The organism is Kitasatospora sp. NPDC093806, from assembly GCF_040683335.1.
GTDB lineage: Bacteria > Actinomycetota > Actinomycetes > Streptomycetales > Streptomycetaceae > Kitasatospora.
Genome location: NZ_JBFBDO010000046.1, coordinates 1 through 55,130, shown reverse-complemented (window position 1 = coordinate 55,130; position 55,130 = coordinate 1). Strand labels below are relative to the sequence as shown.

At 73.9% G+C, this 55,130-nt stretch carries 52 protein-coding genes and 1 riboswitch (1 of these 53 running past the window's edge); of the genes, 24 read left to right on the top strand and 28 right to left on the bottom strand.

All coding sequences use genetic code 11. The features are described from left to right. Positions 1–881: the 5' portion of a substrate-binding domain-containing protein gene (locus tag AB0N76_RS21900; protein ID WP_363559306.1), read on the bottom strand. Its footprint begins 139 nt before the window's first position; 881 of the gene's 1,020 nt are visible here — the first part of the coding sequence; it begins with the start codon at positions 879–881; the stop codon falls past the left edge of the window. A gap of 356 nt (positions 882–1,237) precedes the next feature. On the opposite strand from AB0N76_RS21900, the gene AB0N76_RS21895 reads away from it, so the two are divergent. Beyond that, positions 1,238–2,362, top strand: coding sequence for an alpha/beta hydrolase-fold protein (locus AB0N76_RS21895; protein WP_363559304.1), 1,125 nt, complete (start codon positions 1,238–1,240; stop codon positions 2,360–2,362). Positions 2,363–2,464: 102 nt separating this feature from the next. On the opposite strand, the gene AB0N76_RS21890 is transcribed toward AB0N76_RS21895, so the two are convergent. Continuing rightward, positions 2,465–4,054, bottom strand: a complete 1,590-nt coding sequence (locus tag AB0N76_RS21890; RefSeq protein WP_363559302.1) for a PucR family transcriptional regulator — start codon at positions 4,052–4,054, stop codon at positions 2,465–2,467. A gap of 384 nt (positions 4,055–4,438) precedes the next feature. Between AB0N76_RS21890 and AB0N76_RS21885 the strand changes: the two genes are divergently transcribed. From AB0N76_RS21885 to AB0N76_RS21865, 5 genes are all read left to right on the top strand, one after another. After that, a complete protein-coding gene (locus AB0N76_RS21885) occupies positions 4,439–5,338 on the top strand; it encodes an FAD binding domain-containing protein (protein WP_363559300.1) in 900 nt (299 codons plus the stop codon). Further along, entirely contained in the window at positions 5,335–5,835 is a 501-nt protein-coding gene (locus tag AB0N76_RS21880; RefSeq protein ID WP_363559298.1) for a (2Fe-2S)-binding protein, read from the top strand. Before AB0N76_RS21885 ends, AB0N76_RS21880 begins: the two co-directional genes overlap by 4 nt. Beyond that, positions 5,832–8,234, top strand: a complete 2,403-nt coding sequence (gene pucD / locus AB0N76_RS21875; RefSeq protein WP_363559296.1) for a xanthine dehydrogenase subunit D — start codon at positions 5,832–5,834, stop codon at positions 8,232–8,234. The genes AB0N76_RS21880 and pucD overlap by 4 nt, the downstream gene beginning before the upstream one ends. Before the next feature lie 191 nt (positions 8,235–8,425). After that, positions 8,426–9,916: an NCS2 family permease gene (locus AB0N76_RS21870; protein WP_363559294.1), complete on the top strand. Its 1,491-nt coding sequence runs from the start codon at positions 8,426–8,428 to the stop codon at positions 9,914–9,916. A gap of 157 nt (positions 9,917–10,073) precedes the next feature. Continuing rightward, positions 10,074–11,264, top strand: a complete 1,191-nt coding sequence (locus tag AB0N76_RS21865) for an XdhC/CoxI family protein (RefSeq protein WP_363559292.1) — start codon at positions 10,074–10,076, stop codon at positions 11,262–11,264. A gap of 30 nt (positions 11,265–11,294) precedes the next feature. On the opposite strand, the gene AB0N76_RS21860 is transcribed toward AB0N76_RS21865, so the two are convergent. After that, a complete protein-coding gene (locus tag AB0N76_RS21860; protein ID WP_363559290.1) occupies positions 11,295–11,591 on the bottom strand; it encodes a hypothetical protein in 297 nt (98 codons plus the stop codon). 208 nt (positions 11,592–11,799) lie between these two features. On the opposite strand from AB0N76_RS21860, the gene AB0N76_RS21855 reads away from it, so the two are divergent. After that, entirely contained in the window at positions 11,800–12,099 is a 300-nt protein-coding gene (locus AB0N76_RS21855) for a hypothetical protein (RefSeq protein WP_363559288.1), read from the top strand. 74 nt (positions 12,100–12,173) lie between these two features. On the opposite strand, the gene AB0N76_RS21850 is transcribed toward AB0N76_RS21855, so the two are convergent. Both AB0N76_RS21850 and AB0N76_RS21845 read right to left on the bottom strand, forming a co-directional pair. Then, positions 12,174–12,842 (bottom strand): LysE family translocator, encoded by a 669-nt coding sequence (locus AB0N76_RS21850; protein WP_363559286.1) that lies wholly within the window; start codon positions 12,840–12,842, stop codon positions 12,174–12,176. A 140-nt stretch (positions 12,843–12,982) separates the two neighbouring features. Beyond that, on the bottom strand, positions 12,983–13,195 hold the full coding sequence (locus AB0N76_RS21845) for a cold shock domain-containing protein (protein WP_363559284.1): 213 nt from the start codon (positions 13,193–13,195) through the stop codon (positions 12,983–12,985). 107 nt (positions 13,196–13,302) lie between these two features. Here AB0N76_RS21845 and AB0N76_RS21840 point away from each other — a divergent pair, with 107 nt between their 5' ends. Then, positions 13,303–14,316, top strand: coding sequence for a WYL domain-containing protein (locus AB0N76_RS21840; protein WP_363559282.1), 1,014 nt, complete (start codon positions 13,303–13,305; stop codon positions 14,314–14,316). On the opposite strand, the gene AB0N76_RS21835 is transcribed toward AB0N76_RS21840, so the two are convergent. After that, entirely contained in the window at positions 14,307–15,221 is a 915-nt protein-coding gene (locus tag AB0N76_RS21835; RefSeq protein WP_363559280.1) for an SDR family oxidoreductase, read from the bottom strand. The two genes, AB0N76_RS21840 and AB0N76_RS21835, sit on opposite strands and share 10 nt — an antisense overlap. A gap of 120 nt (positions 15,222–15,341) precedes the next feature. Here AB0N76_RS21835 and AB0N76_RS21830 point away from each other — a divergent pair, with 120 nt between their 5' ends. Both AB0N76_RS21830 and AB0N76_RS21825 read left to right on the top strand, forming a co-directional pair. Further along, positions 15,342–15,620, top strand: a complete 279-nt coding sequence (locus tag AB0N76_RS21830; protein WP_363559278.1) for a hypothetical protein — start codon at positions 15,342–15,344, stop codon at positions 15,618–15,620. Beyond that, complete coding sequence (locus AB0N76_RS21825; RefSeq protein ID WP_363559276.1) at positions 15,617–16,054, top strand: PIN domain-containing protein; 438 nt, start codon at positions 15,617–15,619, stop codon at positions 16,052–16,054. The genes AB0N76_RS21830 and AB0N76_RS21825 overlap by 4 nt, the downstream gene beginning before the upstream one ends. Before the next feature lie 81 nt (positions 16,055–16,135). On the opposite strand, the gene AB0N76_RS21820 is transcribed toward AB0N76_RS21825, so the two are convergent. The 10 genes from AB0N76_RS21820 to AB0N76_RS21775 all read right to left on the bottom strand — a co-directional run bounded on the left by AB0N76_RS21820 (position 16,136) and on the right by AB0N76_RS21775 (position 28,677). Further along, positions 16,136–17,872, bottom strand: coding sequence for an SDR family oxidoreductase (locus AB0N76_RS21820; RefSeq protein WP_363559274.1), 1,737 nt, complete (start codon positions 17,870–17,872; stop codon positions 16,136–16,138). Next, complete coding sequence (locus tag AB0N76_RS21815) at positions 17,869–18,771, bottom strand: M24 family metallopeptidase (protein WP_363559272.1); 903 nt, start codon at positions 18,769–18,771, stop codon at positions 17,869–17,871. The genes AB0N76_RS21820 and AB0N76_RS21815 overlap by 4 nt, the downstream gene beginning before the upstream one ends. A gap of 56 nt (positions 18,772–18,827) precedes the next feature. Beyond that, on the bottom strand, positions 18,828–19,916 hold the full coding sequence (locus AB0N76_RS21810; RefSeq protein ID WP_363559270.1) for a PDR/VanB family oxidoreductase: 1,089 nt from the start codon (positions 19,914–19,916) through the stop codon (positions 18,828–18,830). Positions 19,917–20,050: 134 nt separating this feature from the next. Continuing rightward, on the bottom strand, positions 20,051–20,965 hold the full coding sequence (locus AB0N76_RS21805) for a metal-dependent hydrolase (RefSeq protein ID WP_363559268.1): 915 nt from the start codon (positions 20,963–20,965) through the stop codon (positions 20,051–20,053). Positions 20,966–21,198: 233 nt separating this feature from the next. Further along, positions 21,199–21,978 carry an IclR family transcriptional regulator C-terminal domain-containing protein gene (locus tag AB0N76_RS21800; RefSeq protein ID WP_363559266.1) on the bottom strand — a complete coding sequence of 260 codons (780 nt, stop codon included), beginning with the start codon at positions 21,976–21,978 and terminating at the stop codon, positions 21,199–21,201. Positions 21,979–22,234: 256 nt separating this feature from the next. Then, positions 22,235–23,695, bottom strand: coding sequence for a catalase (locus AB0N76_RS21795; RefSeq protein WP_363559264.1), 1,461 nt, complete (start codon positions 23,693–23,695; stop codon positions 22,235–22,237). Positions 23,696–23,802: 107 nt separating this feature from the next. Further along, on the bottom strand, positions 23,803–25,179 hold the full coding sequence (allB, locus tag AB0N76_RS21790) for an allantoinase AllB (RefSeq protein ID WP_363559312.1): 1,377 nt from the start codon (positions 25,177–25,179) through the stop codon (positions 23,803–23,805). Between the two features lie 163 nt (positions 25,180–25,342). Next, complete coding sequence (locus tag AB0N76_RS21785) at positions 25,343–26,485, bottom strand: glycerate kinase (protein ID WP_363559262.1); 1,143 nt, start codon at positions 26,483–26,485, stop codon at positions 25,343–25,345. A gap of 328 nt (positions 26,486–26,813) precedes the next feature. Then, positions 26,814–27,701, bottom strand: coding sequence for a 2-hydroxy-3-oxopropionate reductase (locus AB0N76_RS21780; protein ID WP_363559260.1), 888 nt, complete (start codon positions 27,699–27,701; stop codon positions 26,814–26,816). A 100-nt stretch (positions 27,702–27,801) separates the two neighbouring features. Next, a complete protein-coding gene (locus tag AB0N76_RS21775) occupies positions 27,802–28,677 on the bottom strand; it encodes a TIM barrel protein (RefSeq protein ID WP_363559258.1) in 876 nt (291 codons plus the stop codon). 186 nt (positions 28,678–28,863) lie between these two features. On the opposite strand from AB0N76_RS21775, the gene AB0N76_RS21770 reads away from it, so the two are divergent. The 7 genes from AB0N76_RS21770 to AB0N76_RS21740 all read left to right on the top strand — a co-directional run bounded on the left by AB0N76_RS21770 (position 28,864) and on the right by AB0N76_RS21740 (position 34,763). Continuing rightward, the gene (locus AB0N76_RS21770) at positions 28,864–29,160 is read left to right on the top strand and encodes a thiamine-binding protein (RefSeq protein WP_363559256.1); all 297 of its coding nucleotides are present in this window, start codon (positions 28,864–28,866) and stop codon (positions 29,158–29,160) included. Continuing rightward, on the top strand, positions 29,157–29,537 hold the full coding sequence (locus AB0N76_RS21765; RefSeq protein WP_363559254.1) for a helix-turn-helix domain-containing protein: 381 nt from the start codon (positions 29,157–29,159) through the stop codon (positions 29,535–29,537). The genes AB0N76_RS21770 and AB0N76_RS21765 overlap by 4 nt, the downstream gene beginning before the upstream one ends. 132 nt (positions 29,538–29,669) lie before the next feature. Next, positions 29,670–30,173 carry a 2-oxo-4-hydroxy-4-carboxy-5-ureidoimidazoline decarboxylase gene (gene uraD, locus AB0N76_RS21760; protein WP_363559252.1) on the top strand — a complete coding sequence of 168 codons (504 nt, stop codon included), beginning with the start codon at positions 29,670–29,672 and terminating at the stop codon, positions 30,171–30,173. Positions 30,174–30,260: 87 nt separating this feature from the next. Beyond that, positions 30,261–30,620: a hydroxyisourate hydrolase gene (gene uraH / locus AB0N76_RS21755; RefSeq protein ID WP_363559250.1), complete on the top strand. Its 360-nt coding sequence runs from the start codon at positions 30,261–30,263 to the stop codon at positions 30,618–30,620. Positions 30,621–30,648: 28 nt separating this feature from the next. After that, on the top strand, positions 30,649–31,563 hold the full coding sequence (gene pucL, locus AB0N76_RS21750) for a factor-independent urate hydroxylase (protein ID WP_363559248.1): 915 nt from the start codon (positions 30,649–30,651) through the stop codon (positions 31,561–31,563). Positions 31,564–31,757: 194 nt separating this feature from the next. Further along, complete coding sequence (locus AB0N76_RS21745) at positions 31,758–33,284, top strand: nucleobase:cation symporter-2 family protein (protein WP_363559246.1); 1,527 nt, start codon at positions 31,758–31,760, stop codon at positions 33,282–33,284. A 93-nt stretch (positions 33,285–33,377) separates the two neighbouring features. Continuing rightward, the gene (locus tag AB0N76_RS21740; protein ID WP_363559244.1) at positions 33,378–34,763 is read left to right on the top strand and encodes an 8-oxoguanine deaminase; all 1,386 of its coding nucleotides are present in this window, start codon (positions 33,378–33,380) and stop codon (positions 34,761–34,763) included. A 238-nt stretch (positions 34,764–35,001) separates the two neighbouring features. Here the strand turns inward: AB0N76_RS21740 and AB0N76_RS21735 are convergent, their stop codons facing one another. After that, on the bottom strand, positions 35,002–36,285 hold the full coding sequence (locus tag AB0N76_RS21735; RefSeq protein WP_363559242.1) for an MFS transporter: 1,284 nt from the start codon (positions 36,283–36,285) through the stop codon (positions 35,002–35,004). Positions 36,286–36,340: 55 nt separating this feature from the next. Here AB0N76_RS21735 and AB0N76_RS21730 point away from each other — a divergent pair, with 55 nt between their 5' ends. After that, positions 36,341–37,351 (top strand): winged helix-turn-helix domain-containing protein, encoded by a 1,011-nt coding sequence (locus AB0N76_RS21730; protein ID WP_363559240.1) that lies wholly within the window; start codon positions 36,341–36,343, stop codon positions 37,349–37,351. An 83-nt stretch (positions 37,352–37,434) separates the two neighbouring features. Here the strand turns inward: AB0N76_RS21730 and aceB are convergent, their stop codons facing one another. Continuing rightward, positions 37,435–39,084: a malate synthase A gene (gene aceB / locus AB0N76_RS21725; protein ID WP_363559238.1), complete on the bottom strand. Its 1,650-nt coding sequence runs from the start codon at positions 39,082–39,084 to the stop codon at positions 37,435–37,437. 149 nt (positions 39,085–39,233) lie between these two features. Here aceB and AB0N76_RS21720 point away from each other — a divergent pair, with 149 nt between their 5' ends. Continuing rightward, entirely contained in the window at positions 39,234–40,007 is a 774-nt protein-coding gene (locus tag AB0N76_RS21720; protein WP_363559236.1) for an IclR family transcriptional regulator, read from the top strand. Between the two features lie 309 nt (positions 40,008–40,316). Next, positions 40,317–40,817: a hypothetical protein gene (locus AB0N76_RS21715; RefSeq protein ID WP_363559234.1), complete on the top strand. Its 501-nt coding sequence runs from the start codon at positions 40,317–40,319 to the stop codon at positions 40,815–40,817. Between the two features lie 31 nt (positions 40,818–40,848). On the opposite strand, the gene AB0N76_RS21710 is transcribed toward AB0N76_RS21715, so the two are convergent. Further along, a complete protein-coding gene (locus AB0N76_RS21710) occupies positions 40,849–42,078 on the bottom strand; it encodes a glycoside hydrolase family 16 protein (protein WP_363559232.1) in 1,230 nt (409 codons plus the stop codon). A 2-nt stretch (positions 42,079–42,080) separates the two neighbouring features. After that, positions 42,081–42,245, bottom strand: a riboswitch (cyclic di-AMP (ydaO/yuaA leader). Between the two features lie 184 nt (positions 42,246–42,429). Next, positions 42,430–43,752, bottom strand: a complete 1,323-nt coding sequence (locus AB0N76_RS21705) for a lipase (RefSeq protein ID WP_363559230.1) — start codon at positions 43,750–43,752, stop codon at positions 42,430–42,432. A gap of 363 nt (positions 43,753–44,115) precedes the next feature. Here AB0N76_RS21705 and AB0N76_RS21700 point away from each other — a divergent pair, with 363 nt between their 5' ends. Continuing rightward, positions 44,116–44,445 carry a MoaF N-terminal domain-containing protein gene (locus AB0N76_RS21700; RefSeq protein ID WP_363559228.1) on the top strand — a complete coding sequence of 110 codons (330 nt, stop codon included), beginning with the start codon at positions 44,116–44,118 and terminating at the stop codon, positions 44,443–44,445. Between the two features lie 100 nt (positions 44,446–44,545). Here AB0N76_RS21700 and AB0N76_RS21695 read toward each other — a convergent pair whose 3' ends face one another. Together AB0N76_RS21695 and AB0N76_RS21690 are read right to left on the bottom strand one after the other, a co-directional pair. After that, positions 44,546–45,694, bottom strand: a complete 1,149-nt coding sequence (locus tag AB0N76_RS21695) for an alpha/beta hydrolase-fold protein (RefSeq protein WP_363559226.1) — start codon at positions 45,692–45,694, stop codon at positions 44,546–44,548. A 263-nt stretch (positions 45,695–45,957) separates the two neighbouring features. Beyond that, positions 45,958–46,578 carry a TetR family transcriptional regulator gene (locus AB0N76_RS21690; RefSeq protein ID WP_363559224.1) on the bottom strand — a complete coding sequence of 207 codons (621 nt, stop codon included), beginning with the start codon at positions 46,576–46,578 and terminating at the stop codon, positions 45,958–45,960. Positions 46,579–46,727: 149 nt separating this feature from the next. On the opposite strand from AB0N76_RS21690, the gene AB0N76_RS21685 reads away from it, so the two are divergent. After that, entirely contained in the window at positions 46,728–47,492 is a 765-nt protein-coding gene (locus AB0N76_RS21685) for an SDR family oxidoreductase (RefSeq protein WP_363559222.1), read from the top strand. Between the two features lie 47 nt (positions 47,493–47,539). Here AB0N76_RS21685 and AB0N76_RS21680 read toward each other — a convergent pair whose 3' ends face one another. After that, complete coding sequence (locus AB0N76_RS21680; RefSeq protein ID WP_363559220.1) at positions 47,540–48,181, bottom strand: TetR/AcrR family transcriptional regulator; 642 nt, start codon at positions 48,179–48,181, stop codon at positions 47,540–47,542. A 191-nt stretch (positions 48,182–48,372) separates the two neighbouring features. Here AB0N76_RS21680 and AB0N76_RS21675 point away from each other — a divergent pair, with 191 nt between their 5' ends. Continuing rightward, complete coding sequence (locus AB0N76_RS21675) at positions 48,373–49,434, top strand: DNA-binding protein (RefSeq protein WP_363559218.1); 1,062 nt, start codon at positions 48,373–48,375, stop codon at positions 49,432–49,434. A gap of 58 nt (positions 49,435–49,492) precedes the next feature. Here AB0N76_RS21675 and AB0N76_RS21670 read toward each other — a convergent pair whose 3' ends face one another. The 5 genes from AB0N76_RS21670 to AB0N76_RS21650 form a co-directional block, all read right to left on the bottom strand. Further along, positions 49,493–50,479, bottom strand: a complete 987-nt coding sequence (locus tag AB0N76_RS21670; protein WP_363559216.1) for a phosphotriesterase — start codon at positions 50,477–50,479, stop codon at positions 49,493–49,495. Next, entirely contained in the window at positions 50,476–50,967 is a 492-nt protein-coding gene (locus AB0N76_RS21665; RefSeq protein ID WP_363559214.1) for a carboxymuconolactone decarboxylase family protein, read from the bottom strand. Before AB0N76_RS21665 ends, AB0N76_RS21670 begins: the two co-directional genes overlap by 4 nt. A gap of 17 nt (positions 50,968–50,984) precedes the next feature. Continuing rightward, positions 50,985–51,608, bottom strand: coding sequence for a DUF4865 family protein (locus AB0N76_RS21660; protein WP_363559212.1), 624 nt, complete (start codon positions 51,606–51,608; stop codon positions 50,985–50,987). 122 nt (positions 51,609–51,730) lie between these two features. After that, on the bottom strand, positions 51,731–52,297 hold the full coding sequence (locus tag AB0N76_RS21655; RefSeq protein WP_363559210.1) for a TetR/AcrR family transcriptional regulator: 567 nt from the start codon (positions 52,295–52,297) through the stop codon (positions 51,731–51,733). Between the two features lie 260 nt (positions 52,298–52,557). Further along, positions 52,558–53,589 carry an LLM class flavin-dependent oxidoreductase gene (locus AB0N76_RS21650; RefSeq protein WP_363559208.1) on the bottom strand — a complete coding sequence of 344 codons (1,032 nt, stop codon included), beginning with the start codon at positions 53,587–53,589 and terminating at the stop codon, positions 52,558–52,560. Between the two features lie 405 nt (positions 53,590–53,994). Between AB0N76_RS21650 and AB0N76_RS21645 the strand changes: the two genes are divergently transcribed. Further along, positions 53,995–54,987 carry an aldo/keto reductase gene (locus tag AB0N76_RS21645; protein WP_363559206.1) on the top strand — a complete coding sequence of 331 codons (993 nt, stop codon included), beginning with the start codon at positions 53,995–53,997 and terminating at the stop codon, positions 54,985–54,987. Positions 54,988–55,130: the final 143 nt, after the last annotated feature.

Here is a 55,130-nt window from a genome sequence, read left to right as displayed (position 1 = left end):
TCGTAGCCCTGGAGGTAGGGCTGCTGGTCGACGGCGAAGCCGACGGTGCCGGCCTTGAGGCCGGAGACCACCTGGGTGCCCAGGTCGAAGGTGTCGAGCTCGACCGGGCGGCGGGCGTCCTGGATCGCCTGCAGGCCGGTGGCGGCCATCGGGCCGGAGAGGGTGAGCACGGTGTCGATCGCCGGGTCGGCCTGGAGCTTGGCGGAGACCGCCGCGCGGGCGTCCGGCATGTTGACGCCGTCGACGTAGAGCACCTGGAACGCGCCGCCGGCCTTGCCCTGGGCGCCGGAGCAGCGCTGCTCCTGGCCGACGTTGCCCTGCTCGTGGATGACGCACAGGACGTTCTTGCGGCCGCGGCCGGCCAGCTCGGCGCCGGCGGCCTGGCCGGCGGTGGTCTCGTCCTGGCCGATGTGGGTGAGCGCGCCGAACTTCGCGGAGTACTCCTGGCCGGAGTTGACGGTGATGACGGGGATGCCGGCGGCCTTGGCCTTGCCGAGCACGTCGGCCATCGCGTCGCCCTTGGCGAGGGTGACCAGCAGGCCGTCGACCTTCTGGTCGATGGCGGCCTGGACGAGCTGGACCTGGTTCTGGGTCTGCGCGTCGTTGGAGTACAGGAAGGTGATGTTGTCCTTGGCCGCGGCCTGCTCGGCGCCCTTGCGCACGGTGTCCCAGAAGGCGTCGCCCGCGCCCGCGTGGGTCACCATGGCGACCTTCCAGCGGGGGGTGGTGACGGCGCTGCCGGCGCCGGCCGCCGCCTTGGCGCGGGCCTGCTCGGCGCGTCTGCCGCCGGTGCTGCTGCAGCCGGCGACGGCGACCATCAGGGCCAGGGCGGCGCAGACGGGCCGGAGCCGGCGGACGGGACTGATGCGGGTTGTGCTCATCCCCATAGTCTCGCTGCCCGGCGGACGCGCGTTCGCACCGCCTCGCCCGGCGGCCCGATCCGTGCGGACGGTATCGTGCCCTGCGGGGGGATTCCTGGGAGTCCGCTGAGCGCGACGTCCGGGCAGAGCCTGTCAGGGTGGCAGACTAGGGCGGGCCCGAAAAGGGAGCAACGCGTAAACGTGATGTTCCTCTCAGGTTTCGCACAGATTCGGACGGCAACCGATCCCCGTTTCAGGCCGTCTGATGCCATTGAGGTGGCGTTCCGGGCGAGTGGGGCCCGGGCGGCTTCGAACCCGGATACGAGAACTTCATGCAACTGACAGGTACGCCATTCTTCGTCTGCACGGTCATCCTCGTGCCGATCTCCATCGCCGTGGCGATGTGGTGCTGGGGCCGGGCCAAGGGTCCCAAGCCCGTGCGCGTCCTGTCCCGGCTCGCGATGATCGTGTTCTGCCAGGCCACCGCCGTGGTCATGGTCTTCGTCATGGTGAACAACGCCAACCTGATCTACGGCAGCTGGGACGACCTGCTCGGCACCGGCAAGCACGTGCGCGCGGTGCCGGTCGTCCCGCCGGCCGACCCGGGCGCGGGCACGGGCGCGGCGGGCAACGCGGCCGGCGGTGGCGGCGGCGCCCCGGCGGGCGACGCGGCCAAGCCGGCGGCCAACAAGGTCCAGCAGGCCTTCCGCGGCGTCGACGACCCCAAGGTGCCGGGCGACGTCAAGAAGACCGACCTGAAGGGCCAGCTGTCCGGGGTGGACGGCGAGGTGCTGGTCTGGCTGCCGCCGCAGTACGACGACCCGGCGTTCAAGGACAAGAAGTTCCCGGTGGTCGAGCTGATCCCCGGCTACCCGGGCTCCTCCTCCACCTGGTACGGCACCCTGAAGGTCTCCGAGCAGCTCAAGCCGCTGATGCAGCAGGGCAAGGTGGCGCCGTTCATCCTGGTCTCGCCGCGCACCCTGCTGCTGGGCAACCGCACCGACGCCGGCTGCACCGACATCGCGGGCAAGGTGAACGCGGACACCTGGCTGACCCGGGACGTCCCGCAGATGATCCTGGACAACTTCCGGGCCGACCCCTCCTCGGACCGCTGGGCGATCGCCGGGTACTCGGCCGGCGCGCACTGCGCCGCCAAGCTCTCGCTGGCCCACCCGAACCGCTACCGGGCCGGCGTCAGCCTCTCCGGCTACAACGACCCGGCGACCGAGAAGGACTCGCTGGTCGGCAAGGACGCCAAGCTGCGCGAGGCGAACAACCCGGTCAACATCCTGAAGACCGCCGCCCAGCCGCCCAAGGTCTCGCTGTACGTCTCCGGCAACAAGGGCGACGGCTACGAGGACGGCCAGGCGATCGCCGCGGCCGCCAAGGCGCCCACCACCATCCAGGTGGTCGAGACCACCGGGCCGCACTCCAGCGACGTCTGGAAGGACATGGTGCCGGGCGTCTTCGAGTGGCTGACCGGCGTCATCCCGGTCCAGTAACCCCACCCCACGCGATGAGGCGGCCCCGGAGGATTCCGGGGCCGCCTCATCGCGTTCGGGCGGCTCAGGCCGGTCCGGGCGGCTCAGGCCGGTTCGGGCGACTCAGGCCAGTTCGAGCGCCAGGTAGAAGTCCACCCGGTCCTCCAGCCGGGACAGGTCACGGCCGGTCAACTCCTCGATGCGGCCGATCCGGTACCGCAGCGTGTTGACGTGGACGTGCAGCTGCGCCGCGCACCTGGTCCACGAGCCGTCCGAGCGCAGGAACGCCTCCAGGGTGCGGACCAGGTCCGCCTGGTGCTCGATGTCGTAGGAGATCACGGTGTCCAGCAGCCGGCTGCGGAACGCCCGGCGGACCTCGTCCGGGACGGCCGCCAGCAGCAGCACGTGCGAGGCCAGCTCCTCCGGCCCGGCCACGCAGACCCGGCCGACCCGGGCGGCGGCGATCCGGCGGGCGTGCCGGGCCTCCTCCAGCGCCCCGCGCAGCCCGACCGCCGCCGGGGCGGGCGCGGACACCCCGAGGGTGATCCGGCCCTCCGAGCCCAGCCCGGCCTCCAGCGGGGCGAGCAGCCCGCGCAGGGTCTCGGCCGCCGGGCCGTCCGGCGCGGGGAGCACCACCACGGCGCCGGTGCCGGCTCCGGCGACCAGCGCGCGGTCGGCGGCGCCGCCCAGCGCCTCCTCCAGGATCACCCGGACCGCGCCCTCGGGCAGTCCGGTGCCCTCGGCGCTGACGACCACCCAGGCCCCGTCCGCCGCCGGCGGCTCGGAGTCGGGGCTCTCGTAGCGGGCGGCCATCGCCGAGGACGCGTACAGGGTGCGGCTGATCTCGGCCGGGTCGGCGTCGCGCCGCAGCAGGGCGAGCAACTCGTCGGCGAGGCGGCGGCGCAGCCGGCGGCCCTCGTCGCGGCGGTGCCGCTCGGCGGCGACCAGCCGGGCCAGGTTCTCGGCGAGCTGCTGGCGCTTGGGGGTCCACTCGGTGACGTCGCCGGCCACCACGAGCAGCCAGTCGGTCAGCGGCGCCTCGGCCTCGGGGGCGGCGGGCGCGGGCAGCAGCGAGTAGGCGCCGGCCGCCAGCCGGACCCGGTGCGGGGGGCGGCGGCGCTGGCGCTGGGCGGCGAGGTGGGCGCGGACCAGTTGGTCGCGGTCCTCGGCGGGCAGCCGGTCGGCCGGGCCGGCGATCACCGTGCCGGTGGGGGCGAGCACCCAGCAGTCGAGGTCGAGGTCGCCGCCGAGCAGGTCGAGGACGGCGTCCAGACCGCCGCCGCCGGCCGCCGAGACCAGCAGCCGGTGCCGGTCGACCAGGGCGGAGAGGTCGGCGGCCCGGTCGGCGGAGACCTGGCGGCCGACGAACTCGGTGACGGTGCCGAAGGCGATGTCGTCGGGCACCGCGAGCAGCGGCATCCGGTGCCGGCGGCAGGCCTCGACCAGGTCCGCGGGGACCGGCCCCACCTCGGCCTCGCCGGCCGCCAGGGCGACCGCGCCGCCGGCCACGATGGTGCGCACGAACCGCTCGGAGTCGGCCGGGCCGCTGCGCCACAGCATCCCGGTGAGGACCAGCTCGCCGCCGTGCAGGTACCGGCCCGGGTCCTGCAGATCGGTCGTCATCACCCCGCTGACCTGCCGGTCCAGCTCCTCCTCGGCCGCGAGCAGGCGCAGGCGCGGGGCGCCGGGGGCGAGCAGGTCACGGACACGCATCCGGGGGCTCCTAACGGGCGGGGGGTGGGGGTGCAGGGCGTCCGAACGCTCGGTCCGCGGTCACAGTCTGCCCGAACATCCGTGCTCGGCGTTACGTCCCAATGGGTGCCCGGACGGCCGGACCGTGGCCCGGGAAAGGCGTCCGGACTACGGTCGTAGGTAGCGCCCGGCGCCCGGCTGGGCTGCGGGATCGCCCTCCTTAGAGGAACGTACAGGACGCCGGGCGGCAGCACCGCCGGGGCTTCATGCCATCGGTGACTGCCAGTGGCCCCGGTCACAGCGGTTCACTGGCCTTGCCACCCGCCGCCGGACGTACAGCGTCGAGCACCGCACCGGGCACCGCGCCCACCCGTCCGGCCGGCGACGACTTGAGGAGACACCCGCATGGAGTTCCTTCGGCCCGCCACCTGGGACGAGGCACTCGCGGCGAAGGCCGAGCACCCGGCCGCGCTGCCCATCTCGGGCGGTACGGACGTCATGGTCGAGCTGAACTTCGACGTGCACCGGCCACCCGCGATCCTCGACCTGAACCGCGTCACCGAGCTCACCGAGTGGACGACCGAACGGACCGCGGCCGGCGAGGCCGTCCGGCTCGGCGCCGCCGTCCCCTACAGCCGGATCATCGCCGAGCTGTCCGGCCCGCTGCCCGGCCTGGCGTTGGCCGCGCACACCGTCGGCTCGCCGCAGATCCGCAACCGGGGCACCGTCGGCGGCAACCTCGGCGCGGCCTCGCCGGCCGGCGACTCCCACCCGGCGCTGCTGGCGGCCGGCCGGGACGTCCTGGTCGAGGCGGCCTCGGTGCGCGGCACCCGGCTGATCCCGATCGACGACTTCTACACCGGGGTCAAGCGCAACAGCCTGGAGCCGGACGAGCTGATCCGCGCGGTCCGGATCCCGGCCGCCGACGGCCCGCAGCAGTTCTCCAAGATCGGCACCCGCAACGCGATGGTGATCGCGGTCTGCGCGTTCGGCTTCGCGCTGCACCCGCGGACCGGCACCGTCGGCACCGGCATCGGTTCGGCCGCCCCCACCCCGCGCCGCGCCGTCGAGGCCGAGGAGTACCTGCGGGAGGTGCTCGCCGAGCGCGGCCTGTGGCACAGCGGCGACCTGCTGGGCGCCGAGGTGGTCCAGCGGTTCGGCGAGCTGGTCAAGGCCGCCGCCGCCCCGATCGACGACGTCCGGGGCACCGCCGACTACCGGCGGCACGCGCTCGCCGTGATGGCGCGCCGGACCCTGACCTGGACCTGGAACGACTACCGCAAGCAGATCAGGAGCGCGGCATGAGGGTCACGTTCACCGCCAACGGCAAGCCGGTCGAGGCCGACGACGTGTGGGAGGGCGAGAGCCTGCTCTACGTGCTGCGCGAGCGGGTCGGCCTGCCCGGCTCCAAGAACGCCTGCGAGCAGGGCGAGTGCGGTTCCTGCACGGTCTACCTGGACGGGGTGCCGGTCTGCTCCTGCCTGGTCGCGGCCGGCCAGGTGCAGGACCGCGAGGTGCGCACCGTCGAGGGGCTGGGCGCCGAGGACGGCGGGCTGGGCCTGGTCCAGCAGGCGTTCGTGGACGCCGGCGCCGTCCAGTGCGGCTTCTGCACGCCGGGCCTGCTGGTGCAGACCGACGCGCTGCTGGAGGAGGACGCCCAGCCGTCCGACGCCGACATCCGCGAGGCGCTCTCCGGCAACCTGTGCCGCTGCACCGGCTACGAGAAGATCATGGACGCGGTGCGGCTGGCCTCCGCCCGCAAGTGCGCCGGGAAGGCGGCCGGAGGGGCGGTGTCGGCATGAGCACCCGCGCTTCGCACACCCCCGCCGCGAGCACCCGCGCGATCCGGGGGCAGAAGAACCTCCAGGACATCCGGCAGACCAGCGAGCACGGCATCGGCGCCTCGCCGCTGCGCCCGGACGGCACGCTGAAGGTGCGCGGCGAGTTCGCGTACTCCTCCGACCTGTGGCACGAGGACATGCTCTGGGGCACGGCGCTGCGCTCGCCGCACCCCCGGGCGAGGATCCTGAGCGTCGACATCACCGAGGCCCTGAAGGTCCCCGGCGTGCACGCCGTGCTCACCCACGAGGACGTCCCCGGCTCGAAGTACTACGGCCTGGAGATCGCCGACCAGCCGGCCCTGGCGATCGACCGGATCCGCTACCACGGCGAGCCGATCGCGCTGGTCGCCGCCGACCACCCGGAGACCGCCCGGCGCGCCGCGAAGAAGATCGAGGTCGAGTACGAGGTGCTCACCCCGATCGTCACCGAGGAGCAGTGCCTGCACCCGGAGACCTACGGGTACGTGCACGAGCCGCACGAGTACAAGGCGCACGCCCACGGCAACATCTGCCACGAGCAGCGGCTGGTCTCCGGCCTCGGGGTGACCGACGAGGTGCGGGCGCTGGCGGACGTGGTGGTCAGCGGCAGCTACGAGGTCGGCATGCAGGACCAGGCCTTCCTCGGCCCGGAGTCCGGGCTGGCGGTGCCCGCCGAGGACGGCGGCGTCGACCTCTACATCGCCACCCAGTGGCTGCACGTGGACCGCAAGCAGATGGCGCCGGTGCTCGGCCTGCCGGAGGAGAAGGTCCGGCTGACCCTGGCCGGCGTGGGCGGGGCGTTCGGCGGCCGCGAGGACCTCTCGATGCAGATCCACGCCTGCCTGCTGGCCCTGCACACCGGCAAGCCGGTCAAGATCGTCTACTCCCGGGACGAGTCCTTCTTCGGCCACGTCCACCGCCACCCGGCCCGGATGTACTACGAGCACGGCGCCACCAGGGACGGCAAGCTGGTCTACGCCGACGCCCGGATCGTGCTGGACGGCGGGGCCTACACCTCCGCCTCGCCCGCCGTGGTCGGCAACGCCGCCTCGCTCGGACACGGCCCGTACGTGATCCCCAACGTCCGGATGCACGCCCTCGCGCTCTACAGCAACAACCCGTCCTGCGGGGCGATGCGCGGCTTCGGCGCCGTGCAGGCCGCGTTCGGCTACGAGTCCCAGATGGACAAGCTGGCCGCCGCGCTCGACCTGGACCCGGTCGTCTTCCGGCAGCTCAACGCCGTCAAGCAGGGCGACCACATGCCCACCGGCCAGGAGATCGACGCGCCCGCCCCGGTCGCCGAACTGCTCCAGCGGGTCAAGGACATGCCGCTGCCGCCGCCGCTGGACCTCGACGACCCGGACGTCCGGCAGCTGCCCGGCGCGCTCTCCAACACCTCGCACGGCGAGGGCATCGTGCGCGGCGTCGGCTACTCGGTCGGCATCAAGAACGTCGGCTTCTCCGAGGGCTTCGACGACTACTCCACCGCCCGGGTCCGGCTGGAGGTGATCGGCGGCGAGCCGGTCGCCCTGGTGCACACCGCGATGGCCGAGGTCGGGCAGGGCGGCGTCACCGTGCACGCCCAGATCGCCCGCACCGAGCTGGGCGTCGAGCAGGTCACCATCCAGCCCGCCGACACCCAGGTCGGCTCGGCCGGTTCCACCTCCGCCTCCCGGCAGACCTACATGACCGGCGGCGCCGTCAAGCTGGCCGCCGAGGCGGTGCGGCGGGAGCTCATCGAGAAGGGCCGGCGCCGCTACGGCTGGACCCGGCAGGACCTCACGCTCAGCGGCGGCAAGGTCGTCTCGGCCTCGGCCGGCCCGCTGGTCCCGATGGTCGACCTGCTCGGCGAGGACGCGATCGAGGCCACCCGCGAGCACCACCACCGCCCGACCACCCCGCTCGACCCGGTCACCGGGCAGGGCTTCGGCCACGTCCAGTACACCTTCTGCGCCAACCGCGCGGTGGTCGACGTGGACGTCGAGCTGGGCCTGGTCAAGGTGGTCGAGCTGAGCGCCGTCCAGGACGTCGGCAAGGCGCTCAACCCGCTCTCGGTGGTCGGCCAGATCCAGGGCGGCTGCACCCAGGCGCTCGGGCTCGCGGTGATGGAGGAGATCGTCCTGCGGGACGGGAAGGTGCGCAACGCCTCCTTCACCGACTACCTGATCCCGACCATCCTGGACACCCCGCCGATCCCGGTCGAGATCCTCGAACTGCCCGACCCCAACGCCCCGTACGGGCTGCGCGGGGTGGGCGAGGCGCCGACCGTCTCGGCGACGCCGTCCATCGTGGCCGCCATCCGCAACGCCACCGGGCTGGCGCTGGAGCGGATCCCGGTCCGGCCCGAGCACCTGACCACCGAGCGGCCCGGGGCGCTGTAGGGCCCCCGTCCGTTCGGAACGGCACCATCCCGCCATCGCACCACGGTCGCCGCCGGCCCACGCCGGGGCCGGCGGCGCCGCGTCCCACCCGCGCGCCCGTGAGTCGAAACGTCCCCCTGTGCCACGGCTTCATCGACTGGCTGTCAGGTCGGCTCGCCCACCCCAACCCCCTTTGACACTTGGGAGTGGACATGACCAGGATCCCCACGGAGCCCGGCACCACTGACGACAGATCCACCCCGGCGGAGACCCCCGCCCCGGCCCCGGCATCGGCCCCCGCGGCGCCCAGGAACGCGCTGGACGCCTACTTCAAGATCTCCGCCCGGGGATCGACCCTCGCCAACGAACTCCGCGGCGGCCTCACCACGTTCATGGCGATGGCCTACATCATCCTGCTGAACCCGATCATCCTGAGCGGCGCCGACGCCACCGGCGCCACGCTCGACCACGCCGCGCTCACCACCGCCACCGCGCTCGCGGCCGCCGTCACCACCGTCCTGATGGGCCTGGTCGGCAACGTCCCGCTGGCCCTCGCCGCCGGTCTCTCCGTCTCCGGCGCCGTCTCCGCCCTCGTGGTCCCGCACACCACCTGGCCGCAGGCGATGGGCCTGTGCGTGGTCTACGGCCTGCTGATCGTGCTGCTGGTGGTCTCCGGCCTGCGCGAACGGATCATGGACGGCATCCCGCTGCCGCTCAAGCACGCCATCACCATCGGCATCGGACTGTTCGTCACCGTCATCGGCCTCTACAAGGCCGGGTTCGTCCACACCGGCGGACCCACCCCGCTCTCGCTCGGCCCCGCCGGCGAACTCGCCGGCTGGCCGGTGCTGGTCTTCTGCGTCACCCTGCTCGCCGTCTTCGTGCTGATGGCCCGCAACGTGCGCGGCGCCATCCTGCTCGGCATCGCCGGCGGCACCGTCCTCGCCATGGCCGTCAACCGCCTCGCCGACGTCCCCGCCCAGGCCTGGCGCAACTCCGCCCCGGTCTGGCCCGGCTCCCCCGTCTCCGCGCCCGACTTCAGCCTGTTCGGCGACATCGACCTGTTCGGTGCCTTCGGCGGGCGGAGCATGGGCGCGATCAGCGCCTCGGTCGCGGTCTTCACCCTCGTCCTGGCCGGCTTCTTCGACGCGATGGCCACCATCATCGGCGTCGGCACCGAGGCCGGGCTAGCCGACCGGCGGGGCCGGATGCCCGGCCTGTCCAGGGCCCTGCTCGTCGACGGCGCCGGCGGCGCGATCGGCGGCCTGGCCGGCGCCTCCGGGCAGACCGTCTTCGTCGAGTCCGCCACCGGCGTCGGCGACGGCGCCCGCACCGGGCTCGCCTCCACGGTCACCGGCGGGCTCTTCGCCCTGATGCTGTTCCTCTCGCCGCTGGCCGGGCTCGTCCCGGTCGAGGTCGCCGCCGCCGCCCTCGTCGTCATCGGCTCGATGATGATGAGCCAGGCCCGGCACATCGACTGGTCCGACCGCGAGGTGGCCGTCCCGGCCTTCCTCACCTGCGTGCTGATGCCGCTCACCTACAGCATCACGGCGGGCGTCGCGGCCGGCGTCGTCTCCTACACGGTGATCAAGGCCGGGCAGGGGAAGTGGCGCGAGCCCGGGGCGCTGATGTGGATCCTCACCGCGGTCTTCCTCGTCTACTTCGCGCTCACCCCGGTCAAGTCCTGGCTGGGGGTGCACTGACTCGGACGGTGCCGACCCGACGGCGCTGATTCGAACGCCACGGCCGCCGTACGGGATCGTTCTCCCGTACGGCGGCCTCGGCCACCCGCACCGCCCGCCTTCCCGACACTCGTCCGCCCCGTTTGACTACCCTCGAAAGCGACAAGGAGCTCCCGACATGCAGGACATCGCCGAGCAGCTACTGGCCTGGCACGCGTCCGGCCGGTCCTTCGCCGTGGCCACGGTCGTCGGGGTCACCGGCAGCGCGCCCCGGGACCCGGGCGCCGCGCTCGCCGTCGACGCGGCCGGCGAGGCCGTCGGCAGCGTCTCCGGCGGCTGCGTCGAGGGGGCCGTCTACGAGCTCTGCCAAGCCGCCATCGCCTCCGGGGAGCCCGTGCTGGAGCGCTTCGGCTACAGCGACGAGGACGCCTTCGCGGTCGGCCTGACCTGCGGCGGAATCCTCGACGTCCTGGTCCAGCCGGTCGTCCCCGGCACCGACCCCGCGCTCGACACCGGCATCGCCCTGATCGCCGCCGGCACCCCCGTGGCCCTCGCCCGGGTCATCGCCGGCCCCGCCGGACTGCTCGGCACCACCGTCGCCGTCACCGCCGACGCCCACCACGGCGCCCTCTCCCCCGCCCCGACCGTCGCCGCCCCGCTGGAGCGCGCCGTCGTCACGGAGGCCCGGGCCATGCTGGAGGCCGGGCGCACCGGACGCCTCGTCCTCGGCCTCGACGGACGCCCCTGCGACGACCACGGCCAGGGCACCGTCACCCTCTTCGTCGAGTCGTACGTCCCCGCGCCGCGGATGCTGGTGTTCGGGGCGATCGACTTCGCCGCGGCCGTGGTCCGGATCGGCAAGTTCCTCGGCTACCACGTCACCGTCTGCGACGCCCGGCCCGTCTTCGCCACCGCCCGGCGCTTCCCCGAGGCCGACCGGGTCGTCGTCGACTGGCCGCACCGCTACCTCGACGCCCAGCTCGACCACCTGGACGGCCGGACCGTGCTGTGCGTGCTCACCCACGACGCCAAGTTCGACATCCCGCTGCTGGAACGCGCGCTGCGGCTGCCGGTCGGCTACGTCGGCGCGATGGGCTCCCGCCGCACCCACCGCGAACGCGAGGCCCAACTGCGCGAGGCCGGCCTGACCGAGGCCGAGATCGGACGGCTGCGCTCCCCCATCGGCCTCGACCTCGGTGCCCGCACCCCCGAGGAGACCGCCGTCTCGGTCGCCGCCGAGATCGTCGCCCACCGGCGCGGCGGCAGCTGCCTGCCGCTCAGCGCCGGGGACGGGCCGATCCACCACGGCCTCCCGGCCGTCACGGCTCCGGACGCCGGCGGCGCCCCGTCCACCCCGCACGCCGCCTAGCGGTTTGCGGGTCCCAGGGGGCTCAGGGGCTCAGGTCACCACGTTGTAGGCCTCGCAGATCAGCGGCGGTGTGGTCGGCATGCCCACCTCCTGGAGGATCGGCATCAGCACCGCCGCGAAGTGGTCGAACGCCTCCCGCGACTCCCAGACGTCCGTGACGTGCCACCCCCGGCCGTCCGGCGTCGGGCCCGCCGCGTGCAGCACCAGGCCGCGCACCGGCCAGTCAGAGGGCCGGTTCAACCCGGTGCCGCCGGTCAGCCGGTCCAGCGCCTCCTCGTACTGCTCCCGGCTGACCTCGGGAAGGTCGAACACCACGATGATCGCCATGGCACGGCTCCTCTGCCTGTTGCCGGTCGCCGGTCGCCTGTTGCCTGTCGCCGGTTGACCGTCCGCCCCTTCCCAGTGCAGCCCGCGCGCCGCCGGGGCGGCCAACCCGGTACCGCCGACCGGGTGAATTGCGGGGCCGCCACGGCGGCGGGACGCTGGAGGCGTGGACCCGCCCGCCCCCTCGGCGGGCCCGGAGAGGAGCACCGCCATGCGCGCGCTGCTGGAGATCGAACTGGACACCGCGACCACCAACAAGGCCATCGCGGACGGCACCATCCTGACGACCTTCGAACGGCTGATGGCCGACCTCAAGCCCGAGGCCGCCTACGCCTTCGCCCGCAACGGCCGGCGCTGCCAGATCGTCGTCGTCGACATCGCCGACGAGGCCGCCCTACCGTCCATCTGCGAACCGTTCTGGCTGGAGTTCAACGCCAGCATCGACGTGCACATCTGCATGAACCCGGCGGAGCTGCGCGAGGGCCTGGGCCGGCTCGGCCGGACGTCCTAGTCCCGCGTCCCAGTCCTGCGTCCCAGCCCTGCGTCCCAGCCCTGCGTCCCAGCCCTGCGTCCCAGTCCTACGTCTTAGTCCGCGAGCGCCAGCTTCACGCCGAAGCCGACCACCACCAGACCGGTCACCCGGTCCATCACCCGGCGCGCCACCGGACGGTTCAGCCAGCCGCGCAGCACCTGCGCGAACCCCACCAGCGCCGTCGACCAGACCAGCCCCTCCAGCACGTGCACGCAGGTCAGCGCCACACCGGCGGCGAAGTGCGGCGCCCCGGCCGGGATGAACTGCGGCAGCATCGCCACGTAGAAGACGCCCACCTTCGGGTTGAGCAGGTTGGTCAGCGTGCCGCGCCGCCAGCCGGCCGCCATCCCGCCGTCCGCCGGGGCCGCGCCCTTGGCTTCGGCCTCGGCCTCGCCCGCGCCCTTGCCCTCGGCCTTGCCCTCGGCCTTCGCCTTGACGCTGGCGCGCAGCATCCCGACGCCCATCCACACCAGGTAGGCCGCCCCGGCCCAGCGCAGCACCTCGTACGCCAGCTGGGAGGCGGTCAGCAGCGCCGTCACCCCGGCCGAGGTGAGGGTCCCCCAGAACAGCGTCCCGGTCTGGATCCCGAGCACCACCCCCCAGGCCTGCCGCCGGTGGCCGAGCGCCGAGGTGCGCAGGATCAGGGCGGTGTCCAGGCCCGGTGTGAGCGTCAGCAGCCCCACGACGAGGGCGAAGGACCACAGTGCGGTCGTCATCTCCATGGCCCCTGATGGTACGTCCACGGTCCTTGATCATGCGGACGCGTCCCCCGCGCCGGTCCCCGCCCGGCCAGCCGGCCGGGCCAGTCGGTCAGGCCAGTCGGTCAGGGCAGGCGGTCAGGGCAGGCGGCCGGGTCGGTCGGTCAGGGCAGGCGGCGGACCCGTTCGGCGACCCGGCGGCCCTCCTGCTCGGTCGGGTCGTACGCCACCCGCTGGCCCTCGACGAGCGTCCGGTCGCCGCCGTCCGCCGCCACGATCGAGTCGAAGTACACGTACAGCGCCGGTCCGTCCTCGTCGGGGGTGATCAGGCCGTAGCCGTGGTTCGCGTGGTAGGACTGCACGGTGCCGGTGGCCATGGCGGCCTCCTCGTCCATCAGGGGACGGGCGGATCCCGTCGGCACCCATGATCGACGCGGAACGGCCCGGGCGCGCGTCCGGCGGCCCCGGTGGGAGGACGACGGCGATGCGGACGGCCCGGGCGATCTCGCTGCTCCTGCTCCTCCAGGCCCGGCGCGCCATGACCGGCGCCGAACTGGCCGCCGAACTGGAGGTCTCCGAGCGCACCGTGCAGCGGGACGTGCTCGCCCTCGCCGAGGCCGGGGTCCCGGTCTACGCCGACCGCGGCCGGGCCGGCGGCTACCGGCTGCTCGACGGCTACCGCACCCGGCTGACCGGCCTCGACCGGGCCGAGGCCGAGGTGCTGCTGCTCGCCGGACTGCCCGGGCCGCTGGGCGACATGGGCCTCGCCGACCCGGCGCTGACCGCGCGGCTCAAGGTGGCCGGCGAGCTCGGCGACGCGCCGTCCGCGGGGGCCCGGCGGTTCCACCTGGACGCGCCCGGCTGGTTCCGCGACGCCCCCGCCCCGCCGCTGCTCGCCGAGGTCGCGCGGGCGGTGTGGGGCGGGCGGCTGCTGCGGATCCGCCACCGGAAGCGGGACGGTGCGGCGGAGGTCGAGCGAATACTGCGGCCGTACGGGCTGGTGCTGAAGGCGGGCGCCTGGTACCTGGTGGCCCGACCCGACGAGGGCGGCGCGTCTGTGTCTGCGTCTGCGTCTGCGTCCGCGCGGGTGTACCGGGTGGACCGGCTGACCGCCGCCGAACCGTCCGGGCGGACCTTCGAACGGGACGAGGAGTTCGACCTCGCCGCGTTCTGGGCGGCCAAGGCCGCGGAGTTCGCCCGCTCCCTGCTCCGGGAGACCGTGACCGTCCGGCTCAGCCCGCTCGGCGTCGACCGCCTGCCGCACCTGCTCGAACCGGTCGCCGCCCGGGAGGCGCTCGCCACCGCCGGCCCGCCGGACGGCCACGGGTGGGTGACCGTCCGGCTGCCCGTCGAGTCGCTCGACGTCGGCTACGAGGACCTGCTGCGCCTCGGCCCGGAGGCCGAGGCGCTCGAACCGCCGTCGCTGCGGCGGCGGTTGGCCGAGGCCGCGGCCCGCACCGCCGCGCGGTACGCCGCCCGGGCGGACGGTCAGCGGTAGCCGGCCGGGTCCAGCGGGCCGGCCGCGCCCTCCACGTCCACCAGGTACCGCCAGGCGTCGGGCCGGCTGCCGTCCAGATCGGTGAAGCCGTACTCCCGGGCCAGCGCGCCGCTGGACAGCGAGGTGCCGTTGAACCGCGCCACCTCCGGATCGGCGGCCAGCGCCACCACCGCCCGGCCGACGTACCCCGGCGACTCCGAGATCCCGAACTGCGGCTCGCCCGCCGTCGCCTCGCGCCACGTCTCCTCGGTGACGCCGAAGTGCTCCAGCATCATCTCCGACCGCATCCACCCCGGCGTGAGCGCCACCGCCGTCGCCCCGCGCGGCCCCAGCTCGTGCCCCAGGGCGAACGCCATCCGCAGCACGGCGGCCTTGGCGACGTCGTAGAAGAACGAGTTCCGGTAGCGGGTCGCGTTGTACTCCGCGGTGCCGTCGGTCATCTCCACCACCAGCCCGCCCGGGCGGCGCAGCAGCAGCGGCAGCAGGTGGTGGCTGGTGACCGCGTGCGTCTCCACCGCGAGGCGCAGCAGCCGCAGCCCCTTGTCCAGGTCGTGCTCCCAGACCGGGCTCTCCCACGCGAACAGCTGCTCGCCGCCCCAGATGTCGTTCACCAGGATGTCCAGCCCGCCCTGCTCGGCCTCGATCCGGGCGGCCACCGCCGCGACCTCGGCGGGCACCAGGTGGTCGGCCCGCACCGCGATCCCCCGCCCGCCGGCCGCCGTCACCAGCGCCGCCGTCTCCTCCAGCGTCTCCGCCCGCCCGTACTCCCCCCGGTGCCCCTCGGCGCTGCGCCCCGTCCCGTACACCGTCGCCCCCGCGGCCCCCAACTGCACCGCGATCCCCCGCCCGGCCCCCCGCGTCGCCCCCGCGACCAGCGCGATCTTGCCCTTCAACGGCTGTGCCATGTCCCGTCCTCCACTCACGTCCCACCGACACCACCGATGCTCCCCGGTAATCCCGACACCTCCTGTCGGGATTACCGAAGTCACCTACCAGCGGACGTATGGCGGCGGTACCATACGCATATGGCTCTCAAGCGCACGACCGTCTACGTCGAAGCCGAGGATCTCGCGGTGATCAAGGAGGCGGCGGCCCGTGAGGGGATAGCGGAAGCGGAGATCATCCGGGAAGGCATCCACCTCGCCGCGATGTCCAGGCGCACCTGGGACGAGCCGTTCTTCAGGGCCACGTACGAGCCGCTCGGCGAAGCCGCGGCGGACGACGTCTGGGCGGAGAAGGCCGCGGCCTACGAGCGGACGAAGTCGACCGCCGCCCCTGATGAACACCGTCGAGGCGCCGCGTGATCGTCGTCATCGCGGACACCTCGGGGCTTCTCGCGGCCCTCGACCGGGCGCACCCGGTTGGCCCCGCCGCGCGAGAGGTACTGGACAGCGCGGGCCTGCTGGTGATCTCGCCGGTACTGCTGAGCGAGCTCGATCATCTGGCTCGGCGGGTCCTGGGGCCCGCCGCGGCAACCCACGCGGTCGACGACGTCGTGCACCGCGTCCGCTCCGGGCGCGCCGTCCTCCCCGAGATCACCGCCGACACGCTGGACGCCGCACAGGCCGTCCGCGCCCGCCACCGCGGTCTCGGCCTCGACCTCGCGGACGCCGTCAACGTCGCCCTCGCGGCGGACTTCCGCACCGACGCGATCCTGACGCTCGATCAACGGGACTTCCGGGCGGTCCGGCCCCTGACCAAGCACAAGGCGTTCCGGGTCCTGCCCTTCGACCTGTGAGGCATCCCGGCGGGCCTCGGGCCGCACGGACGAGCCCGTGCGGCCCGAGGCCCTCGACCGCTTTCGTCGGTCGCGTTTTCGTCAGGTCACGTCGAGGCGGGCGGCGAGGCGGAGGAGGCCGGGGGCGAGGCGGCTGAGGAGGCGGGCGGTCTTGGCCTCGGGGGTGACGGGGACGATCGGCTTGCCGGTGCGGACGGCGGCGAGGATGGCGGCGGCCACCTTCTCGGGCGGGAAGCCGCGGCGGGCGTAGAGCTTCGCGGCGCGGGCCTGCTTGGCGGCCTGCTGGTCGGCCGTGGTGGCGGAGAAGGTGGAGGTGCGGGTGATGTTGGTGTTGACGATGCCCGGGCAGATGGTGGAGACGCCGATCCGGTGGCCGGCGAGTTCGGCGCGCAGGCAGTCGGAGAGCATGAAGACGGCGGCCTTGCTGGTCGCGTAGGCAGTGAGCGCCTTGGCCGGCAGGTAGGCGGCGGCGGAGGCGAGGTTGACGATGTGGCCGCCCTCGCCACGGTCGGCCATCAGGGTGCCGAAGGCGCGGCAGCCGTGGATGACGCCCCAGAGGTTGACGTCGAGGACCCGCTGCCACTCCTTCTCGGTGGTCTCCAGGAAGGTGCCGGAGTGGCCGATGCCCGCGTTGTTGACGACCACGTCGGGCACGCCGTGCTCGGCGGCGACCTGCTGGGCGAAGGCATCGACGGCGGCGCCGTCGCTGACGTCGACCCGGTAGGCGTGGGCGGGCGGGCCGATCAGGCCGGCGAGTTCGGCGGTGCGGCGGGCCGCGTCGAGGTCGAGGTCGCAGACCACCACCCGGGCGCCGTCCTCGGCGAAGGCGAGCGCGGTGGCCCGGCCGATGCCGCTGCCGCCGCCGGTGATGACGACCAGCCGGCCGTCGTCGGCCCGCTGGTCGGCGGTGTCGGGCCGTCCGCCCTCGGTGCGGGCGACGTGTTCGCGGACCATCCCGGCCACGGTGGTTCCCTTCTCCAGCAGCGCGGACCAGTGGCCGGCCCGCAGGGTGCGACGGGTGAGCCGGGGCACCCAGCGTTCCAGGCCCTCGGAGAGGTAGCCGCCGACGTAGCGGTCCTCGGTGAGGGTGATCAGCTGGACCGGCACCTCGGTGGGGCGTTCGCGCGGGTCGCGCAGGGTGGGCCGCATGTTCGCCCGGTACAGCTCGATGCCGCGGACCGCGTCCTGCCGCAGGGTGGGCTGCGGGTGGTCCGGGCGCGGGGTGACGCCCTCCAGGTCGCGCAGCACCCGGGGCCAGGCACGGGCGAGGCCGAGCCGCCACACGCCGGGGGCGAGATAGGGCAGGTGGAAGGCGGTGATGTACCAGGAGTGGACGCCCTGGGAGAGCAGTTGGCGCAGATGGCGCGGGGTGGGGCGGCGCAGCCGGGCGCGCAGCCAGTGCCCCATGTGGTCGAGGCAGGGCCCGGACATGGTGGTGTAGGAGGCGAGCCGGCGTTCGGCGCCGGGGCTGGTGACGGCCTCCCAGGACTGGAGCGAGCCCCAGTCGTGGGCGACGACGTGCACCGGGCGGTCCGGGCTGACCGCGTCGGCGACGGCGAACAGGTCGGCGGCGAGCTGCTCCAGGCGGTAGCCGGCCCGGTCGGCGGGGACTCCGGACGCGCCGGCGCCGCGCACGTCGTAGCGGACCACGTGGTGGTCGCGGGCGAGGTCGGCGGCGACGTCGTCCCAGACGGCGTGGGTGTCGGGGTAGCCGTGCACGAGCAGGACGGTGGGCGCGGCCGGGTCGCCGTCCTCGACGACGGCGAGCGGCAGGCCGCCGGAGTGGACGGTCCGGCGGCGGGTGCTTCGGCTGCTCATCGGGCGGCTCCCTCGGGCTCGGCGGCGGTCTTTGCTGCCGTGGCGGTGTCGGCGTTGGCGGCGGCGTCGGTGTTGGCGTTCCAGCGGCGGACGTGCGGCAGGTCGTCGTCCAGCCAGTAGGCGTCGTCCTCGGTCACCACCAGCAGCTCCTCGAACTTGATGCCGACCTCCCGGAAGCCGATGTGCGGCTCCACCGCCCACAGGCCCGGGGTGGGCGCGTGCCGGGAGGAGCGGCCGTCCGCCCAGAGCGGGGAACGGCCGTGCAGGCGTTCGCTGATCAGCTCGCGGCCGAGGGTCTGGAGGGTGCGCACGCCGAAGCCGAAGACGTTGACGCCGGCCGGGCCGCGGGCGGTCATCCGGGTGACCTGGTGGCCGATCACCCGGCCCGGGTAGACGCGGTGCCGGTTGTCGTAGCCGTGCGCCTCGATCTGCGCGTCGACCGCCGCGTACACCTCGGCGAGCGGCTTGCGGGCGCGGACCTCGGCCAGGATCAGCTCGCGGTAGACCTGGAGGTCGGCGGCCAGCCGGTCCCAGACGCGGTTCTCGCCGACCTTGCCGCCGTAGCCGATGTCGGCGGTGTAGCCGTCCACGACGGGCGCGCAGTCCAGCACGTACGGCATGCCCTCCTGGAGGCGGCGGTTGCCGGCGAAGAACTGCAGCGGGGTGTGGAAGTGGCGGAACGCGGTGCGGTCGCCGAACCAGGCGAACGGGACGTGGAAGAAGTCCTGCACACCGGCGGCGACCAGGCGGCGGCGCAGCTCGGTGGTGGCCTGCCGTTCGGTGACGCCGGGTTCGATCCAGGCGGCGACCTGCTCGGCGCAGTGGTAGGCGAGCTGCTGGGTCTCGCGGAAGCGGGCGAGGTCGCGCTCGGTGAATGGGAAGGCGGGAGTGCGCGGCACGGCGGGGGTCCTTCCGGGGGTAGCTGAGTGGGGCGAGGCTTCCGGCGTCGGCCGGATCAGAGGTCGAGGACGAGGGTCTCGCCCTCGGCGGCCCGGGAGACGCAGGGCAGCAGCGCGCCGGCGGCCCGTTGTCCGGGGGTGAGGCGGCGGTCGCGGTGGTCGGGGGTGCCGGCCAGCAGCCGTACCTCGCAGGTGCCGCAGAAGCCCTGGTGGCAGGAGTACGGCAGGTCGGGGCGGGCCTCACGGAGCACGTCCAGGGCCGAGCGGTCGGCGGGGACGGCCAGGTCGGGGCCGTCGGCGCCGAGGCGGACGGTGAACGGCTCGCCGTCGGTGACCGGGGCGGCGCCGAAGCGTTCGAAGTGCAGGGCGGCGGCGGGCGAGGCGTCCAGGGCGGCCTGGACGGCGGTGAGCATCGGGGCCGGGCCGCAGCAGTAGACGGCCGCGCCGCGCGGGGCGTGGGCGAGCAGTTCGGCGCCGGTGGGCGGGCCGCCGTGCTCGTCGTCGGCGCGCAGGTGGACCCGGGCGGGGTCGAGGGCGCGCAGCTCGTCCGCGTACGGGAGGGTGTCGGCGCGGCGGCCGGTGTGGACGAGGTGCCAGTCCAGGCCGTGCCGTGCGGCCTCGCGGGCCATCGGGAGCAGCGGGGTGATGCCGATGCCGCCGGCCAGCAGCAGGACGGCCGGTTCGGCGCAGAAGGCGAAGCCGTTGCGCGGGCGGCGGGCGCCGAGCCGGGTGCCGGGGTGGAGAGTGTCGTGGACCTCGACGGAGCCGCCACCGCCGTCGGGGAGGCGACGGACGGCGATCCGGTAGGTGGTGCGGTCGGCGGGGTCGCCGCAGAGCGAGTAGTGGCGTTCGCGGCCGGAGGGGAGGGCAAGGCGTAGGTGGGCGCCGGGCTGCCAGGCCGGGAGGGGGCCGCCGGAGGGGTCGGCGAGGGTCAGTTCGACGGCGTCGGCGGCGACCGGGCGGCGGGCGGTGACGACCAGTTGGAGTCCCGGGGTGGGGCGGCTGAACGGGCGTCGGGGGTTGCGGCGGAGCAGCGGGCTGCCGAGCGCGGGGCTGTAGCGGTCGCCGAACGCGGTGAGGAAGCGGAGGAAGGCGTCGGCGCGCGGGCGGCCGTAGAGGTCGGGGGGCGGGGTGCTCAGGTCCATCCGGCGGGGTCCTTGGGTGGGGGGCGGCCGATGACGGGTGACGGCTGACGGAGATCAGCTGACGGATGACAGCTGACAGATAACAGATGACGTCAGTTGTCAGCTGTCAGCCGTCAGCTGTTGCCCGTCGGTCGTCAGCGGCCGGCGGCGGTGCGGGCGGCGGGCGAGGTCGCGAGGTAGCCGAGGGCCTGGCTGGAGGAGCCCTCCTGGGTGGGGTGGTAGCCGGGCCGCAGGTAGCGCAGACCGGAACGGACCGACCTGACCGGGTCGGGCAGCAGGCCGCGCCGGGCGATCCGGCCGGCCTCGCGCCAGGTGGGCCGGAGCCGGCCGTCGAGGGTCGGGTCGGCTGCGAGCAGGAACCGGGCGCCGCGCACCCAGAGGTGCACCAGGAGCGGCCCGGAGATCGCCATGCCGCGGACCCGCCGCAGGTAGCCGGGGTCGAGGTGGACCAGCAGGTCGAACGCGACGCTGCGGTGCTCGACCTCCTCGGCGCCGTGCCAGCGCAGCAGGTCGAGCATGGTCGGGTCGGCCTTGGCGCGGTCCAGGCCCGGGGAGTTGAGCGCCCAGTCGCCGAGGAAGGCGGTGAAGTGCTCGATCGCCGCGATGAAGGCGACCCGCTCGATGACGTTCTCGCGCCGCCGGTGGGCCGTCAGCCCCGGCTTGTCGCCGAGGACGCGGTGGAACAGCCAGGAGACCTGCCGCACGTACGGACGCGGGTCGAGCCCCTGCCCGAGCAGGTGGTCGAGGACCTCCTGGTGCGCCTCCGCGTGGATGGCCTCCTGGCCGATGAACCCGAGGACCTCCTCGCGGAGTTCCTCGTCGCGGATGAGCGGCAGGGCCTCCTTGAAGACCTTGACGAACCAGCGCTCGCCCTCCGGGAGGAGCAGGTGCAGCACGTTGATGATGTGGGTGGCCACCGGCTCGTCGGGGATCCAGTGCAGCGGCAGCCGGGCCCAGTCGAACCGGACGTCGCGCGGCTCCAGGACGAGGCTGTCGTGCACCCGGGCAGCGGGCGCGGCGAGGGCGGGGACGGGGGTGGCGCTGGGCATGGGAGGGCCCTCCTGACCTGCGGGTGGCGGCTCGGTCCGGCAAAAACTACTCGCGGGTAGTGCGAGCCACAAGGGTTTCGACGCCCCTTATCGACATCGAGTCTAATAAGTGATGTGCACCGCGGCGGCCCCCGGGAAACACGAAGGACCCCGCCGGGTACGGCGGGGTCCTCGGTGAGCGCGGTGGGCGCGGTGGGCGCGGGGTCCTCGGTGAGCGCGGCGGGCGCGGTGCGTCAGACCGCCATGGCCAGCATCAGCGGCGCGGCGCGGGCGGCGAGCAGTTCGGCGGCCGCCTTCAGCCGGTGCACGTTGCCGACCGGCATCGAGGTGGCCAGGCAGCCGACCGTGCTGCCGGCGGTCACCGGCACCGCCGCGCAGACCGTGCCCAGCGCGTACTCCTGGATGTCCAGCACCGGGACGGTGGCCGGCTGGCGCTCCAGGCGGTGCATCAGCTGATCGGCGTCGGTGACCGTCCGCGAGGTGAGCCGGGCCACCGGGTGGCGGGACAGGTGGTCCCGGCGCGCGTCGTGGTCGAGTTGGCTGAGCAGGCACTTGCCGATCGCGCTGGCGTGCGCGGTGGCCCGGAAGTCCACCCACTCCTGCACCGCCGGCGCGTGGTCGGCCGCCGAGACCGCCTCGACCGACAACTCGCCGTCGTGGTAGCGGGTGAAGTACACCGCCGCACCCAACTCGTCGCGGATCTCGGCCAGTTTGCGGTCCAGCCGGGCGCGGACGAGCTGCTCCCGGTTGTGTTGGCCGAGCAGCGCGAACGTCCCGCCGAGCACCCAACCGCCGTCCTGGCAGTGCAGGTAGCCCTCGATCTCCAGGATCTCCGCGAGCCGGCGAACCGTCGGCAGACTCAGCGAGGTGTCCCTGGCGAGGGTGACGAGGGTGGCCCCGCCGGGATGCCGGTCGACCGCCTCCAGCAGTCTGAGGGCGTGCTGCAGGGAGGCGAACGGACCGGGCACGCCCTGCTCCGGTACGGCGTGACGGCCCGGGGCTGGTGTCGACATGTCGTCCCCTTCCGATGTCCCCCCGCGACATGACCCGCGGGTAGTGTCCAGCCTATCCACCACCGGACGCCGCCAGCCTCCACTCCGCGGATTTTCGTGGAGGAGCGGTGAAGCACTTGACTGGCATATGCCCCACCCTCGCCTCCGCCACCCGTCCCCCAGGGCGTCCGAATCCGGACACGTCAGGAATCGTCGGCGGTTCGTCACTGGTTCGTCAGCGGTCCGTCCGCAGCTCGTCGGAAGCCGTCAGGAACCGTCAGGCTTCGTCGGCGCTGCGCAGTTCGGCGACGGCGGCCGCCAGGCGGGCGCCGTACTCCTCGTCGGCGGCGTGGAAGTGGGCGAGGTTCCGCTCGACGACGTCGTCCCGGGAGACCTGCGCCAGGGAGCCGGCCAGGTTGTCGATCAGCCGGCCCCGCTCGGCCTCGGACATCAGCCGGTAGAGCTCGCCGGCCTGGAAGAAGTCGTCGTCCTTGACGTGGGCCGGGGTGGCGTGGGTGCCGGTCCGGCCGCTCAGCCCGACCGGGGCGGCGAGGGCGGCGTCGCTCTGCACCGGGCCGCCGTGCGAGTTGGGCTCGTAGTTCCGGTCCCGGCCCGCCGGGTTGAGCGCGCCGAGGCCGTCCCGGCCGTAGTTGGCCGCCTCGGTGGCGCGCGGGGCGTTGACCGGCAGCTGGGTGTGGTTGACGCCGAGCCGGTAGCGCTGGGCGTCGGCGTAGGCGAACAGGCGGCCCTGGAGCATCTTGTCCGGCGACGGGCCGATGCCGGGCACGAAGTTGTTCGGGGAGAACGCGGCCTGCTCGACCTCGGCGAAGACGTTCTCGGGGTTGCGGTTGAGCACCAGGCGGCCGACCTTGACCAGCGGGTGGTCCGCGTGCGGCCAGACCTTGGTGACGTCGAAGGGGTTGAACCGGTAGTCGGCGGCCTCGGCGACCGGCATCAGCTGGACGTAGAGCGTCCAGGACGGGAACACCCCGCGCCCGATGGCCTGGTGGAGGTCGCGCTGGTGGCTGTCGGCGTCGTCGCCGACCGCCTCGGCGGCCTGCCGGGCGTCCAGCGAGCGGATGCCCTGATTGGTCTTGAAGTGGTACTTCACCCAGTGGGCCTCGCCGTCCTCGTTGACCCACTGGTAGGTGTGCGAGCCGTAGCCGTTCATGTGGCGGTAGGAGGCGGGGATGCCGCGGTCGCCGAACAGCCAGGTGATCTGGTGGGTCGAGGCCGGCGAGTGGGCCCAGAAGTCCCAGACGTTGTCGGCCTCCTGGACGCCGGTGTACGGGTCGCGCTTCTGCGAGTGGATGAAGTCCGGGAACTTCAGCGGGTCCTTGATGAAGAAGACCGGGGTGTTGTTGCCGACGAGGTCGTAGTTGCCCTGCTCGGTGTAGAACTTGACCGCGAAGCCGCGCGGGTCGCGCACCGCGTCGTTCGAGCCCAGGTTGCCCGCGACGGTGGAGAACCGCAGGAAGACCTCGGTGCGCTTGCCGACCTCGGCCAGGAACGCGGCCCGGGTGTACCGCGACACCTCGTCGGTGACCTCGAAGTAGCCGTAGGCGCCGGAGCCGCGCGCGTGCACGACGCGCTCCGGGATGCGCTCGCGGTTGAACCGGGCGAGCTTCTCCAGCAGGTGCTGATCCTGGATCAGCAGCGGACCGTACTCGCCGGCCGAGGCGGAGTTCTGGTTGTCGGCGACCGGGGCACCGGACTCCGTGGTCAGGATCTTGGGCATGGCGGGTCCTTCGGATGTCGGTGAGGGCTTTACGTGGAGCCTGATGTGACGTCACATCAGTTCGAGGAAGGCGAGGGCGAAGGCGACGGTGACGCCGCCGGCGACGATCAGGGGCGGGTGAGCTGGACGCCGAAGGGCTCGCCGGTGACGTCGACGACCCGACCGCGCAGCCAGGTGGTGCGCACGACCCCGGTGAGCGTCCGGCCCGCGTACGGGGTGACCGGGTTGCGGTGGTGCAACTCGGCGGGGTGGACGGCGAATTCACCGTCGGGGTCGAAGGCGACCAGGTCGGCGTCATGGCCGGGCGCGATGGCACCCTTGCGTCCGTCCAGGCCGACCAGCCGGGCCGGGCCGGCGGACATCCAGCCGACCAGGTCGGCGAGGGTGTGGCCGCGCCGGCGGGCCTCCGTCCAGACCGCGGGCAGACCGAGCTGGAGCGAGGCGATGCCGCCCCAGGCGGCGGCGAAGTCCCCGCTGCCGCCGCGCCCCGGCAACAGCTTGAGGTCGGGGGTGGACGGCGAGTGGTCGGAGACGACGGCAGCGAACTCGCCCGCCGCCAAGGCCTCCCAGAGCGCCTCGCGGTTGGCCTCGTCGCGGATCGGCGGACAGCACTTGAAGGCGGTGTCGCCGTCCGGGACGTACTCGGCGGCCAGGGTCAGGTAGTGCGGGCAGGTCTCGGCGGTGACCTCGACGCCGTCCGCCCGGGCCTGCCGCAGCAGCGGCAGCACGGCCGCCGAGGAGACGTGCAGGACGTGGACGCGGGCGCCGGTGCGGCGGGCGGCGTCGAGCAGCCGGACGACCGCGGCGGTCTCCGCGCCATCGGGGCGGGAGGCGAGGAAGTCCCGGTAGTGGACGCCGGGCTGCTGGGGCGCGGCGGCGAGCACGGCCGGGTCCTCGGCGTGGATGATGGCGAGCGCGCCGAGCCGGGCCTGCTCGGCCAACGCGGCTTCCAGATCGGCGGGTTCGAGGTGCGGGAACTCGTCGACGCCGCTCGGCGCGAGGAAGGACTTGAAGCCGAACACGCCCGCGCGGTGCAGGGGTTCGAGGTCGGCGAGGTTACCGGGGACGGCGCCGCCCCAGAAGCCGAGGTCGACCCAGGCCTGGCCCTCGGCGGTCTTCCGCTTGACCTCCAGCCCGGCGAGGGTGGTAGTGGGCGGCACCGAGTTGAGCGGCATGTCGACGACGGTGGTGACGCCGCCGGCCGCAGCCGCCCGGGTCGCGGTGGCGAAGCCCTCCCACTCGGTGCGGCCGGGCTCGTTGACGTGCACGTGGGTGTCGACCAGGCCGGGCAGCAGGGTGACGTCACCGAGATCGGTCACCGGCCGGCCCGGGTCGGCGACGGAGCCGGTGACGGAGCCGGTGACGGAGCCGGGACCGGTGACGGAGCCGTGCGCGGCGATCCGCTCGATCCTCCCGTCCCGGACCAGCACGTCCGCGGGTCGTTCGCCGTCCGGCAGGAACACCCGGCGGGAGCGGATCACCATGGTCTCGCCGATGGGCACAGGGAACCTCCGAAACCTCGTTGGAGCCTGGACGGAGCCTGGACATGGGGGTGGGTACGCCGAAGGATGGCCCGGAGCCTAGGACCGCCTTCAACAAAACGTCAATGGAGGAAGCCACAAGTGCCGCCGACATCCCGGGGCGGTGCTACCCGGGCAGCAGGTTCGCCGCCAGCCGCTCCCCCGCCACCTCGGCCAGCTCGCCCGCCCTGGTCAGGCCGTCGCCCGGACGCTCGCCCAACTCGCCGAGCGCGTAGGCGGCGACGAAGCCGGCCGCCCGCCACTCGCGTTCGGACAGCTCCACCCGCCCCGCCACGGCGACGACCGGGACCCCGGCCCGGGCCGCCGCCGCGGCGACGCCCGCGGGGGCCTTGCCGTGGAGCGTCTGCGCGTCCAGGCAGCCCTCGCCGGTGACGACGAGGCGTGCCCCTCGCACGGCCTCGTCGAAACCCAGCAGGTCGAGCAGGAACTCGATGCCGGGTCGCACGGTGGCACCCAGCAGGGCCAGCGCGGCGAAGCCGACCCCGCCCGCGGCCCCGGCGCCGGGAGCGTCCCGGACGTCGCGGCCGACCGCGGCGCCGACCACGTCGGCGAACCGGGTCAGACCTTCCTCCAACACCACCAGGTCCTCGCCGCTCGCGCCCTTCTGCGGGCCGTAGACGGCGGCGGCGCCGCGCGGGCCGAGCAGCGGGTTGTCGACGTCGCAGGCGACGACCAGCTCGACGCCGGCCAGCGCCCGGGCCGCCGGAGCGGGGTCGATCCGGTCCAGCCGACGCAACGCCGCGCCGCCGGGCGGCAGTTCGGCGCCGACGGCGTCGAGCAGCGGGACGCCGAGCGCCTGCACCATGCCGGCCCCGCCGTCGGTGCAGGCGCTGCCGCCGAGGCCGAGCACGATCCGCTCGGCGCCGAGGGCGACCGCGCGGGCGATCAGCTGGCCGACGCCGTAGGAGCCGGCCGCGAGCGGGGCGGTCCGGCCGGCGGGGAGCCGGGCCAGCCCGGAGGCCTGGGCCAGCTCGACGACGGCGGTGGTGCCCCGGACGGCGAACGCGGCGTCCACCGGCAGGCCGGTCGGACCGGCCACCTTGGCGGGGACCCGGGCGAACCCGGCCGCGAGGGCGGCGGCCAGGGTGCCCTCGCCGCCGTCGGCGACGGGCAGTTCGCGCACCTCGACGCCGGGGGCGGCACGACGGATGCCGACGGCGATCCGGGCGGCGGCCTCGGCCGCTTCGAGGGTGCCCTTGAACTTGTCGGGAGCTACGACCACATGGCCCTGGCGGCGGGTGGCGGGCATGGTGCGGGCCTCACTTCCGGACTGGTCTGGCGATGGTTCGTCAAGCATGGCCCCTGCGGCCACCCGGGCGGGGCTGGTCGACCGGCGGGCGGGCGGATGAGCCCCGGCCCACCCGCCGGTCGGGTCTGCGGTCTGCGGTCGGCTGACGGCTGACGGCTGACGGCTGACGGCTGACAGATTTCAGCTGTCAGATATCAGCTGACAACTTTCAGATGACAGATAACAGCTGACAGATTCTGTCATCCGTCAGCTGGCCTCCCGGTGGCGCGGGCACGACCGGACTGGTTCACGCCACCGGGAGGGATCTGGGGGGCGGCGACCGGGCGGGCTACGCCACCGCGCGGCCGGAGAGCCGCTCGACGCCGCGCAGCAGCGCCGAGTGGTCGAGGGAGCCGTCACCGTTGGCGCGGGCGGAGGCGACCAACTGGGCGACGACCGCGCCGACGGGCAGGGCGGCGCCGACGGCCCGGGCGGCCTCGGTGACGATGCCCATGTCCTTGTGGTGCAGGTCGATCCGGAAGCCGGGGGCGAACTCCCGGTCCAGCATGTTGACCTTCTTGCGGTTCAGCACGGTCGAGCCGGCCAGGCCGCCGCCGAGCACGTCCAAGGCGGCGGCGAGGTCGACACCGGCGTTCTCCAGGAACACCACGGCCTCGGCCAGCACCTGGATGTTCGCCGCCACGATCAGCTGGTTGGCGGCCTTGACGGTCTGACCGGCACCGGCCGGGCCGACGTGGACCACCGTGGTGCCGAGCACGTCGAAGAGCGGCTTGGCCTCGGCGAAGTCCTCGGCGGCGCCACCGACCATGATCGACAGCACCGCCTCGATCGCGCCCGCCTCACCGCCGGAGACCGGGGCGTCCAGGGTCCGGACGCCCTTCTCCCGGGCGGCGGCCTCGATCCTGATCGAGGTCTGCGGGGTGATGCTCGACATGTCGACGAGGAGCGTGCCCGGCCGGGCGTGCGCCAGGACGCCGCCCTCCCCCAGGACGACCTCCTCGACCTGCGGATCGGCCGGGACCATGGTGATCACCACCTCGGCGTCCCGGACCGCGTCCGCGATGCCGTCCGCGCCGTACCCGCCGGCCGCGACCAGGGCGTCGATCTGCGGCCGGGTGAGGTTGTACCCGGTGACGTGGTGGCCGGCCTTGACGAGGTTGGCGGCCATCGGGCTGCCCATGATGCCCAGGCCAATGAAGGCGATCTTGCGGCTCATCGCGTCGTTCCTTCTGTTACGTGAGAGGCATGAGGGAGCGTGAGAGGGTCTCAGGGAAGAAAGCGGATGTAAGTCAGCGAAATCGGGATAGCGAAACGTTTCAGCAGTCCGCCGCCCGGTACTCGCGCGGGAGCCACCCGAAGCTGTCGGCGCTGACGCCGCCGGACGGCCGGTACTCCAGGCCGATCCGGCCGGTGTAGCCGGCGGCGGTGAGCCGAGCGAAGAGGTCCTCGAAGTCCAGCCCGCCGGTGCCCGGCTCGTTGCGGCCGGGGGCGTCGGCGATCTGCACGTGGCCGATCCGGTCGGCATGGGTGTCGATGACGGCGGCCGGGTCCTCGCCGTTGCGGGCCAGGTGGTAGAGGTCGCAGAGGAACCGCGCGTTGCCCAGGCCGGTCGCGGCGTTCACCCGGTCCACCACCTCGACCGCGGCGGCGGCGGTGACCAGCGGGTAGTCCGGGGACTCCGGCCGGTTCAGCGCCTCGATCAGCAGGATCGCGCCGATGTCATGGGCGGCCCGCGCGGCGAGGGTGAGGTTCTCCAGCGCGAGCGCGTCCTGCTCGGCCGGGTCGACGCCGGCGACCCGGTTGCCGTACAGCGCGTTGAGCGCCGTGACCCCGAGCGAGGCGGCGAACGCGGTGGCAACCGGCAGGCTGGCCCGGAAGCGCTCCCGCTCGGACGGCACCGAGACGGTCCCCCGGGCGCCCCGGACCAGGTCGTCGAGCAGATTGAGGCCGGTGAGACGGACGCCGGCGTCCGTGAAGGTACGGCGCAGCGCGTCCAGTTCGACCTCGGCCGGGTCGTGCTCCGCGCCGAACGGCCACCACAGTTCGGCGGCGGTGAAGCCGGCGGCGGCGGCCGCGGCCGGTCGCTCCAGCAGCGGGAGTTCGCCGAACAGGATCGACAGGTTGACCGTGAAGCCGTGCCGCGAGGCGGCGCTCCCATCGGCGGGTACGTCGGCGGTCACATCGGCGGCCACGTCCATCACCTCGTGTCTCCGGATCTCTCTTCCACCATCCACGACTTCCGCAACTTCCACGATGCGAAAGCTGGATTCTGTCTGGCGAAAGCATCTCCACCCACCGGAAGACTGTCAAGGAGCCTGCAACAAATCGTTGAAGCACTCGCCCCTGACCGCCCGAACCCCGCTCGCTAGAGTGAGCGGGTGCGATTGATGGTGGAGTTCACGACGGAACCGTTCGAGCTGGACGCGTTCCCGCCGCATGCCGCGGCGGCCCGCAAGGCGGTCGACGAGGCCGGCCTGGCCGTCTCGGTCGGCCCGTTCGGCACCGGCGCCGAAGGCACGGCGGACCAGGTCCTGGCCGCCGTGACCAAGCTGCTCCGGGAGAGCCTGGACGCCGGCGCGACCCGGATATCGGTCCAGGTCAGCGTCCTCGACGAGGCCGAGGCCGACACCGGAGCCGACGCCCCCGCGGCCCCCGAGGAGGGCGGTACGCCGTGACCTCGCACGTGGAACACCCGCTCGCCGCGGCGATCAAGCCGCTGCTGGACGCGGTCGGCGCGACCCCCGTCCCGCTGGACGAGGCGAAGCCCGAGGACGTCGTCCTGGAGTGGGCGGGCGAGCGCGCACTGGCCGTCCGACTCCCCCACCTGAACAGCGCACTGGAGCGCCTGCTGGCCGAGATGGCCCGCCAGTTCGACGGCCGGCCGCTGGCCGAGCTGGACCGCGGGGACAAGCAGCGCGTCGTCGCCCTCCTGGAGGAACGCGGCGCCTTCACCGTCCGCCACGGCGTCGAGACCGTCGCGACCGCCCTCGGCGTGAGCCGCTTCACGGTCTACAACTACCTGAACCGGCAGGACGGTTCGAAGTCCGGCTGAGGCAGGGCGGGCACGGCAGGGCACCCGGGGCTCTCGTGAAAACGCGGCCACCAACAGTTCAACAAAGTGTTGACGGCCTGATCCCGCCGATCTAGCTTGTGCGGGTGGCACCACTCCCCAGGAGGTCCACCCGTGAACGACCACCCCCATGCCCTTGACGCCCTGGCGGCGGCCGACGCCGCCGGGCTGCGGGCGATCCTGCTGGAGGTCTGTTCCAGCCCCGGTTGGGCCGACGCCGTCGCGGCGACCCGCCCGTGGGCCGACCGCCAGTCCCTGCTCGACGCCAACGCGGCGGCCACCGCCGCGCTCGGCGCCGCCGACCTGCACGACGCGATGGCCGGCCACGCCCGGATCGGCTCGCCCACCCCGGGCGACGCCACGTCCGAGCGGGAGCAGTCCGGTGTCCGCGGGGCCGGCCCGGCCCTGCTGGACGAACTGCGCCGGGCCAACGCCGCCTACGAGGCCAAGTTCGGCCACGTGTTCCTGATCTGCGCCACCGGCCGTACCGCGGCCACCATGCTCGCCGCCCTGCGCGAACGCCAGCCGCACACCCCCGCGGCCGAGGCGGAGGTCGTCCGGGGCGAGCTGCGCAAGATCAACGACATCCGCATCAACCGCCTGCTCGACGAGAACTGACGTACCGTCAGATCAGTCGCGACACAGCGACACAGCGTCACAACCCTCGGCAGCGTCACCACCGCCATCAGTGAGGTCAGCACACCCATGACCGGCATCTCCACCCATGTGCTCGATACCAGCCTCGGCCGTCCGGCCGAAGGCGTCCCGGTCGAGCTCGCACTGCACACCGAGGACGGCTGGCAGGTGCTCGGCACCTCCGCCACGGACTCCGACGGCCGGGTCAAGGACCTGCCGGCCGTGGACGCGGTCTCGGACTCTGGCTCTGGCTCGGGCTCGGTCGTCCGACTGCTCTTCGACACCGCCGCGTACCACGCGCGGACGTCCGCGGAACCGCCGTTCTTCCCCGAGGTCTCGATCGTCTTCACGGTCGCGCCCGCGCAGCACCACTACCACGTACCGCTGCTGCTGAACCCGTTCGGTTACTCGGTCTACCGCGGAAGCTAGACCGCCCGATTGACAGGAGAGCCACGCGATGGCCCACGTGCTCGGTCAGAACCAGTACGGCAAGGCGGAGAACCGCATCGTCCGCGTCTACCGCGACTCCACCCGCCACGAGATCAAGGACCTGAACGTCTCGGTGGCCCTCTCCGGCGAGTTCGAGGACGTCCACCTCACCGGGTCGAACGCCAACTGCCTGCCCACCGACACCACCAAGAACACCGTGTACGCCTTCGCCAAGGAGCACGGCATCGAGTCGGCCGAGGCCTTCGGCATCACCCTGGCCCGGCACTTCGTCGACGACACCGCCCCCGTGCACCGCGCCCGGATCCGGATCGAGGAGTACGCCTGGGAGCGGATCCGCACCCCCGACAGCGAGGCCCGCTTCATCGGCTCCGAGGAGGTCGGGCACTCCTTCGTCCGCAGCGGCCAGGAGGTCCGCACCACCGAGGTCGTCTACGACGGCGAGTCCGTCCGGGTGATCTCCGGCCTCAAGGACCTGGTCGTGCTGAACTCCACCAACTCCGAGTTCTGGGGGTACATCAAGGACCGGTACACCACCCTCCAGGAGGCCTACGACCGGATCCTCGCCACCCAGGTCACCGCCCGGTGGAAGTACGGCTTCACCGGCCGCGCGGACGAGGCCGAGCCGGCGTGGAACCGCTGCTACACCCAGGTCCGGCGGCACCTGCTGGAGGCCTTCGCCGAGACCTACTCGTACTCGCTGCAGCAGACCCTGCACGCGATGGGCACCCGGGTCCTCGACCAGCGCGCCGAGGTGGACGAGGTCCGGCTCGAACTGCCCAACAAGCACCACTTCCTGGTCGACCTGGAGCCGTTCGGCCTCAAGAACGAGAACGAGGTCTACTACGCCGCCGACCGGATGTACGGCCTCATCGAGGGCACCGTGCACCGCGAGGGCGTCGTCCCGGTCATCCCGGTCGCCTGATCCCCCAGCACCGCCCCGTCACCAGCACCACCCGTTCTCTCCACCCCCACCCATCGGAGACCGTGCCCGGTTCAGGGCGGCCGGCCCGGGGAGCCGGAGGGACACCCCGAGGGACCCTCGCACCGCCGTCCCGCCCTCGGGAGACCTCCAGCGTCACGGGCGCGCCGAGAGCCGAGGCACAGGAGGGGCTCGACATGGCACCCAGCAGCACCGACAGCGCCGACAGCACCGGCAGCGACAACAGCGCTGACGGCAACAACCGCGCTGACGGCACCGACAGCACCGACGGCGGTTCCACCCCGGCAGCAGGCCCTGCCGGAAGCACGGCGGTCCACCCCGTGGACCAGCTGCTGCCCCCGGTGAGGCTCCTCACCAGCGGGCTCCAGCACGTCGCCGCGATGTACGCGGGGGTCGTCGCTCCCCCGCTCATCGTCGGCGCCGGCGTGGGCCTCTCCCCCGCCGAACTCGCCCTGCTCATCTCGGCCAGCCTGTTCACCGCCGGACTGGCCACCCTGCTCCAGACCGTCGGCGTCTGGCGGATCGGCGCCCGGCTGCCGTTCGTGAACGGCGTCTCGTTCGCCGGCGTCGCCCCGATGATCGCCATCGCGAAGGAGCACGGGCCCGAGGACGCCCTCCCGGTGATCTTCGGCGCGGTGATCGTCGCGGGGAGCCTCTGCCTGTTCGCGGCGCCGTACTTCTGCAAGCTGATCAGGTTCTTCCCGCCGGTCGTCCAGGGCACCGTGATCACCCTCATCGGGGTGTCCCTGCTCCCGGTGGCCGTCAACTGGGCGCGCGGCGGCTCGCCGGGCGCCCCCGGGTACGGCTCCGCCCGGGCCGTCGGACTCGCCGCGCTCACCCTCGGCGCGGTCGTCCTCGGCAACCGGCTGCTGCGCGGCTTCTGGCAGCAGCTGTCCCTGCTCGTCGGCTTGGCGGTCGGCACCCTGGCCGCCTTCCCGCTCGGGCTGGCCGACTTCGGCGCCGTCCGGGAGGCCCGGATCTTCGCCCTGCCCTCGCCGTTCCACTTCGGCACGCCGGTGTTCGACGCCGCCGCCATCGCCTCGCTCTGCATCGTCATGGTGGTCTCGATGACCGAGTCCACCGCCGACATGCTCGCCCTCGGCCGGATCGTCGACCGCGAGGCCGACGAGAAGACCCTCGCCGCCGGTCTGCGGGCCGACGGACTGGCCACCGCGGTCAGCCCGGTCTTCAACGGCTTCGCGGCCAGCGCCTTCGCCCAGAACATCGGGCTGGTGGCGCTGACCGGGATCCGCAGCCGCTACGTGGTCGCCACCGGCGGCGGGCTGCTGGTGCTGCTCGGGCTCTTCCCGGTGCTCGGCGCGGTCGTCTCGCTGGTGCCGCAGCCCGTCCTGGGCGGCGCCGGGATCGTGCTCTTCGGCACGGTCGCGGCCAGCGGCATCCGCACCCTCGCGGAGGCCGGCCTGGAGTCCGGCGGCAACACCCTGCTGGTGTCGGTCTCGCTCGGCGTGGGCATCGTCCCGATCGCCGCGCCGACCTTCTACGACGCGTTCCCGGAGGCCGCCCGCACCCTGCTGCACTCCGGGATATCGGCCGGCTGCGTGGCGGCCGTCCTGCTCAACCTGCTCTTCCACCACCTCGGCACCGCCCGGCCGGACGGCCGCTCGGCCGCGGCCCGGACCGACCACCGCCCCGCCGCCGACGGACCACCCGAGGCGACGCTGCCCACCGCGACACCGTCCTGACCCACCGTCCTGCCCCGCCGGGCGGGCCCACCGCCCCCCACCACCACACACACGCCCGCCCGGCCGTCCCTCCCTCGCCCTTGGAGCCCCCTCATGGCAGTCCAGCCCCCACCCGCCGACCAGCGGATCGTCATCGAGAACGCCGCGATCGCCACCGTCGACGCGAACGACACCGAGTACGCCCGCGGCCACGTGGTCGTCCTCGGCAACCGGATCGAGACGGTCGGCGACGGCCCCGCCCCGGACTGGCTGGACAACGTGGTGCGCCGGATCAACGCCGAGGGCCACCTCGTCACCCCCGGCCTGGTCAACACCCACCACCACTTCTACCAGTGGATCACCCGCGGCCTCGCCCAGGACAGCATCCTGTTCGACTGGCTGGTCGCCCTCTACCCGACCTGGGCCCGGATCGACGACCGGCTCGTGCACGCCGCCGCCCAGGGCTCCGCCGCCGCGCTGCTCAAGTCCGGCTGCACCACCGCCGCCGACCACCACTACGTCTTCCCGAAGGACGGCGGCGACATCCTCGGCGCCGAGATCGAGGCCGTCCGGGAGCTGGGTCTGCGGTTCACCGCGCTGCGCGGCTCGATGGACCGCGGCCGGAAGGACGGCGGCCTGCCCCCGGACCACGCGGTCGAGGACCTCGACACCATCCTCGCCGCCTCCGAGGAGGCCGTCGACCGGTACCACGACCCCTCCCCCGACGCGATGCTGCGGATCGCCCTCGCGCCCTGCTCGCCGTTCTCGGTCTCCACCCGGCTGCTGCGCGAGTCCGCCGAGCTCGCTCGCCGCAAGGGCGTCCGGCTGCACACCCACGGCTCCGAGACGGCCGAGGAGGAGGCGTTCTGCAAGGAGCTGTTCGGGATGGGCCCGACCGACTACTTCGAGTCGGTCGGCTGGCTGGGCGAGGACGTCTGGATGGCGCACTGCGTCCACATGAACGACTCCGACATCGCCAAGTTCGCCGAGACCGGCACCGGCGTCGCGCACTGCCCGTCCTCCAACGCCCGCCTGGCCGCCGGGATCGCGCGGGTCCCGGACATGCTGGCGGCCGGGGTCCCGGTCGGCCTCGGCGTCGACGGCACCGCCTCCAACGAGTCCGGCGAACTCGGCACCGAGCTGCGCAACGCCCTGCTGATCAACCGGCTGCACGGCTCCCCGACCGCGCTCACCGCCCGCCAGGCGCTGCGCCTGGGCACCATGGGCGGCGCCCGGGTGCTCGGCCGGCAGCACGAGCTCGGCTCGATCGAGGCCGGCAAGCTCGCCGACCTGGCGCTCTGGAAGGTCGACGGCGTCATGCACTCCTCGATCGCCGACCCGGTCGCCGCCCTCACCCTCGGCGCGCTGCCGCCGCTGGCCGTCCTGCTGGTCAACGGCAACGCGGTGGTCGAACACGGGCGGCTGACGACGGTGCACGAGGACCGGATCGCCCGGGCCTGCGCCCGCGCCGCCAAGGAGCTCGCCGCCCGGCCGGTCTGACGAACCCCGAGACTCCGGGCCGCCCCTGGGACGGCGCGCCGCCCGGACTCCGCCGACCGCGCACCGGGGCCTCCGGGGAGCGGCCGACGGAGCACTGCCCCGGACCCACGGCGAGGGTCCGGGGCAGCGGCGCGCCGTCGGACGGGCCCGTCCGGCGCCGGCTCCCACCCCCGTGGGGCGCCGACACCGTCCGGACCCGCCGCGACCGCCGATCCAGCGCGGCTCGACCCGACGCGGCTCAGGCCGTGCGGACCGCCTTCACCGCGGCCCCGCGCACCGCCGGCAGCAGGGCGGGCCCGGCCAGCGCGAACACCCCCGCCAGCACCACCCAGCCCGCCGCCCCGTGGTCCACCGCCGTCAGCGTGATCACCAGCGGGCCGATCACGTGCGCGCCCGCCTGCCCGCTCATGAACACCCCCTGGTACTCGCCGTGCGCCCGTGGGTCCGCCAGGTCCAGGCTGAGCGTCCAGCCGCCGGCCGAGGTCAGCAGCTCGCCGAGGGTGTGCACGAACGCCCCGGCGAGGATCGTCGCGGCCGCCGCCCAGGCCGGACCGTACTGCGCCGCCGCGTACACCAGGCACCCGCCCGCCAGCAGCAGCGCCCCGCGCGCACAGGCCCGCGCGGCCGACGGGACGTCGGTGACGCCCCGGCTCGCCCGCACCTGGAACAGCACCACCAGCAGGCAGTTGACCACGTTCACCGCCGCGACCATCGCGGCCGGCGCCTCGGTGGAGAGCACGATCCACAGCGGCAACCCGACTGACAGCACCGCGAGTTGCAGCTCCAGCACCGCGTGCAGCACGGTGACCACCAGGTACCGCCGGTCCCGCAGCGCCGTCCGGCGCCCGCCCGGCGCGGCGTCCGCCCCACCTGCTCCGCCGTCGGAGTCATCCGAGGCGACCGGCGCCGGCGCGGGGACGGGCAGCCCGACCAGCAGCGCCGCCACCGCCAGGAAGCTCACCGCGTCCAGCACCAGCACCGTCACGTACCCGGCGTACGAGTCGGCCTGCAGGACGAGCGCGGCACCGGCCGAGCCGGCCACCAGGCCCGCGTTCATCACCGACCGCAGCAGCGCCCGGGTCCGGACCTGGCCCTCGGCCGGCAGCGCCCGGGCGATCAGCGCGCTGCGCACCGCGACCGCCCCGCGTTCCAGCACGGTGGCCACGCAGGCCAGCACCACGAACGCCACGAAGGAGTGCACGAAGGCGTAGCCGAGCAGGGCGACCGCCTGGAGCGGCCCGACCACGAGCAGCAGCCGCTTGGTCCCGACCCGGTCGGCGAGCCGGCCCATCGGCACCCCGGCGAACACCCCGCAGACGCCCGCGACGGTCAGCCCGAGCGCCACCGAACCGGGCGTCAGGCCGATGGACCGGGTGAAGAACAGCACGTTCACGGTGACGAAGAGCCCGTCCCCGACGGAGTTCACCAGGCTCATCAGGACGAGCCGGCGCAGCAGCGGGTCGGCCGGCAGCAGGCGGCCGAGGGCATGCGGGGGCCGCGCCGGGGAGGTCGTGGAGGTCATGGGAGTAGGACAGCGGGGTTCCCGGCCGGGCGGAATTCTTTTACCGTTACGGTCAATGTTCGAGTTCCGCTTCGGCGTCGACGACCTCGCCGCCACCTGGTTCGCCTACTCCCCGCTGCAGGAGACGGTGTTGGGCCTGCGCGCCCGCAGGTGGACCGGCTACTACCCGGAGCAGCAGCCGTGGATCGCCGGCTGGCAGGACCGCTACGAGACGCTGGACACCGAGCTGTTGGACGCGCTGATCGCGCCGAACGCCTTCGTGCCGGACTTCCTGACGCCGCGTCCCCTCGTTCCCCGTCCGGACTTCCACGCCGAGCTCGCCCGGCAGGTGGCCACCCCGCCGGAGGTGGTGCGGGCGGACGTGCTGGCCGCGTACGTGGACGCCGGGAACCCGCTGCCGCCGGTGCTCGCCGCGCTGATCGACGATCCGGCCGAGCTGGCCGCCCGGGTGGCGGAGACGCTGGAGGCGTACTGGACCCGCTGCCTCGCCCCGGTGTGGTGGCCGCGGGCGCGGTCGGTGCTGGAGGCGGACCTCGCGTACCGGGCCCGGCTGCTCGCGGAGCGCGGCGCGGAGGGGCTGTTCGCGGACCTGGACGGGCGGATCTCCTGGCAGGCCGGGGTGCTGCGGCTGATCGACACCAATCCGGCCGTCCGGGCGCTGGGGACCTCGGTGGACGTGGCGGGGCGCGGGCTGGTGCTGATCCCGACGCTGGCCGGGATGGGCGCGCAGACCGACATCACCCAGGACGGCCCGCCGCTGATCACCTATCCGGCGCGCGGCAAGGCGACGATGGCGGAGGGGCTGGCCGGGCGTCCGGGGGCGGCGGGTCCGCCGCCGGGGCTGGTCGGGCTGATCGGGCCGGCCCGGGCCCGGCTGCTGATGCTGCTGGCGGCGCCGGCCTGTACCACCGAGCTCGCCCACCGGCTGGGGGTGACGCCGGGGGCGGTCAGCCGGCACCTCGGCGCGCTGGCCGCGGCCGGTCTGCTGGACCGGACCCGGCAGGGCCGCCGGGTGCTGTACCGGCGCAGCGGCCTCGGCGACGCCCTGACGCTCCGCAAGCCCTGAGTCCCCAGGCGCCCGACGGCCCGCAAAGCCCGACGGCTCGCGACTCCCGACGCTCCGCGAGCGCCAGGAGTCGCGGCCCGGGCTCAGCCCAGCAGCGGGAGCGCGGGCAGGGTCAGGAAGTCAACGAACTCCTCGGCCAGCGCGACCTGTTCGAAGAGCGCCGCGGCCTCCGTCCAGCGGCCGGCGTCGTAGGCCTGGTCGCCGAGTTCGGCCCGGAGCTCGGTCAGTTCCGCGGCCACCAGGCGGCGGACGAGGTCGGCGGTGGCCTTCTCCCCGGTGTCGGCGAGGACGACGCCGTTGTGGATCCACTGCCAGGTCTGCGAGCGGGAGATCTCGGCGGTGGCGGCGTCCTCCATCATGTGGAAGATGGCGACCGCGCCGAGTCCGCGCAGCCAGGCCTCGATGTAGCGGATGCCGACCTGGACGGCGTTGTGCAGCCCCTGGTGGGTGCAGCTGCCGCCGGCGGCAGCGATGTCGAGGAGCTGTTCGGCGGTGACCGGTCCGGCCGGGCCGGGGTTGTCCTTCTGGTGCGGGCGGTCGCCGAGGACGGCGTCGAAGCAGGCCCGGGCGACCGGGACGAGGTCCGGGTGGGCGACCCAGGAGCCGTCGAAGCCGTGGCCGGCCTCGCGCTCCTTGTCGGCGGTGACCTTCGCCAGGGCGGCCGCGTTGACCTCGGGGTCCTTGCGGCTGGGGATGAACGCGGCCATGCCGCCGATCGCGTGGGCGCCGCGCCGGTGGCAGGTCCGCACCAGCAGCCGGGTGTAGGCGGCCATGAACGGCGAGGCCATGGTGACGGCGTTGCGGTCCGGCAGGATGTAGTGCGGGCCGGCGTCGCGGAAGTTCTTGACGAGGGAGAACAGGTAGTCCCAGCGGCCCGCGTTGAGTCCGGCGGCGTGCTCGCGCAGTTCGTAGAGGATCTCGTCCATCTCGAACGCGGCGGTGATGGTCTCGATCAGCACGGTGGCGCGGATCGTGCCGTGCGGGATGCCGAGTTCGGCCTGGGCGTGGGTGAAGACGTCGTTCCAGAGCCGGGCTTCGAGGTGGCTCTCGGTCTTCGGGAGGTAGAAGTACGGGCCGGAGTTCGGGTCGTCGGCGCCGCGGGCGAGCAGCCGGGCGGCGTTGTGGAAGAAGTAGAGGCCGAAGTCGAGGAGGGCGCCGGCCACCGGTTCGCCGTCGACCAGCAGGTGGTGCTCGTCGAGGTGCCAGCCGCGCGGGCGGACCACGACGGTGGCGAGTTCGGCGGCGGGCCGCAGGGTGTAGGCCTTGCCGGCGTCGGTGGTGAAGTCGATCCGGCCTTCGAAGGCGTCGATCAGGTTGACCTGGCCGCCGAGGACGTTCTCCCAGGTCGGGGAGGTGGCGTCCTCGAAGTCGGCGAGCCAGACCCGGGCGCCGGAGTTGAGGGCGTTGATCACCATCTTGCGGTCGGTGGGACCGGTGATCTCGACCCGGCGGTCCTGGAGCGCGCGCGGCGCCTCGGCGACCCGCCAGTCGGCGGCGCGGACGTCGGCCGTCCCGGGGAGGAAGTCCAGGGTCCCGGTGCGGGCGATCTCGGCGCGGCGCTCCTTGCGGCGGGCCAGCAGCTCGCGGCGGCGGCCGTCGAACGCGCGGTGCAGGCCGGCGAGGAAGGCGAGCGCTTCCGGGGTGAGCACCTCCTCGGCCCGGTGGACGTGCGGCCCGGCGACCGTGACGACCGGCTCGGCGGGAGCGGCGCCGGGTCCGTGATCTGCAGCCATGAGCAGGACACTCCTCAATGGAGGGCTTGATTCTGTAGGGTGGAGACTAGTTTCCGCGATACAGAATTTCAACGGTTCGTTGAGAAGATCGAGACAAGCGTCGAGACGAGCCTCGAACCGAACGTACGAGAAGAACGGAGTGCGTGCCGATGACCCCGACCTCGGAGCGCGCGAGCAACGGCGTGCAGTCCGTCGAGCGCGCCTTCCAGCTGCTGGAGGCCCTCGCCGACGCCGGTGGCGTGGCGACGCTCAGCGAGCTCTCCGCCTCCTCCGGACTGCCGATGCCGACCATCCACCGGCTGGTCCGCACCCTCGTCCAGCAGGGCTACGTCCGCCAGGACACGGCGCGCCGCTACACCCTCGGCCCGCGGCTGATCCGGCTCGGCGAGACGGCGGGCCGGCTGCTCGGCAGCTGGGCCCGCCCCTACCTGGCGGAGCTGATGGAGGCCACCGGCGAGACCGCCAACCTGGCCGTGCTGGAGGGCGGCGAGGTGGTGTACGTCGGGCAGGTGCAGTCGCGGCGCTCGATGCGGATGTTCACCGAGGTCGGCCGCCGGGTGCAGCCGCACTGCACCGGGGTCGGCAAGGCGCTGCTGGCGCAGCTGCCCGAGGCGGAGGCGCGTGCCGTCCTGGGCCCCGGCCCGCTCCCCGAGCACACCCCGCACACCGTGACCGACCCGCAGGAGCTGCTGCGCCAGCTGGCCGAGGCGCGCGAGCGCGGCTACGTGGTCGACGACCAGGAGCAGGAGATCGGGGTGCGCTGCATCGCGCTGGCCGTCCCGGGCGCGCCGACCCCGACGGCGCTCTCGGTCTCCGGCCCGGAGGCCCGGATCCGGGCGCTGGAGGAGCCGGACGGCGCGGCGTCCCTGGTGCCGGTGATGACCGGGATCGCGGCCCGGCTCGGCCAGGTCCTGGCGCCGTGAAGCGCCCTGACGCGCCCTGACGACGCGCCCTGAACCCGCCACGCCGGGGGCTTCGCCCGTTCGAGCCACTCGGGGGCGGGTTGGCCGGGCCGGGGCGCGGCGGTCGGTCACGCTGGTCCGGACGCGGCCCGCGACGGCGCGGGGCGCCGGACGCTAAGGGCAGGGTGAGCGGCGATGTCGCAGAGCAGCGGGTCGGTTCGGGGTTACTTCGGCAGGTCACTGGCGGCGGGGTGCGCGCTGACGGCGCTCGTCGCCGGGACGGCTTGGGCGGACTGTCCGGTCCCGGAGCCGCGACCGGGGGCCGAACCGGTGACGGCCCCGGTGACCGGCGGGACGGCGGACCCGGTGACCGCTCCGGGGGCGGGCCCGGTGTCCGACCCGGGGGCGGCGGAGGCCGTGGCGGCCCGGCCGTCCAACTCGGACCTGGAGGTCGTCCGGATCGACCCCGACGCGGTCGCCCCGGGCGGGGTCACCACGCTCCACGCCTTCGTCGCCAACGTCGGCCCGGACCGGACGGCCTCGTCGTTCCGGGTGGTGGTCACCCTGCCGGAGGGCGTCACGCCGGAGGAGCCGTACTTCCCCGAAGAGTGCCAGGTGCTCCAGAACGGCCACCGGGTGCGCTGCACCTTCCCGGCCGGGCTGCCGGCGTACGAGAGCGCGACGGCGCTGGTCCCGATGCGGCTCGCCCCCACCGTCGAGCTCGGCGAGCTGACGGGCGGCTGGGTCTCGGTGCGCAGCAACGACGACCGCAACGACACGAACAACCTGCAGCCGTTCACGATCTCGGTCGTGGAGAACGTCGACTCCTGACGGGGCGGACGCTCTCCACGACGGCCGCTTCCTAGCGGTAGACGCGGACGTAGTCGGCGGCGAAGGTGATCGGCGCGGTGCCCGAGGGCGCGGGGTGGTAGTTCCCCGCGCTCAGGGACAGGTTGAGGATCGGGTACGCGGTCCAGCCGGCGCCGACGCCCTTGCCGTCCGAGAACACCTTCTTGCCGTTGACGTAGAAGTCGACCGAGCCGGCGCCGTAGTAGGTGCCGATGGTGACCCAGCCGTCCTTGGCGATCGCCTTGGCGTCGGTGTAATAGAGGTGGCCCGGGTTGATGTGGTTGGTCAGCTCCAGCAGGTTCGGGTTGTCGCTGTGGTACTCGAAGGAGTCGATCTCCCCGTGGGTGCCGCTGGTGCCGTTCCAGGTCCAGAGCGCCGGCCAGGCGCCGGTGCCGGCCGGGAGCTTGACCCGGGTCTCGATGTAGTCGCCGACCTTCACCTTGAAGGCCTCGCTGGAGTACTCGGTGGTGAGCAGGCCGGTGTCCCAGGCCTGCTTGCCGTTCTCCAGCGTGTGGCTGCTCGGCTTGGCGGTGAAGGTGGCGACGCCGCCGGAGACGCTGACGTTGTTCTTGTTCAGCCAGTCGAGCTTGTTGTCGTTCGGGTTGTGGTCGCCGTAGTGGTAGGAGCTGCTCCGGTCGGCGGTCCAGCGGGAGCCCAGGGCGAGGGTGTCGAAGTCGTCGGACCAGGCGAGCTGCTTGCCGGCGACCGGGATGCCGGTGGTGGGCGACGGCGTGGGGGTCGGCGTGGGGGTGGGGGTCGGGGTAGGCGTGGTGGTCGCGGCGGAGACCACGAGCTGCCGGGACGGCAGGTTGTGCCAGGCGCCGCCGAGGTCCTGCCAGAAGCCGAACTGGGTGTAGGTGCCGGCCGCCAGGGTGCGCGAGCCGGTGGTGATCGACAGGCCGCTCGGGCAGATCTGCTGGTTGGCCGCGCTGCCGGGGAAGTCGAGGTTGCGGCCGGCCGCGTCGCGGACGCCGACGCCGACGGTCTTCGCGGTGAAGCAGGAGTCCGAGTGGACGGTCAGCGCGGCCGTGGTGGCCTTGCCCGCGACCATGGTGGCCGGGGTGAGCTTGTCCTGGGTGACGGTCGGCAGGGTGGCGGCCTGGGCGCCGGTCAGGGCCGGGACGCCGCCGAGGAGGCCGGCGCCGGTGACGGCGAGCGCCCCGGTGGCGGCGAGGGCGACGGTGCGGCCCCGGCGGGCGGGGCGGGCGTGGCGGGGCGCGGGGCGCCGGTCGGGCTTCTGCATGGCAGTGTCCTCTGCGACGCCTGCGAGGTGAGCTGTCGGGTTCGGGCTGAGGTTGCCCGGCCGCCCGTGGAGCGGCTTCACCCCTAGCCGCGGCCCGCGCGCGGGAGCGCACGGGCCGGGCACTGACCTGGGTCCCCCGCTCCCGTCCGCTGTGGTGCTCGATGACCGGCCGGCGGGTGGACGGGACTCGGCGTCCCGGCGGCGGGGCTCCGCTGTGGCGGGAGCCCCTGCAGGCTAGGCAGTCGGTACGGGCACGGACAACTCCGTCCGGCCGGTTGTCGCGCAGCTCACACCCTGATTCGAGGATGATCAACGGTGCGGTGGAGTTGATCAGTTGGGGACGGGGAGGGTTCAGGCCGGGGCGTCCAGCCAGGCCGCGACCTGGGCCTGTGCCTCGGGTGCCCAGGCCAGCTCCAGGTGGTTGAGGCCGGCCAGCAGCCGGGTGCCGCCGACGGTGCCGATCCCCGTGGTGTCCAGCGCGCTCGCCGTGAACACGATGCCGTCGCTCGGCCCCCGGTTCTCGTTGAGCACCCCGGGGAGGTCCGCCGAACCGCCGGCCAGCAGGTAGGTCCGGACGGCCGCCGGGACCCCGGCCCGCTGCAGCGGCCCGATCAGCGACCCCGCGTCGATCGCGGCCTGGATCCCCTGGCCCGAGGTGTAGAAGCCCTGGCCGCCGAAGTAGGTCGTCCACCAGTCCTGCGCGGTGGAGTCCACCCCGTACCGGCCGTCCCAGCGGGCCAGCAGCTGCCGCTGCCCCGGGTAGCAGTCGTACCCGCCGGTCGGCAGCACCCCGAGGCAGGGCTGGGCGGTGTACGTCCCGTAGCAGGTCATGTACAGGTGCGGGGACGGCGCGTTCGCCGTGCCGCCGCAGGCCGGCCAGGTGGCCAGCGAGAAGGCCCAGCCGTGCGCGTACACGTAGTCCAGCCCGCCGTTGGGCCCGCCCAGGGTGACCAGCCGGCGGACGTCGCCCGCGTACGCCCGTCCCCAGGACGGGCGCACCGAGGACACGTACGCGCGGGCCGCGACCTCGCCCTTGCTCCAGGCGACCACGTCCACCTGCGGGACCCCGAGCCGGGCCCGGATCAGCGCGACCGCGTCGCCGACGGCCTGCGCCTGGACCAGGTTGTCGCCCTGCTTGTGGGCGAAGCCGACCGCGAACACCCGGTGGCCGCTCGCCGCCAGGTACTGGGCCAGCCCGGTGGCGGGGCAGGCGGCGGCGCCGCAGTTGCCGGACTCGCCGGGGGCGGCCCAGGCGCGGTCGGCGTTGTCGTTGGCGCCGTGGACGAGCAGGACGGGGGTCGGGCGGGGGCCGGTGTCCCAGCCGGCCGCCGAGTAGAGCAGGAACCGGCCCGAGAACGGCTGGCGGACCCCGCCGAAGTAGGTCAGGCGGGCGCCGTCCTGGTCGCCGCGGCCGCCCGGCGGGTACTGCTCGGCGGGGATGCCGGGGGTGGGGTCGAGGTAGCGCTCGACCTTGGCCCAGCCGTTCCCTGGGGCGGGGTACGTCGCCTCCAGGGTCGGCGCGGCGGCCGCCATGGTGACGGCGGTCGTGGTGGTGGCGGGTGCGGGGGTGGCGGGTGCGGGGGTGGCGGGTGCGGGGGTGGCCAGGAGGAGGGTGCTGAGCACGAGGCTGAGGAGGACGGCGGCGGCTCTGCCGCGTCGGACGGCGGTCTTCACGGGGGCGGCTCCGGTGGGGGGCGGCCCACGTCCCGGTGGGCCGGAGTGCGCACACCGTACGGGCGGCCCGGCGGCCCGCCCATGGGGCGGCGGCACACCCGGGGCGGCCGCGCTGTGGCGGGCCGGCCCGTGGTGCGGCGGGTGTGGTCCCGGGCAGGCGGAGGGCGTGGCGGCCGGTCCGTCGGGTTGTCCAGTGGCCGGTGTGTCGGATCCGGCGCGGAAAGTGCGCCGTGAAGGCGGGGTGGTCGGATAGGTTGGAGATCCATCCGTGCCCGGAGCGGCACCGACCGCATCCGGACACCGGAGATCCGGACACCAGATCCGGACACCGGAGACACATCAGAGACGAGGACCAGCCCCGCCATGACCGCGCCCCTGCCCGCCTTCGCCGGCCGTACCTTCCTGTTCCGGGTCGACAACGGCGCGGCCTTCCGCAACGCCTACTCGGCCGACGGCAAGCGGCTGCGCTGGGAGGGCCTCGGCGAGTCGGCGGGCCAGTGGGAGGACGTGGCGCTGCACGTCGCCGAGGTCGGGCCGCAGGTGTACTTCGTCAGCTGGACCGAGCAGAGCGGCATCACCGTCAGCCACGTCATGGACCTGGGCCGGCTGACCGTCCGCGCGTTCTGGACGTACGAGGGCGAGGGCGGCCGGGTCGGCGAGCTGCACACCGGGACGCTGGAGCAGGTGGCCTGAACCGCCCCCGAAACGCCGCCGCGCCGCGCCGCCCCGGGTAGGGGCTGCGCGGCGCGGTGCGGTGCGGTCGTCGATCGCGGCGCGGTCGTCGATCGTCGATTCAGACGGCCTGGCCGGCGCCCGGCACGACCAGGCGCTGGGAGACCCACTCCAGCGAGGACGGGAGCAGCTTGCTCCACGTCTCGAAGTTGTGGCCGCCGGTCTCCATCATGCTGTAGGACACCTGCATCGGGCTGTGCGTGGCGGCCACGAACGCCTCGGTCTCGCGCCGGTAGTTGCCGTCGCCCTCCCGGGTGCCGGCCAGCAGCAGGGACACCTTGGGCTGCGGCAGGTTCTTGAGCCGCCACATCAGGTCGGCCTCGTCGCGGCGCCGCTCGCTGCCGCCGAACAGGTCGCCGGTGGACGGGTCGTCGGCCGCCTGGTAGTAGCCGGACAGCGAGACGGCGGTCGGGAACACCTCGGGGTGACGCATGGCCAGCTTGAGGGCGCAGTAGCCGCCGGTCGAGTTGCCCATGAACGCCCAGGCCTGCGGGTCGGCGGAGACCCGGTAGGTCGCCTGGATCGCCGCGGGCACGTCCTTGGTGAAGTACGTCTCGGACTGCGGGCCGTTCGGGATGTCCTCGCACTCGGTGTCCCGCGGCAGCGCCGGCGAGGGACGCACCAGCACCAGCACGGTCGGCTGCATCCGGCCCTCCTGGAACAGCTTGAGCGCCGCGCCCGGGTAGTTGAGCCGGGTGACCAGGTTCTGCGCGATGCCGGGGAAGCCGGTGCTGACGATCAGTACGGGGAACTGCTTCTGCTCGTACTCCGGCTGGAAGTACTGCGGCGGCAGGTAGACGTACCCCTCGGTGGAGAGGCGGGTGGTGGCGCCGTCGATGCGGACCTCGCGGATCTCGCCGGACTTCGCGGGCTCGCGGCCGACCGCCCCGCCGCCCTTCACCTCGGCGTGGCCGATGGTCTCCACCCGCAGCCGGCCGGAGGCGTCCGCCTTGTTGTGGATGACCACCGGGCCGCTGTCGCCGGTGCCCAGCAGGTCGTCCCAACTGCTGTAGAACGCGAAGTAGTTGTTGGCCACCAGCCCCAGTGCGGCGAGGACGGTCAGCTGGGTGGCGAGCAGGGTGCCGATCCGGCCGAGCACCGCCCGCCAGGTCCGCTTCGACAGTCTCGGCCACAGCCAGACCGTTCCGACCATCGCCGCCACGGCGATCAGGACGGTCAATGCCAGCACCTTGTGGCTCGTCAGGCCCATGTCGTCTTTGCTCCCACGCCTCGTACTCCCCCGCCCCCGGGGGAAGTGACACCCGGGAGGGCCGCCCCGGTTCCCACCGTCCGCGGCGGATCCGTCGCCGAGGCGCGATCACCCAGCCTAACGCCCCCGGACGGCCTCCCGTCCCCGCCGACCAGCGGGAACACCATCGGCCTGGAGGAGGACACGCGGGGTTCGCGCGTCGTTCCGCGCCCGGTTTCGCTCACCGTAGGGGGCGGGCGCCGCCGGGGGTGACGGGCCGGATGTCAGTTGACGCGGGTCCAGAGGTCGAGGCCCGCGGTGAGCTCGCGCATGCAGCGGGCGCCGAGCTCGCGCGGCGAGCCGGGGCCGGTGGGCGGGGCCTCGGAGAGCGCCCACTCCTCCAGGGCGACCCGGATGGCGGTGGTGGCGGCCGCGGCGGCGAGCCGGATCTCCAGCGCGCCGGTGTCCGGCGGGCAGCGGTCGGCGATCGCGGCGCGCAGCCGCTCCTCGGAGTCGGCGTGGACGCGCTGCCAGACCGAGGCCAGGCGCGGGTCCCGGAGCAGGGCGCGGGTCCAGAGCATGGCCTCGGCGGCGGGCCCGTCGGACGGGGTCAGCGACTCGGCGGCGGAGCGCTCCAGCGCCTCGCGGACCGGCAGGTCGGCCGCGCCGTCGGCGAACAGCCGCACCCAGCGCTCGCCGCCGGCCGCGAGCAGCGGGGCGACGGCGTCCTCCTTCTCCGAGAAGTAGCGATAGAAGGTGCGCAGCGAGATGCCCGAGGCGTGGGCGACCTCCTCGGCGGTGACGGTCTCGGCCCCGCGGGCGGCGAACAGCTCGGCGGCGGCGCGGGCGATCTCCAGACGGGTGCTCTCGCGGCGGCGCTGGTTCAGGGTGGGGCGTCCGGTCACGGGCTCAGCGTACGCGGACGATCGGCGTCATGGCACATCGCGCCCGTATGGCATGTCAGGTCTTTTTGGCACAACGTGTCATCAAGGCGTACCGTGCCAGTGCGGACGCGAGCGAGGTCGCGGGCGCACGAACGGAACGGAGTACCCCCATGCAGCGGTTCAACGGACGGAACGTCCTCATCACCGGCGGCGGCTCGGGCATCGGCCAGGCCACGGTGCACCGGATCCTCGCCGAGGGCGGCCGGGTCGTCGCCGTCGACGTCAACGCGGACGGCCTCGGCGCCACGCTGGCCCGGGCGACCGCCGAGGGCACCGCCGACCGCCTCACCACGGCGGTCCTGGACGTGTCCGACGAGGCCGCCGTCCGGGCCGGCGTCGCGGCGGCGGTGGCCGGACTCGGCGGCCTGGACGTCCTGGTCAACGCGGCCGGCATCCTGCGCTCCGCGCACACCCACCAGACCAGCCTGGAGTTCTGGAACCGGCTGATCGCGGTCAACCTGACCGGCACGTTCCTGATGACCCGCGAGGCGCTGCCCGCCCTGCTCGCGAGCGGCGGCGGCGTGGTGGTGAACTTCAGCTCCACCTCCGCCACCTTCGCCCACCCCTACATGGCCGCGTACGCCGCGACCAAGGGCGGCATCCAGTCCTTCACGCACGCGATCGCCGCCGAGTACGCGAAGCAGGGGCTGCGCGCGGTCTGCGTCGCGCCGGGCAGCATCGACAGCGGCATGACCAACGACCCGGGCCTGCCGGCCGACGCCGACTTCGGCCTCCTCGGCAAGCTCTCCCCCGCCCTCGGGCAGGGCTTCGCCGGACCGGAGACGGTCGCCGGCGTGATCGCCATGCTCGCCTCGGCGGACGGCGCCTTCGTCACCGGGACGGAGATCCGGATCGACGGCGGCACGCACATGTGACGACCGCGGTCAGTCCTCGCCGTCGCCCGGGCCGTCGCGTGGGCCTGCTAGGCCTCGGCCGGGCCGGCCAGGCCGCCGTGGCGGGCGGCGGCGAGGACGGCCCGCGCGGCGCGGTCGGCGGCATGGTCGTCGACCGGCTCGCCGGTGATCAGCGCCCGGAAGTAGAGCGGCGCGGCGAGGTTCTTGATCACCTCGGCGGGGTCGGTGCCGGGCGGCAGCTCGCCGCGACCGACAGCCCGGACGACCACCGGCTCGGCGCGGCGCAGCCGGTCCGCGAAGATCCCCGCCCGCAGCTCGGCGACCCCCGGCGCGCGGACCGCGTCCGACAGCATCACCGTGAGCACGGCCGCCCCCGCCGGCGAGTCCAGCCAGGCCGCGAGGCCCCGGGCGAGGGCGCGCAGGTCGCCGTCGACCGTGCCGGTGTCGGGAATCGGGATGTCCCCCGCGATCCGGCCGGTGAGGGCGTCGAGGATCAGCCCGTCCCGGTCCTTCCAGCGCCGGTAGACCGTCGTCTTGTGGACGCCCGCCCGGTGGGCCACGCCGTCCATGGTGAGCGCGGCGTAGCCGACGTCGGCGAGTTCGGCGAGCGCCGCGGTCAGGACGGCCGCCCGGACCTTCTCGCCTCGGCCGACGGTCGGGCGGGGGGCGGCGGGGCTCGTCGCGCCGTTGTCGGCGGACTCTTCGGACATTGCAACTCCTGGTTGCGTTAGGGCGGGCAGCGTGCCACGCTCAGACTATCGCAACTATCCGTTGCGATAGCGGTTCGCGCATGGTTCGCGCCGTGCCGCGCATGGTTCGCGCCGTGCCGCGCATGGTTCGCGCTGTGCCGCGACCGAGATCGCGCCAGGGATCACCAAGGATCACCAGGAGGGGAACGCGCATGTCCAGGCCCTACCGCCACACCACCCCCGTCCAGCCGAAGGCCGCCACCGGCCGGGTGGCCGCCGTCTACGCGCAGATGGAGCAGGACTTCCTGCTCGCCGACGGGCCGCTGATGAGCCTCTCCCCCGCGCCCGAGCTGCTGGCCGCCACCTGGGCGCTCCTGCGCGAGGCCGAGATCGTCGGCACCGCCGGACGCGCCGCCAAGGAGGCGGTGGCCAGCGCGGTGTCACTCGCCAACCGCTGCCCGTTCTGCACGGAGGCGCACGCGCTGCTCGCCCACGGCGCCGGGGACCACGGCCTCGCCGAGGCCGCCCGGGCCGGCCACGCCCCCGACGACCGGCGGCACGCCGCGCTGCTCGCCTGGGCCGGCGCGACCCGCTCGCCCGGTGACCCGGCCCTCGCCGCGCCGCCGTTCCCGGCCGCCCAGGCGCCCGAGTTCCTCGGCACCGCCCTGGTCACCCACTTCATCAACCGGATGGTCACCTCGCTGCTGGACGAGGACGCGCTGTTGCCGAGCGCGGTCCGCCGCTCGGCGTACGTGCGGCGGGCCGCCGCCCTGACGGTCGGGCGCGCCGCCCGGCGCCGCCCCGAACCGGGCGCGGGGCTCGACGTCCTCGACGGTCTCGATCTCCTTGACGGTGTCGGCGGTGTCGACGGTGTCGACGCACCGGCCTGGGCCGGGCCGGGGCCGATCGGCCGGGCGTACGGCACGCTGGCGGCCACCGCCTCGGCGGGCGGCGGGCTGCTGGGGCTGTCGGCCCGCGCCGCCGTCCTCGCCGCGGTCGCGGCCTGGGACGGCGCGCACCCCGCACTCGGCGGCGACCCGGTGGCGGCGGCGCTCGGGGACGTCCCACCGGCGGAACGCCCGGCCGCCCGCCTGGCGCTGCTGGCCGCGCTGGCCCCGTACCGGATCACCGATGCGGATGTCGCCGCGTGGCGGCAGGTCGGCGGGGGAGGCGGCGATGGGGGCGGCCGGGACGGCGAGCTGACCCGGGTGCTGGCCTTCGGGGCGATCACGGCCACGGTGCGGGTCGAGGGGTGGCTGACAGATAACAGCTGACAGATTTCAGATTTCAGATTCTGTCAGCTGATCTCTGTTATCTGTCAGCTGAAATCTGTCAGTTGTCAGCTGTCAGCTGCTGCCTGTCAGCGACCCCCGTCCCCCGCCACTCGACCGCGAAGGCCTCCGCCGGGTTGGTGGTGAGGATGCGGTGCGGGAGGTCGGGGCCGAACTCACGGCTCAGGCGCGGGGCGAGGGCCGTGAGGAGGTGGGTGGGGCCGGGGGTGTGGCGGGCGGTCCGGGTGGTGGTGTCGCCGCCGAGCAACAGCCGGTCGGCATGGCCGGCCTCGACCAGGGCCGCCACCGTGTCGAACAGGTGGTGATCGGTCGCGTGGTTGGCGCGGGAGGGACCGTCCAGCGCCAGGAACGCACCGGCGGCCGCGAGTTCGCGGTGCAGACGGACGTCCGGATGCCGGTTGAGGTGCCCGAGGATCACCCGCCCGGGCGGGACGCCGTGCCGGTCGCAGAGCAGGTCCAGGACGTCGGGCGCGCCGGTGCCGAGCTCGTGGTGGACGGCGATCGGCGCGCCGGTGGCGTGGTGCGCCTCGGCGGCCGCCGCCATCACCCGCCGGGTGTGCCCGTCGAGGCTGTGGTAGTCGCCGGCCACCTTGACCAGTCCGGCGCGAACGCCCTCGGGCGCGCCACTCAGCGCGGCGGTGAGTTCGGTGATGAAGAGGCCCGCGAGCCCGTCGTAGCGCCGTTCCAGCTCGGCCGGGTCGTAGTGGACGGCCTGGTGCAGGCCGGTGGCCGCGAGCAGGTGGACGCCGGTGGCGCGGGAGAGTCCCGGCAGCGCGTCGGCCCGTCGCCCCATGCCGGCCGGCGTCCACTGGACGAACGCCCGGCCGCCGGCCGCCGCGAAGGCGCTCAGGACCGTCTCGGCGGCGGCCGGGTCGTCCAACTCCTCGCCGGGCAGTCGCGGGCTGCGCAGAAAGAGGTGGTCGTGGGCGTCACAGACACCGAGGTCGGCCGGGTCGAGGTCGCCCAGGACGGTGCGGACAGTGCGGACAGTGCGGACGGTGCGGGCGGTGCGGGTTCCGGTGCTCACGCCGCGGCCACGCCCTCGGCCCCGGCCTCCGCCTCGGCGAAGGTGGCGGCGGCGACCCGCAGCCCGGCCAGCGCCTTCGGCACGCCGACGTAGGGCGCGAGGTGCACCAGCACCTCGGTGATCTCCTCCCTGGTCAGGCCGATCCGCAGGCTGTTGCGGACGTGGTCGGCGAGCTGCGGTTCGACGCCGCCGAGCGCGGTGAGGGCAGCCAGGTTGGCCACCTGACGGTCCCGCAGCGCGAGCCCGGGCCGCTGGTAGGTGCCGCCGAACAGCGTGGTGACGATCCAGTCGGGGAAGCCGGGCGCGAGACCGTCGAGCCGGCCCAGGGTGTCGGCCTGGGTCTGCGGCCCGGCCAGTTCGGCGAGCAGGGCGTAGCCGGCGGCCCGGTCGAGCGGCGCGGGCGCGAGGTCGGCGGGCGTGATGCCCACGGGCGCGCGGTCGGCGGGACCGGAGGCGGAACCGGAGGAGGGAGCGGGGGCGGGGCTCATCGGGCGGGACGGTCCTTTCACCAGTGACGGCCGACGGGCAGCCGGTCGAGTTCGGGGCTGGAGAGGTGGTGCACGCGGTAGCGGGTGCCGGGCGCGGTGTCCGGGGCGGCGGTGTGCCAGAGGGCGAAGCGCAGCAGTTCCCAGCGGGCCGGGTCGACGGCGACGGCCGCCGTGTGCAGAGCGGGGTGGTCGGGCAGTTCGGCGAAGGCCCGTTCGACGGCCTCCGCCGGGTCCGCCTCCTCCGGCAGGCGCTCGATCTGCCGGGTGGCGACGGCCGGACCGGCGGTCGGACCAGCGGTCGGATCGGCGGCCGACCCGGTGGCCGGGGTAGCGGCGGCGGGGCCACGGCGCAGTCCGGCGCCGAGCCAGTGCCGGACGGCGGGGCGGCCGAAGTCGGCGCTGAGGCCGCGGAAGCCCGGTCCCCAGAGGAAGGCGTTCATGCCCTCCGCAGTGCGCCAGAGGTAGAACGGCGCGTACTGGTTGACGGACGATCCGTCGAGGCCGCGTTCCCGGACCAGGTAGGCCTTGAGGCCGAGGCCCGGGTAGTGGTCGAGCAGGTGACCCTTCTCGGCGACCCTGCGGCGGATGATCCCCATGTCGTAGTCGGCGGGGAGGGTGATCTCGTACTGCATGGCGTGCACGGGTGGCTCCGCTCCGTCGGCCTGGTGGATTGGTCGGTCCGCCGACCCAGTCGGCCTGGCTCGGTCGGCCCGGCTCGGTCGGCATGGCTCAGTCGGCCCGCCGACCCAGTCAGCCCGCCGGCTCATTCGGTCCGGTGGGCGGCGAGCAGGGCGAGGGCCCCGCGGACGGCCTGGTCGAACGGTTCGGTGCTGTCGGCGGCGCGGGCGAGCACGTAGCCGCCCTGGACGACGGCCACCACCGCGGCGGCGAGGTCGGCGGGGTCGCCGATCGGCCGCAGCTCGCCCGCCGCCCGGCCTTCGGCGAGCAGTTCGGCGAGTCGCCCGCGCAGCCAGTCGAAGGTCTCCTCGACGGGGGCGCGCAGCCGGGGGTCGGCGACCACCTCCGGGTCCTGCGCCATCCGGCCGATCCGGCAGCCGCGCAGCACGTCGCGGCGCCGGTGCAGGTAGCGGGCGACGCGGTCGTAGGCGGTGCCGGGGCCGGCCAGGTCGGCCTCGGCGACGGCGCGCATCTGCTCGGCGCTGCGGCGCAGGGCGGCGGCGGCGAGATCGGGTTTGCCGTCGAAGTGGTGGTACATGCTGCCCTGGCCGACGCCGGAGCGCTGCTGGATGGCCTTGGGGCTGGTGCCGACGTAGCCGCGCTCCCAGAGGAGTTCCTGGGTGCTCTCGATGAGGCGGTCCTGGGTTGCCATACCCGGCACTGTACCTACTGGTACGGACAGCTGTACATACCAGTAGGTACAGAACCGCCGGACGGCTCCGGAACGACGCGAGGCCGTGGGCCGCCCCCCGGCGGTCCACGGCCTCGCATGATCGTCGTCCCCGGGAACACCGGGTGCCATTCACCGGCGGACGGTGGCGCGCGTCACCCCGCCTGCCACCCGGCGCGGCAATCCTGCCTCAACCCGCGCGCCGGCCACCGTCACTCACGGTGCGTCACCGACCCCCGGCCTCAGACCCGTCCGACGGGAAGCTCGCGCCGGATCACCGGGGCGACCTCACTCGCGAACAGTTCCAGCTGCTCGTGCTGGACCTCCTCGGTGAGCGTGTCCACCCCGATGCCGACCACCTCGTTGCCGAAGGCCTCGTGGTAGCGGTGGATCTTCTCGATCACCTGCTGAGGGCTGCCGACCAGCGCCGACCCCCGTTCCAGCGCGTCCTCCAGGGACGCGAACGGCGAGTTGTTGTGCTTGCCCGCCGCCGAGTTGAACAGGGCGTCCCAGTACGGGCGGAAGCCCTCGATCGCGTCCTGCGAGCGCTTGGCGATGAACAGCCCGCCGAACCCGGTGCCGACCCGGGCCTCGCGCGGGTCGCGCCCGTAGTGCTCCCAGCGCTCGCGGTAGTGCTCCACCAGCGCCCGGTACTTCTCCAGCGGGTGGAAGGAGTTGGCGGAGAACAGCGGGTCGCCGTACCGGGCGGCCAGGTCGGTGGACTGGGTGCTGGTGGCGCTGCCGTGCCAGACCGGGATCGGCTCCTGATACGGGCGCGGCCAGCTGGTGACCTCGCGCAGCGGCGGCCGGGTGGCACCCTCCCAGCTGACCTTCTCCTCCCGCCAGAGCCGGCGCAGCAGGCCGTAGTTCTCGGCCAGCGCGTCCCACTGCTTCTCCTCGGGCAGGCCGAACAGGTCGAAGTGGCGCGGGTCGTTGCCCTTGCCGATGATCAACTCAAGCCGACCGGCGGAGAGTTGGTCGACCAGCGCGTAGTCCTCGGCGACCCGAACCGGGTCGAGGATGGAGAGCACGGTGACGGTGGTGAACAGCCGGATGGTCGAGGTGCGGGCCGCGATCGCGCTCAGCAGCACGGGCGGCGCCGGGGAGAGGAACGGCTCGCCGTGCCGCTCCCCCACCCCGTAGCCGTCGAAGCCGAGCCGTTCGGCGGTGACGGCCTGGTCGATGACGTTCTGCAGCTTCTCGTACGGAGTGCGCTGCACGCCGGTGACGGGGTCGGGTCCGTTGGACACGAGGGACGAGACGGTGAACCGCACGGCGGTCTCCTTGTGGGCGCTCGGTGGTCGGACGTCCGGCGCGACGGCCCGGCGGAGCGCCCCTCGGCCGGCCGCTCGCACAGGGCAGCACCGGGGGTGGGATCGCGCGGGGCCGGAGAAACTCCCGTGGACTCAGCGCGAGGTGCTGTGGGAGCGACAACAGCGCGGACGGACGGCACGGACGGACATTCCTCCGGCTCCCCCTTCCGCCCAGCGGGCCCACGAGACACACCTACGATCCACCGTGAGCATATGCAGCGGGCTTCGGGGGCGGCAAGGGCCGGACGGCCCCTCGCCGGAACCACCGGACCACCGGCCCGGACGACCGGACGACCCGACACGGAGCCCGGGGCGCTTCCGGCAGGTCCCTCGGCCGGACGGCCCCGGCCTGGCAGGATGTCCGACATGACCTACCTCGCCGCGGACGACCGCTACGCCTCGATGACCTACCGCCGGGCCGGCCGCAGCGGCGTGCTGCTGCCGGCCGTCTCGCTGGGCCTGTGGCACAACTTCGGTTACGCCCAGCCGCTGGACGTGCAGCGGGCCGTGCTGCGCCGCGCCTTCGACCGGGGCGTCACCCACTTCGACCTGGCGAACAACTACGGCCCGCCGTACGGCAGTGCGGAGCGCAACTTCGGCTACCTGTTCGCGCAGGACTTCCGCCCGTACCGGGACGAGCTGTTCATCGCCTCCAAGGCGGGCTACGACATGTGGCCCGGCCCGTACGGCGAGGGCGGCAGCCGAAAGTACCTGCTGGCCAGCCTGGACCAGTCGCTGGACCGGATGGGCCTCGACTACGTCGACGTGTTCTACTCGCACCGCTACGACCCGGACACGCCGCTCGAGGAGACGATGGGCGCGCTGGACTCGGCGGTCCGGGCCGGCAAGGCGCTGTACGCGGGCATCTCCAACTACCCGGCGGAGCAGCACCGGGAGGCGGTGGCGATCCTGCGCGAGCTGGGCACGCCGGTGCTGATGAACCAGTGCGCGTACTCGATCCTCAACCGGTACGTCGAGGACGACGGCGTGCTGGACGCGGTCGGCGACACCCAGACCAGCCTGATCTCCTACTCCCCGCTCGCCCAGGGGCTGCTGACGGATCGTTACCTGTCGGGGCAGGTGCCGGCCGGGTCGCGGATGTCGGTCGGCCACTTCCTCCGGGAGGAGGCGCTCACCGGGCCGAAGCTGAAGCAGCTCCGGGCACTGAACAAGGTGGCCGAGCGACGCGGGCAGTCGCTGGCCCAGCTCGCGCTGAGCTGGGTGCTGCGGGACCCGCGGGTGGTGTCGGTGATCATCGGGGCCAGCAGCGTGGCACAGCTGGACCAGAACCTCGACGCGCTGGCGGGCGGTCCGCTGACCGCCGAGGAGCTGGCCGAGATCGACGCGCTGAGCCGCTGAGCCCACTGACCCCACCGGGCTCCGGGCCGCCGGGGCCCCAAACCTCCGGGGCCCCAAGCCTCCGGGGCCCGGGCCGCCGAGCGGCCGGGGTGTCGGTCGCGGTGTCGGTCGCGGTGCCCGGCCGGTCCAGGCGTGACCGGCCG

Excerpts from the sequence above, each read along its gene's own strand:
- AB0N76_RS21780 (WP_363559260.1), bottom strand. The coding sequence starts at position 27,701 with ATGAGCCGCAAGATCGCCTTCATTGGCCTGGGCATCATGGGCAGCCCG.
- AB0N76_RS21680 (WP_363559220.1), bottom strand. The coding sequence starts at position 48,181 with ATGTCCGAAGAGTCCGCCGACAACGGCGCGACGAGCCCCGCCGCCCCC.
- AB0N76_RS21740 (WP_363559244.1), top strand. The coding sequence starts at position 33,378 with ATGGCAGTCCAGCCCCCACCCGCCGACCAGCGGATCGTCATCGAGAAC.
- AB0N76_RS21870 (WP_363559294.1), top strand. The coding sequence starts at position 8,426 with ATGACCAGGATCCCCACGGAGCCCGGCACCACTGACGACAGATCCACC.
- AB0N76_RS21860 (WP_363559290.1), bottom strand. The coding sequence starts at position 11,591 with ATGGCGATCATCGTGGTGTTCGACCTTCCCGAGGTCAGCCGGGAGCAG.
- AB0N76_RS21700 (WP_363559228.1), top strand. The coding sequence starts at position 44,116 with ATGACCGCGCCCCTGCCCGCCTTCGCCGGCCGTACCTTCCTGTTCCGG.
- AB0N76_RS21655 (WP_363559210.1), bottom strand. The coding sequence starts at position 52,297 with ATGGCAACCCAGGACCGCCTCATCGAGAGCACCCAGGAACTCCTCTGG.
- AB0N76_RS21845 (WP_363559284.1), bottom strand. The coding sequence starts at position 13,195 with ATGGCCACCGGCACCGTGCAGTCCTACCACGCGAACCACGGCTACGGC.
- AB0N76_RS21800 (WP_363559266.1), bottom strand. The coding sequence starts at position 21,978 with ATGTCGACACCAGCCCCGGGCCGTCACGCCGTACCGGAGCAGGGCGTG.
- AB0N76_RS21645 (WP_363559206.1), top strand. The coding sequence starts at position 53,995 with ATGACCTACCTCGCCGCGGACGACCGCTACGCCTCGATGACCTACCGC.
- AB0N76_RS21665 (WP_363559214.1), bottom strand. The coding sequence starts at position 50,967 with ATGAGCCCCGCCCCCGCTCCCTCCTCCGGTTCCGCCTCCGGTCCCGCC.
- AB0N76_RS21695 (WP_363559226.1), bottom strand. The coding sequence starts at position 45,694 with ATGGGCCTGACGAGCCACAAGGTGCTGGCATTGACCGTCCTGATCGCC.
- AB0N76_RS21710 (WP_363559232.1), bottom strand. The coding sequence starts at position 42,078 with ATGCAGAAGCCCGACCGGCGCCCCGCGCCCCGCCACGCCCGCCCCGCC.
- AB0N76_RS21730 (WP_363559240.1), top strand. The coding sequence starts at position 36,341 with ATGTTCGAGTTCCGCTTCGGCGTCGACGACCTCGCCGCCACCTGGTTC.
- AB0N76_RS21805 (WP_363559268.1), bottom strand. The coding sequence starts at position 20,965 with ATGCCCAGCGCCACCCCCGTCCCCGCCCTCGCCGCGCCCGCTGCCCGG.
- AB0N76_RS21675 (WP_363559218.1), top strand. The coding sequence starts at position 48,373 with ATGTCCAGGCCCTACCGCCACACCACCCCCGTCCAGCCGAAGGCCGCC.
- AB0N76_RS21840 (WP_363559282.1), top strand. The coding sequence starts at position 13,303 with ATGCGGACGGCCCGGGCGATCTCGCTGCTCCTGCTCCTCCAGGCCCGG.
- pucL (WP_363559248.1), top strand. The coding sequence starts at position 30,649 with ATGGCCCACGTGCTCGGTCAGAACCAGTACGGCAAGGCGGAGAACCGC.
- allB (WP_363559312.1), bottom strand. The coding sequence starts at position 25,179 with ATGGTGATCCGCTCCCGCCGGGTGTTCCTGCCGGACGGCGAACGACCC.
- AB0N76_RS21795 (WP_363559264.1), bottom strand. The coding sequence starts at position 23,695 with ATGCCCAAGATCCTGACCACGGAGTCCGGTGCCCCGGTCGCCGACAAC.
- uraH (WP_363559250.1), top strand. The coding sequence starts at position 30,261 with ATGACCGGCATCTCCACCCATGTGCTCGATACCAGCCTCGGCCGTCCG.
- AB0N76_RS21890 (WP_363559302.1), bottom strand. The coding sequence starts at position 4,054 with ATGCGTGTCCGTGACCTGCTCGCCCCCGGCGCCCCGCGCCTGCGCCTG.
- AB0N76_RS21735 (WP_363559242.1), bottom strand. The coding sequence starts at position 36,285 with ATGACCTCCACGACCTCCCCGGCGCGGCCCCCGCATGCCCTCGGCCGC.
- AB0N76_RS21810 (WP_363559270.1), bottom strand. The coding sequence starts at position 19,916 with ATGGACCTGAGCACCCCGCCCCCCGACCTCTACGGCCGCCCGCGCGCC.
- AB0N76_RS21850 (WP_363559286.1), bottom strand. The coding sequence starts at position 12,842 with ATGGAGATGACGACCGCACTGTGGTCCTTCGCCCTCGTCGTGGGGCTG.
- AB0N76_RS21720 (WP_363559236.1), top strand. The coding sequence starts at position 39,234 with ATGACCCCGACCTCGGAGCGCGCGAGCAACGGCGTGCAGTCCGTCGAG.
- AB0N76_RS21835 (WP_363559280.1), bottom strand. The coding sequence starts at position 15,221 with ATGGCACAGCCGTTGAAGGGCAAGATCGCGCTGGTCGCGGGGGCGACG.
- AB0N76_RS21880 (WP_363559298.1), top strand. The coding sequence starts at position 5,335 with ATGAGGGTCACGTTCACCGCCAACGGCAAGCCGGTCGAGGCCGACGAC.
- AB0N76_RS21830 (WP_363559278.1), top strand. The coding sequence starts at position 15,342 with ATGGCTCTCAAGCGCACGACCGTCTACGTCGAAGCCGAGGATCTCGCG.
- AB0N76_RS21785 (WP_363559262.1), bottom strand. The coding sequence starts at position 26,485 with ATGCCCGCCACCCGCCGCCAGGGCCATGTGGTCGTAGCTCCCGACAAG.
- AB0N76_RS21885 (WP_363559300.1), top strand. The coding sequence starts at position 4,439 with ATGGAGTTCCTTCGGCCCGCCACCTGGGACGAGGCACTCGCGGCGAAG.
- aceB (WP_363559238.1), bottom strand. The coding sequence starts at position 39,084 with ATGGCTGCAGATCACGGACCCGGCGCCGCTCCCGCCGAGCCGGTCGTC.
- AB0N76_RS21855 (WP_363559288.1), top strand. The coding sequence starts at position 11,800 with ATGCGCGCGCTGCTGGAGATCGAACTGGACACCGCGACCACCAACAAG.
- AB0N76_RS21745 (WP_363559246.1), top strand. The coding sequence starts at position 31,758 with ATGGCACCCAGCAGCACCGACAGCGCCGACAGCACCGGCAGCGACAAC.
- pucD (WP_363559296.1), top strand. The coding sequence starts at position 5,832 with ATGAGCACCCGCGCTTCGCACACCCCCGCCGCGAGCACCCGCGCGATC.
- AB0N76_RS21685 (WP_363559222.1), top strand. The coding sequence starts at position 46,728 with ATGCAGCGGTTCAACGGACGGAACGTCCTCATCACCGGCGGCGGCTCG.
- AB0N76_RS21820 (WP_363559274.1), bottom strand. The coding sequence starts at position 17,872 with ATGAGCAGCCGAAGCACCCGCCGCCGGACCGTCCACTCCGGCGGCCTG.
- AB0N76_RS21865 (WP_363559292.1), top strand. The coding sequence starts at position 10,074 with ATGCAGGACATCGCCGAGCAGCTACTGGCCTGGCACGCGTCCGGCCGG.